This window comes from Variovorax sp. H27-G14 (assembly GCF_046156345.1).
Lineage (GTDB): Bacteria > Pseudomonadota > Gammaproteobacteria > Burkholderiales > Burkholderiaceae_C > Variovorax.
In genome coordinates, this window is the sequence record NZ_JAYLVN010000027.1 from 1 (window position 1) to 56,494 (window position 56,494).

Sequence of the window (56,494 nt, forward strand, 5' to 3'; positions counted from 1 at the left end):
GTGTCTTCTTTCTCTTGCCTGCATGCTCGGCATCCGAAAAACTGATCTGGCTCATCGTTGGCTCTCCTTCAGCTGGGTGATCAACGTTCAGGTCGGCAATCGGTGGACTTGATCAGACGTTCCCTAGAGACCGGCGCAGCATTTGTCGGACAATCCGTGCGCGCATGTCGCGCCGGATTCACAACACGCAGATCGATGGGCAGCTACGACAAGTCTTCCGCACGCACCACCACGGCCGAGCCACGGCCGCAGCAACGCCGCAGCGTGCACGGTGGATCGCATGTGCCTTCGGCGTCGCGTCAGCCGATGGCGTTCGACGTCGGCCCCTCCGCCCGGCCCGTCACAGCCTCGACCCCCATCGCCAGCGTGCGGACCTGGCGCTCGACGGTGGTCGGTGTGTCGCTCGGTCTGGGGCTCGTGCTGGCGCTGTCCATGAAGTGGCTCATGGGCTACCAGATCGACAGCGCGCAAGAGCGCCGCGTGCAGCAGAAGGCGGTGAGCGCAGCGACCGCGCGCTGCCACGAGCAGGCGTCGCGTGCGGCGGTCAATGCGTGCCTGAAGGGCGTGGAGGCAGGCAGCCTGTCGTCGCCCTGACGGCGGCGAAAAGCCGCTTCAATTTCCATTCATGCCCGGCTTGCCCGGGCATTTCTTTTTCAGGCGCGCGTGCGGATGGCCGACTTCGGCCTGAATGCTTTGCAGACCGTGTCGTCCGTCTCAAGGTACGGCCCGCCGATCAGGTCGATGCAGTAAGGCACGGCCGCGAAGATGCCGGGCACCACTTGCGCGCCGTCGGCGTCTTTCAGGCCTTCGAGCGTTTCCGCGATCGACTTGGGTTGGCCGGGCAGGTTGATGATCAGGCTCTGGCCGCGGATCACCGCCACCTGGCGCGACAGGATCGCGGTGGGCACGAAGCGCAGGCTGATCTGGCGCATCTGCTCGCCGAAGCCGGGCATTTCCTTGTGGGCCACGGCCAGCGTGGCCTCGGGCGTGACGTCGCGTAGCGCGGGGCCGGTGCCGCCGGTGGTCAGCACCAGCGCGCAGCCGGCATCGACCAGCTCGATCAGCGTGGCGCTGATGCGCTCGGCCTCGTCGGGGATGAGGCGGGGTTCGAATTCGAGCGGGTTCTTCAGCGCCCGGGCGAGCCATTCCTTCAGCGCGGGCAGGCCCTTGTCTTCGTAGGTGCCGCTGGAGGCGCGGTCGCTGACGGAGACGATGCCGATGCGAACGGTGTCAAGGGTGTTCATGGTTTGGCTCCTTCCCCTTCCGGGGGAAGGTTGGGATGGGGGCAGGCCTTCGAACAGGCGCCATGCGGGCGATGAAGCCGCCGTGCCCCCACCCCGGCCCTCCCCCGGGAGGGGAGGGAGGAAGGCGGCAGCGTCATGCGTCCTCTTCGCGGTCTTGCGCCGCGGCGGCGGCCGCATGGTCGTCGCCGCCGTGCACCGCCAGTTGCTCGCGCACCAGCTGGAAGATCTCGCGGTAGGCCTTGCCCTGGCGCGGCGCCTCGCCGGCCGGGCCGGTCTTCAGGTCTTTGCGGGCCTGGCGCACCAGGGCGCGCAGCTGTTGCGAGTCGGTGGCGGGGTGGGTTTCGATCCAGCCGCCCAGGGCGTCGTCGTCGGCAACCAGGCGGTCGCGCCAGCGCTCGGCCTCGTGCAGGGCGGCGGCTTCGGCGGCGGGCACGGTGTTCTGTTCGGTCAGGGCCTGTTTCACGGCCTCCAGCGTGGGTTCGTCGAGCTTGCGCATCAGCTTGCCGATGAATTGCATCTGGCGGCGCTTGCCCTCGAAATTGGTGATGCGCTTGGCCTCCGCGACCGCATCGACGAGTTTTTCGCTGAGCGGCAGCGCGTTGAACAGCGCCGCGCGCAGGCCGAGCAGTTCCTCGCCGAGCTTTTGCAGTTCGTCGCTTTCGCGCTTGAGGTCGGTGCGGCTGGATTCGTCGGTGCCCTTGAGCTCACGCTTGAGCTCCAGGTCGAGTTCGCTGCCTTCGGCGACGAACTGGCCACGGACGAAATAGCCTTTTTTGGGTTTGCGGGACATGAGGTGGATTCTGGGCCGCACCGCGCGGTGTTGCAACGCACGGTGGGAAGCTGAGGGGAAAACGTGAAACAGGGGGCGCAAGTATCATAGCCACCACATGACGACATCCTCCTCGCGCGCCGATTCCGGCTTCGCCTACAGCCGCTCCTTCTTCGAAAACCTGGTCGACTCGGCCTTGGCGCATGCCAAGAAGCTCGGCGCCACCGACGCGGGGGCCGAGGCCTCCGAGGGCTGCGGCCTGAGCGTGTCGGTGCGCAAGGGCGAGCTGGAGAACGTCGAACGCAACCGCGACAAGTCGCTGGGCATCACGGTCTACGTGGGCCACCGCCGCGGCAACGCCAGCACCTCCGACTTCTCCGAGGCCGCCATCCAGCAGACCGTGCAGGCGGCCTACGACATCGCCCGCTTCACCGCCGAAGACCCGGTGAGCGGCCTGCCCGACGAGGCGGACATCGCCAAGGACCACCCCGAGCTCGACCTGTTCCACCCCTGGGACGTGACGAGCGAGCAGGCCGCCAAGCTGGCGCTGGAGTGCGAAGCGGCCGCCCTGTCGACCGACAAGCGCATCACCAACAGCGAAGGCGCAGGCGTCTCGGCCCAGCAGAGCCACTTCTTCAGCGCCCACACGCATGGGTTTCGCGGCGGCTATGCCAGCTCGCGGCATTCGATTTCGGTGGCGCCCATTGCCGGCAAGGGCAACGGCATGCAGCGCGACGCCTGGTACAGCTCCATGCGCGCGGCCGACGAATTGGCCAGCCCGCAGGCCGTGGGCCGCTACGCCGCAGAGCGCGCGCTCAGCCGCCTGAAGTCGCGCAAGATCAAGACCACCGAATGCCCGGTGCTCTTCGAGTCGCCGCTGGCCGTGGGCCTGCTGGGCGGGCTGGTGCAGGCCGTGAGCGGCGGCGCGCTGTACCGCAAGAGCACCTTCCTGCTCGACTCGCTGGGCAAGCCGGTGCTGCCCAAGCACATGGACCTGGCAGAAGACCCGCACGTGATGCGCGGCAAGGGCAGCTCGCCCTTCGACGACGAAGGCGTGGTCACCCGGGCGCGCAAGGTGGTCGATGCCGGCCGCCTCGAAGGCTATTTTCTGTCGACCTATTCGGCCCGCAAGCTGGGCATGAAGACCACCGGCAACGCCGGCGGGTCGCACAACCTGACGCTGAGCTCGCGCCTCACCAAACACACCGACGATCTGGACGCCATGCTCGCCAAGTTGGGCACGGGCCTGTTCGTCATCGAGCTGATGGGCCAGGGCGTGAACTACGTCACCGGCGACTACTCGCGCGGCGCCAGCGGCTTCTGGGTGGAGAAGGGCCAGATCGCGTTTCCGGTGGAAGAAATCACCATCGCCGGCAACCTGAAGGACATGCTCATGGGCATTCAGGCCGTCGGGGCCGACGCCTACACCTTCGGTGCCAAGACCACGGGCTCGATCCTGGTCAACCGGATGAAGATCGCGGGCAGCTGAGGGCGCTTGCCGCTTCACGCCGCCGGGGTCACGGCACGGCGGCGTGAATTCTCAGGCTGCGGTCACTGCACCGCCACCGCACTCCACGCACGCCCCACCGCCGCCACCTCTGGCGAATTGGCCCCATACAGATCGGTGGCCGCCCGAATCGATGCCACGCGGGCGTTCGGGTAGGTCGAGCCGTTGTTCAGGTACAGCGTGAGCGTGCGATACCAGATGCGCCCAGCCTTCTCGCGCCCGATGCCGACAATGCCCGTGTCTTTGTTGCACACCAGGGCGCTCTGCGCCAGCCCGATATCGGTCGTGGGCACCGTCGCGCCCTCGGCCAGCAGGTAGAAGAAGCGGTTGCCCACGCCCGACGTGAGGTGCGGGTCGTGCGCGGGGTTCGTCAGCGTGCTCTTGAAGCCGCCCCGCGGATAGCAGACGAACGAGCGCCCGTCGAGGTCCTGCTTGTACATCTTGCGCAGGCCGCCCTTCAGAATTCTTGCGCCAATGACGTAGTTGCCCGGGTCGCTCGCGTTTTGCGCGGAGAACTTGACGAGGATGCCGAAGATGTCGGAGTTCGCCTCGTTCAGGCCGCCGGCGTCGCGCGTGTACGCCAAGTTCGCGGTCGCCTGGTTCACGCCGTGACTCATCTCGTGGCCGGCCACGTCGATGGACACCACCGGGCTCGGCAGCGAGGTGCCCGGCTGCCCGTCGCCATAGGCCATGATGCGGCTCTCGCCCAGCCAGGCGGCATTTGCGCCGGTGAGGCTGCCGTCCTGGTTGGTGAACTGCACGTGCGCGTAGCTCTGCACCCCCTTGCCGTCGTCGAAGATGCCGTTGCGCCCATGGGTGTTGCGGTAGTAGTCCCAGGTCTTGGCGAGCCCGTAGTTGATGTCGACCGCAACGGTCTTGCGGTCCGTGGCCGCACCGGTGCCCCACTTGTTGTCGGTGCTGGTGAACGGCTCCAGGTCGGGCGAGTCCGCCAGGTCGGTGAACACCGAGTCGCGCCCGTCGATCACCTCGCCGCCACCGCGCGTCGGGTCGACCATGCGGTAGCTGTTGTTGCCGGTCTTGTCGGTGGTGATCTGGAGCTCGCCGTAGTACAGCGACTTGCCCGTGCCCGCGGCGGCCACGGTGTGCACGAGGTCTTCGGCGTCCAGCAGCTTGCCGTTGTGCGCATCGACGTAGTAGGCCACGGCGCTTGCGTGCGCCGCGGTTGGCTGTCCGTACACGCGCACTTCGTAGGCGAGCACCGGCTTTTCATCGCGGGCGAACACCACCAGTTCGGGCGTGCTGAACCGCGTCACCGCGCTGGCAAAGCTCTCTGCCGCGATGCGCTTTGCGCGCTCTGCGCCAATGTCGGGCGCGTTGCGGATCACGGTGCGTCCGTCCGCCTTGCCGAGGGTATCGGTCAGCTGGATGGCGCCTTGCAGCGTCTGGTTGGGCTGCATCAGCTTGCCGCGGTTCGAATGCACGACCACGTCGCCGCCAATCACGCGCAGGCCGTCGTGCAGGCGGTCGAAGCGCACGTGCTCGGTGCCGTCCTTGTCCACGATCACGTCGCGCGCCTTGAACTGGTCGCCTTGCGCGCCCTCCGCGGGCAGCGCCGACGCGCTGCTTGCCAGGCTGGGGTCCACCGACCGGCGCGTGCGCGCGCCGGCGGCCGCGGCCGCCGGTGCCACGCTGAAGCTCGAAAGGTTGTTCTGGATCAGTTGAAGCGCGCGATCGATGACCGCCTGCTTGTCGGGCGGCGCGGCAAAGGCGCCATGCCCCGCCACGATAGACACCGCGACCACGATGACTCTGAGTCTGTTTTTCATTGGTTTTCCACAATGGTTATGCAAGGGATAAAACACATACCGGCCTGCCGTTGCTTGTGGCTTCGGTTGACGGCCGCGTGCATTAAAGCTGCGATTGCGGATGGCGTCGATACAAAGGAAGTAGTGCTTCCAGAGCCATTATTCGGGTTATGAATTGGCGACTGAACACCTTCGCATTGCTAACGAAACGAATGGCTTAAGTAGGCGCGTTTGCATGGAGATCGGGACAAACCCCGAGTGAAATTTCCATGAAATGACGGTGCGTTAATTGGCTTGTGCGCAAATGCCCCGGCTGCCGCACCGCCGCCGTCGGTCACTTTTTTGCGGCTTCTTCCGGTGGCGCAATGAGGTGCTCGAGCATTCGTCGCGCGTTCAGCGGCAGGTCTTGCGACGAGCGCACGCAGGCCATCAGCGTGCGTTCCGCCCAGGGGTCGGCGAGCGAGGCACGCGCGATCTTCATCGAGCGGGCACACCGTTCGGCCGCGGCCTGCGGCACGATGGCCACGCCGATGCCGTACGCGACCATGCGGCACACCGCCTCGAAATTGCGCACCCGCACCCGGTAAGCCAGGTGCTTGCCGAGCGCGCGCACCTGCAGGGTGATGAGCTGCTGCAGCGCGCTGTCCGCAGGCAGGCCGACGAATTCGTTGTCGACCACGTCGGCCAGCCGCACGCGCCGGCGACCGGCCAGCGCGTGGCCACGCGGCATCACCAGCACCAGGTCGTCACGGCGGAAGGGGTGGCATTCGAGGCCTTCGCTGTCGATGGCGTCCGAGACGATGCCGATGTCGCACAGGCCGGCGCGCAAAGCCTCCACCGTATCGGGGCTGGCGCGTTCCTCCAGGTCGACCGAGATGCGCGGGTGCTCGGCCAGGAAGCGGCTGAGCACCTCGGGCAGGTGCTCGGTCAGCGCGGAGGTGCCGCACATCAATCGCACATGGCCCTTCAGGCCCTGGCCGTATTCGCCGAGCTCGCCGCGCAGCCGCTCCATCTGCTGCAGCACGACGCGCGCATGGTGCAGCAGCGTGCGGCCGGCCTCGGTGGGGCGCACACCCTGCGCATGGCGCGTGAGCAGCGGTGTGCCCAGCGCGTCTTCCATGCCGCGCACACGCTGGCTGGCGGAGGCCAGCGTCATGTGCGAGCGCGCCGCTCCGCCGGTGAGGCTGCCGGCCTCGACCACGTTCAAAAAGAGCCGCAGGTCGGTGAGGTCGAATCGCATGGTGCGCCGAAGTGTGCACCACAGCCCTCAGCCTGCGCCTGAGGGTCGCTCTGCGAATGCCGCATTTGCAGGCGCGCCCGCGCCCGGCAGACTTGGCCGCGATGACGAACTTCAACAACGACATGGCCAGTTTCTGGGCCGCCGCCACGGCGGTGTTCCTGCTGGCGGGGGTGATCAAGGGCGTGGTCGGCCTCGGGCTGCCGACGGTGTCTATGGCGCTGCTCGCGTTGTGGATGTCGCCGGTGCAGGCTGCCGCGATGCTGATCGTGCCGTCGCTCGTCACCAACCTGTGGCAGACCGGGCCGCGCGCCACCTTCATGCCGGTGCTGCGGCGCATCGGCGGCATGCAGGTGGGGGTGGTGATCGGCACGCTGGGCGGGGCGCTGTGGCTGGGCGTGCCGGCGGGGGCCTGGGCTTCGGTGGCGCTGGGCGTGGCGCTGATGCTTTATGCGGGCTGGGGGCTGACGGGGCGACAACTGCATGTGAGCGACGCGCAGGCGCGCTGGCTGGGGCCGCTGGTGGGCATGGTCACGGGGCTGGTGACGGCGGTGACGGGTGTGTTCGCGGTGCCGGCGGTGCCGTACCTGCAGGCGCTGGGCTTCCAGCGCGATTCGCTGATCCAGGCGATGGGCATTTCGTTCACCACCTCGACGGTGGCGCTGGCCATCGGGCTGGCGGGGAACGGGGGCTATTCGATGTTGACCCTGGGCGCGTCGCTGGTGATGCTGGCACCGGCCCTCGGCGGCATGGTGCTGGGCACGTGGCTGCGCAAGCGGCTGTCGGTGGCGGTGTTCAGGTGCTGCTTTCTGATCGGCCTGGCGCTGCTGGGCCTGTACATGGTCGCTCGCGCCCTGGCGTGACAGCGATGAAGCCGAAGCCTCAGGCTGTAAGCAGCAAGGCCGCGCGCACGCGCTCGATGGTCTGGCGGTAGGGCAGGGCGAAGTCGTTGATGGCTTCACCGGCGTCGAGCCAGCGGAACAGGAAGACCAGGCCTTCTTCTTCGGGGCTGCCGGTGGCGGTGTGCGCGAAGGTCTCGGGCAGTTCGCCTTCAGCGCGCATCAGGAACAGGTGCCACAGCTGCGGGTGGCGGTGGGTGTTGCCTTCCACGCCGGCTTCGCATTCGCGCTGCAGCGTGCCCAGCGATTGCAGCGCGCCCGTGTGGTCGATGCCCGATTCCTCGAGCAGCTCGCGCCGCACGGCTGCTTCGGGCGATTCCCCGGGCTCGATGGTGCCCTTGGGGAGCTGCATGTTGCCATCCTCTGGATGGCGGAACACCAGCAGCCGGCCTCGCGCATCGACCAGGCAGGCGCAGGCCTTGAGGATCGGCTCGGAGGGGCTGCCGGCGGTCATCAGGCGCCCGTGAGAGCGGCCTTGACCGCTGCGCTGACCTGGCCCATGTCGGCCTTGCCGGCCAGGCGGGTCTTCACCGCGCCCATCACCTTGCCCATGTCGCCGGGGCCGCTGGCGCCCAGCTCGGCCACGATGGCCTTCACGGCGGTGGCGACTTCGTCGGCGCTCATGCGCTGGGGTTGGTAGACCTCCAGCACCTTGATCTCGGCGGCTTCCTTGTCGGCCAGGTCGATGCGCCCGCCGGTGGTGAACGCGGCAATCGAGTCCTTGCGCTGCTTGACCATCTTGTCGACGATGGCGATGACCATGGCGTCGTCCAGCTCCACGCGCTCGTCGACTTCTTTCTGCTTCAGCGCAGCGAGCAGCAGGCGGATGGTGCCCAGGCGCTCGGAGTCCTTGGCGCGCATCGCCGTCTTCATGTCTTCTGTGATCTGTTCTTTGAGTGTCATTCGCAACCTTTCGGAAAAAACAAAAGCCGCGGCAGGTTTCCCTGGCGCGGCTTGCTTGTGCAACGAGGCGCTGGCGGTGACTTTCGTCGAAGGCCAGCTGCCCTGGGCGTTGCTTAGAACAGCTTCTTGGGGAGCTGCATGCTGCGCACGCGCTTGTAGTGGCGCTTGACGGCGGCTGCCTTCTTGCGCTTGCGCTCGGCGGTCGGCTTTTCGTAGAACTCGCGGGCACGCAGGTCGGTCAGCAGGCCGAGCTTTTCGATGGTGCGCTTGAAACGGCGAAGTGCGACGTCGAAGGGCTCGTTTTCTTTAACGCGGATGGTGGTCATTGATGAATCGTTGAACTGAAGTTGGCTCGGGGAGATCGAGGCCCAAAGCCGGGGTTCCTCAACTGAAAACTTTTTGCGGCCGTTGAGGGAAGGCCAGAGTTAGCCCGCGACTATAGCACGCCCCCAGGCTTCGCGCACTTCGTGTCGCTTCTCCTTCCCCCTCGCCGGGGGCGACACCAGCGGCCCGGCAAAGCCGGTTCCGCGGTTGTCCCTGGCGAAGAGGGTCAGAGGGCCGTTGCGCACGCATGCGCACTTGCCCAGGCCCATTGAAAGTTGTATCCGCCCAGCCAGCCGGTCACATCGACCACTTCGCCGATGAAATACAGCCCCGGTTGCTTCGATTCCATCGTCTGGGACGACAGGTCGCGCGTGTCGACGCCGCCGGCCGTGACCTCGGCTTTCTTGTAGCCCTCGGTGCCGCTGGGGGTGATCTGCCAGCGCGCAATGCGCTCCGACAGCGTGGCCAGCGCTTTGTCGGGCGCCTCGTTGACGGGGCGCTGCAGGGCCGGGTCCTGCCCGACCCAGGCGTCGGCCAGCCGGGAGGGCACCAGCGCGGCCAGTTCGTTGGCCACGCGCTTTTTCGACCGCAGCTTGGCGTCGCCCAGTGATTCGGCCACGTCCACGCCGGGCGCAAAGTCCAGCGTGAGCGGGGTGCCGGGCTTCCAGTAGCTCGAAATCTGCAGCACCGCCGGGCCCGACAGGCCCCGGTGGGTGAACAGCAGGTCTTCGAGGAAGGCCATCTTGTCTTTCTTGGCCCCCGTCTCGATGCGCACCGGCAGCGCCAGCCCGGCCAGTTCGGCGTAGGGCGCCCAGGCGTCGCCGCCGAAGGTGAGCGGCACCAGCGCCGGGCGCGGCGTGACCAGGCGCAGGCCGAACTGCTCGGCGATGCGGTAGCCGAAGTCGCTGGCGCCGATCTGCGGAATCGACAGCCCGCCGGTCGCCACCACGATCTTCGCGGTCTCGATGGCGCCGTGGTCGCTCTCGATGCGGTAGCTGCCCGGGCCCGTGTCATCCGCTTGGTTGGCGGAAAACGTGATCTTCCCGACCTTGCACGGCTGCCAGCGCGCGACCCCGCCCGCGGTGCATTCCGCCAGCAGCATGTCGACGATCTGCTGCGAGGAGCCGTCGCAGAACAGCTGCCCCTTGTGCTTCTCGTGGAAGGCGATGCCGTGCTTTTGCACCAGCTCGACGAACTGCTGCGGCGCATAGCGCGACAGCGCAGAGCGGCAGAAATTCGGGTTGTCGCCGATGAAGTGGCGCTGCGGCGCGCGCACGTCCAGGTCGCGGTTGGTGAAGTTGGCCCGCCCGCCGCCGGAAATACGGATCTTCTCGCCCACCTTCTCGCTGTGGTCCACCAGCAGCACCTTCAGGCCGCGCTGGCCGGCCACGCCGGCGCAGAACAGCCCGGCGGCGCCGGCACCGATCACGACCACGTCGAAGCGGTGTACCTGGGAGTGGGCGCCCTCCGAGAGGGGCGCGTCGGCCGCGCTCAAGGCCCGTCGGCCGCCAGCAAGGGCGGCGGGTTGTACTTGAGGTGGCCTACGTAGCGCAGCGGCTGCGTGGCGGCAATCGAAGGCACGTCGCCCTCGCGCATGTGCAGCAGGTCGGCTGGGCTCACCCAGCGCGGGTCGGCGCTGGTGATGGGCAGGCCGGCCTGCTTGTAGGCCTCCAGCACGAACTGCGAGCAGAAGAACTGGTCGTTGCGGCTCGCGCCCAGCTGCACCATGGCCATGCCGCTCATGCAGTAGCTGCTGACCGCGCTGGGCATCAGCGGCAGTTCGCACAGGCGCCGGTTGAGCACGAAGGGCGCGTTCAGCAGCACGCCCACGGTGTTGTAGCGCGTGCCCACCTTCGACAGGGCCCATTCGCGCAGACGGTCGGCACCGGCCGCGTCGACGCCCGGCACGCGAAACGCCACCACCATCTGTTCTTCATCGACCACCTCGGCCAGCGGCCGCGCGCGCACGCCGGTGCCCACGGCTTCGGCGATCTGGCCGTCGCCCAGGTACAGCACCGCGTGGCTCACCGGCGAGAAGGTGCCCAGGCGGATGCCGAAGGAGTTCACCGTGGCGATCGAGGTCAGCAAAATGTCGCCCGGCGCCAGCGCGTCGGCTGCGATGAGCTCACCGCCGTTGCCCGGCGCAATGACCGAGCTCTGCACCCGCAGGCGCAGGCCGTTGTCCTTGGTGGGCAGGTCCAGGCGGGTGGCGCAGGCCGAGAGCAGCAGGGCGGCGCCCGCGGCAGCCAGCACCGCGGCGGTCTTGAAAGCGGCGCGCATCAGCCCTTCCAGACGAACGGAAACTTCAACTGCTTGAAGAAGCCGTTGGGCACGTAGTCGCCCAGCACGCCGTACTTCTCGGGCCACAGCTTGGTGGTTTTCACCGCGGTGCCGAAGATGTAGTCGAGAAACGCGTAGTGCGCCGCGTAGTTCTTGTCGAGCGCCTCGATGTCCTGGCTGTGGTGCCAGTGGTGGAAGTTGGGCGTCACGATGAGGTAGCGCAGCGGGCCCAGCCGCACGCTCACGTTGCAATGGTTGAACACCGCCTGGAAGCCGACCACCACGATGTACGCGTCGATCACTTCCTTGCTGAAACCCAGCACGTAGATGGGCGCCAGCACCAGCGTGCGCGTGATCAGCAGCTCCAGGATGTGCTGGCGCGAGCCGGCCATCCAGTCCATGCTTTTCACGCTGTGGTGCACCGCGTGCAGACGCCACAGCACCGGCACCTCGTGGTAGGCGCGGTGCGTCCAGTACTGCACCAGGTCGGCCACCAGAACGATCAGCAGAATGCCGGCCCAGAAGGGCAGGTTGCCCACCCAGCCGCGAATGCCGTCGTTGGCGGCCCAGCCGAACAGCTTGTGCACCATCAGGTTGGTGGCCAGCAGCACGAAGCCCACGATCATGTGGTTCACCACGAAGTGGTGGAAGTCGGTTTGCCACTCTTCGCGAAACACGGGCTGGTCTTTGCGCAGCGCAAAGAGCTTCTCGATGAAGATGAAGATCAGCGAGGAACCCAGCAGGTCGAGAATGAACCAGTCCAGCCCGATGTAAGGCGTGTTGTCGGCAAAGTCATGCACCGGCACCTTGTGCCCGCCCAGCAGCGCCGAGGCCACCACCAGCAGGAACGCCGCCGACGAGAGCCAGCGCGAGCGGTTGAAGATGATGTTCACCAGCGACATGCCGCCGGAGATGACCAGCGCCGCCAGCATGATGAAGCGGATCACGTCGACGTTGTAGCTCTTGCGCAGCTCCGGCGTGGTGAGGTACTGCGGAAAGTGGAAGGCCAGCACGCCCAGGAAGCACAGGATGGCCAGGCTCAGTGCGATGGTGCCTGTCACCAGGCCCCGGCCACGGCGCAGTTCGCCGTGGTTCTGGGTGAATTCGTTGAGTTTGTCGATGTCGAGCATGCCCACCTCTTCTTTTGCTTGCGCTTTTGTTGGAGCGCGATTTTAGAGGGGCTGTAGGAAAACGCTCACGCCTTGCGCACGGAGCGCCGGCGCAGCAGCGCCGCCGCGCCCAGCGCCACGCCCATGACCAGCAGCGACACCACGGTAGTCACCGTGCCCAGCGCATAGATCGACGGCGTGGTGACTGTCGAGGTCAGGCCCTGCAGCTCCAGCGGCAGGGTGTTGACGTCGCCGATGGCCTGCGAGGTGCGGGCAATTTCGTCCCATGACAGCGTGAATCCGAACATGCCGATGCCCACGATCGACGGCCCGATCAGCGGCAGCACCACGAAGCGAAAGGCCTGCCACGGCGTGGCGCCCAGGTCGCGTGCGGCTTCTTCGTAGGCCGGGTTGAAGCGGTTGAACACGGCGAACATGATGAGCAGCCCGAAGGGCAGTGTCCATGTGAGGTGCGCGCCCAGTGCCGAGCTGAACAGGCCCAGTGCGGTGCCGTAGCCTTCGAGCAGCGTGGTCGCGTCCATGGCCGTGAGCAGGCCCTTGATGCCGGTGTCGAGCAGCCGAAACTGCAGGCCGATGCCCAGCGAAATGATGATGGACGGCATGATCAAGCTGGCCACTGTGACGAAGAACAGCGCGTTGCTGCCCGCGAGTTTCTTGCGAAACGCCAGGCCGGCCAGCACGGACAGCACCACGGTGAAGGCCATCACCACCGCGCCCAGCGCCAGCGAGCGACGGAAGGCTGCGCCGATGTCGACGGTGCCCAGGCCCTCGGCCAGTTTGTAGAACCAGTGCAGTGACACGCCACGCAGCGGAAAGGTCAGGCCGCCTTCGGGGCCCTGGAAGCTCAGCACGAAGATGGTGATCATCGGGCCGTAGAGAAACACCACGAAGAGTGCGAAGACTGCTGCGAGGGGCCAGAAGCCGGGGCTGCGTTGTTCTCCGATGCGTTGGCTCATGTGCATTGCTCTCGGTTTGTGCTCGGAATGTTTTGGGGCGCGCCAGTGCTCGTGGCGTGCGCAGAGGACGCCGGGTGTCCCCCTCCGCGAATGTCCCCCGCCTTCGGCTCCTCCTTTATTTCGCTGCGGGGGACACCCGGCATCCTCTGCGCGTGGGCGCTGCGGTGGTGCCGGTGGTTCGACCGCTGCGTCCAGCGCTCACGTCGATGGGGTGCCTCTTTTCGCGAAATAAAGGAGGAGGCCGCAGGCCGGGGGACATTCGAGAAAAGAGGCACGCCGTCGGCGGGAGTGCGGGTCAAGAAGCGCTCTTCATGCAAAAGGCAAAACATACAGGAGCCCACGTTCAAAGCTCCTTGCGAATATCGACCAGCCGGGTCAACCCCCAGATGATCATCAGCACCACGGCCAGAAGAATCATCGCGTTGGCGGCGGCCAGCGGAAACTGCAGATAAGAGGTCTGCACCTGAATGATCTTGCCGATGGAGGCGATCTGCTGACCACCCATCACGCCAATGGTCACGAAGTCGCCCATGACGATGGTGATCACGAAGATCGAGCCGATCAAAATGCCCGTGCGCGACAACGGAACCACCACGTTCCACAGCGTCTGCCAGCCCGATGCACCCGCGTCGCTCGCCGCCTCCAGCAGCGAACGGTCGATGCGCATCATGCTGTTGAAGATCGGCACGATCATGAACATCGTGTACAGGTGCACAAAGGCCAGCACCACCGAAAAATCGGAGAACAGCAACCACTCGACCGGCTGGTTGACAAGCCCGATGCCCATCAGCGCCTGGTTGACCAGCCCGTTGCGCCCCAGCAGCGGCACCCACGAGATAATGCGGATCACGTTCGACGTCCAGAACGGCACCGTGCACAGCACGAACAGCACCGTCTGCATCGTGGAAGACCGCACATGGAACGCCAGAAAGTACGCGACCGAAAACCCGATCAGCAGCGTGATGCCCCACACGAGCAAGCAGAACTTGAAGGTGCTCAGGTAGGTGTTGAGCGTGACGCACAGATCGCCGTTGTCGGTGAGGTGCGAGCAGCCCTCGAACAGGCTGAAGTAGTTGCGCAGCGTGACGGCCGGAATCAGCTCGTACTCGTTGAAATTCCACAGGCTGACCATCGCGACCAGCGCCAGCGGAATCAGAAAGAACAGCAGGAACACCAGCGCGAACGGCGCCGCCTGCCACCACGCCTTCACGGCGTGGACGGGGGCAGTGGCGACGGACGCGCGGGTGGCAGGAGCGCTCACGGATGGACGTTGGGGTTCAGGCCGCCACGAACTCGTTCCACTTGCGCACCATGTACTCGTTCTCGTCCATCACCGCGTTCCAGCAGGCGATGCCGCCCATGCGCTGCTCGTAGCTGCCGCCATCGCGCACCGAGCCGGCCTTGGCGATCACGTCGCCCTGCGGGCTCTTGATGTCCTGCGCGGCGGGCTTGCCCTCCATCCAGTAGGCCCACTCGTAGGCTTCCATCTTGGTCTTGGCGGTGTCGAGCACGGCGCTGTAGTAGCCCTGGCGGTTGAGGTACGCGCCGGCCCAGCCGTCCAGGAACCAGTTGATGAACTCATAGGCGCCGTCCAGCTTCTTGCCCGAGAGCGTGGCAGGCAGGCCGAAGCCCGATGCCCAGGCGCGGTAGCCTTCCTTCAGCGGCTGAAAGGTGCAGTCGATGCCCTTGCTGCGCACGGCCGTCACGGCGGGCGACCACATCGACTGGATCACCACCTCGCCCGAGGCCATGAGGTTCACCGACTCGTTGAAGTCCTTCCACAGCGCGCGGAACTGGCCGGCCTTCTTGGCCTCGATCAGGGTCTTGATCGTCAGGTCGATCTCGGCCTTGGTCATGTTGCCCTTGTCGGCGTACTTGTGGATGCCCTTGGCCTCCACCACCATCGCCGCGTCCATGATGCCGATGGACGGAATGTTCAGAATGGCGGTCTTGCCCTTGAACTCGGGGTTCAGCAGCTCGGCCCACGAGCTGATGGGGCGCTTGATGAGGTCGGGGCGAATGCCCAGCGTGTCGGCGTTGTAGGTGGTCGGAATGAGCGACATGTACTGCGTGGCCGACTTGGCGAAGGCCTTGCTCTTTTCGCTCTCCAGGTAGATCACCTTCACCGGCGCCGTGCCCTGGCTGCCGACCTTCTTGCCCGCCACTTCGCCCTTGGTGAACAGCGAGGTGATCTTGTCGGCGTTCTTCACGCGCTTGGTGTCGATGCCCTTCAGGTTGCCGGTGGGCACGATTTTCTTGAGCGAGAAGAACTCGGTGTCGATCAGGTCGAAGCTGTTGGGCGCGGTCACGGCGCGCTTGGTCACCTCGTCGGTGGTGATGGCCACGTACTGGATCTCGATGCCGGTGTCGGCCTTGAACTTCTCGGCAATGGCCTTGTCCTGGTTCACCGCGGTGCCAAGGTAGCGCAGCACGATCTTTTCCTGTGCATGCACGAAGGGCGCGATGCCCGTGGCCAGAATGCCGGCGGTGCCTTGCAGCAGGGTGCGACGCTTGACGCCGGAGGACGAATCGATGGGGTCGGTCATTGCTGGGTCTCCTTGAATGAAAAAGTCTCGGGTGAGGGAACGGGGAACAAGGCGCAGGCCGTTTCAGGCCCTGTCAGTCCATGTCAGCGGGCGCGGTCACAGCGCCAAGGCAATTGCGGCGGTGTCGTCGCGCGCGGCACCGGCGGGCGATGCAGCCGCTCGCTCGCCCGGCGGCTTGACGCCCGGGCCGAGCACGCGGGCGTCGGCCTCGGCCCATGACAGGCGCACGGCCTCGCCCTGGGCAAAGGGGCGCGCCAGAAAGGCCGCCTCGCCCAGCAGCACCGAGACGTTCTGGCGCCCCGGCGCTGCGGCTTCGAGCGCCAGGCCCAGCAGCACGTAGGTGCCCTGGTATTCGACGTCGGTGACGGTGGCGGCCAGCCCGGCAGTGGCGTCGGACGCCGCGGCCATGCGCATGTGGTCGTTGCGCACCGCAATCGGGCCGCCGGGCGTGTCGAACACGTTGTGCCCGCCCATGAAGCGGGCCACGAACTCGCTGGCCGGGTGGTTGTAGATGGCGTGCGGCGCGCCGACCTGCTCGATCACCCCGTGGTTCATCACCACCATGGTGTCGGCCAGCGCCATGGCTTCTTCCTGCGAATGGGTGACGTGCACGAAGGTCAGGCCCAGCTCCTTCTGCCAGCGCCGCAGCTCGGCGCGCATCTGGATGCGCAGGAACGGGTCGAGCGCGGAGAGCGGCTCGTCGAGCAGCAGCACGCGCGGCTCGGTGATTAGGGCGCGCGCCAGCGCCACGCGCTGCTGCTGGCCACCGGAGAGTTCGCCGGGCTTGCGTTCGGCCAGGTGGCCCATGGCCACGCGCGCCAGCAGGTCGTTGGCGCGCTGGTGGCGCTCGGCCTTGCCGACGCCTTTCATCTTCAGGCTGAAGGCCACGTTGTCGGTGGCCGACAGGTGCGGGAACAGCGCGAAGCTCTGAAACATCATGGCCGTGCCGCGCGCGGCGGCCGGCAGATCGGTGATGTTGCGGTTGTCCAGCAGGATGTCGCCGCTGGTGACCGACTCGTGGCCGGCAATCATGCGCAGCGTGGTGCTCTTGCCGCAGCCCGAAGGCCCCAGCAGACAGCAGTAACTGCCGCTGGCGATGCGCAGGTCGATCTGGTCGACAGCGGCCGGCGTACCGGGCGCGTAGCGCTTGGTGAGGGCGACGATTTCGACCGCGGCGGGTTCAGGCGTGACGACGGCATTCATTGCCGAAGGCACAGCAGGATCCATGCCACCTGACGGTGCGCGGTGCCGGGCCGCGCTGCTCCGCTCTAGTGCGTTCCGGTGCGCTCCGGTGCGTGGCGGCTGCGCTGCCCGTGCCCGCTCAGGTGCCGAACTTGCCTGTGTCGGTCTCGGTGTCCACCGGCAGGGCCGCCACCGCCATCCCGCGCAGCACGTCGCCCACCACGATCACCGCGGGGCTCGCCAGCCCGGCTTCGGCGATGCCGTTCTTCAGGTTGCCCAGCGTGGTCGAAATGTGGCGCTGCTGCGGCAGGCTCGCATGCTGGATGACGGCCACCGGCGTGTCGCCCGGCAGGCCCTGCAGCAGTTCGCGCTCGATGTGGCCCGCGCCCGCCACGCCCATGTAGATCACCAGCGTGAGCCGCGCGTTGTACGCCGTGGCGGCCAGCGCGCGCCAGTCGGTCGGGTCTTCGGCCGCGCCCGCGCCGGTCTTGGCGTGGCCGGTGACGAACACCACGCCTTGTGCATGGTCGCGGTGCGTGAGCGGCACGCCCAGCGAGGTCACCGCGGCCAGGCCGGCGGTGATGCCGTTGACCACCGTGCACTGGATGCCCGCTTCGCGCAGGTGCTCCACCTCTTCGCCGCCGCGCCCGAAGATGAACGGGTCGCCGCCCTTCAACCGGACCACGGTTTCGCCTTCGCGCACCGCGGTGATCATCAGCCGCTCGATGAAGGCCTGCGGCGTGCTCTTGCAGCCGCCGCGCTTGCCCACGTGCACGATGCGCGCGTCGGGGCGGGCGTACGCCAGGATCTCGTCGTTCACCAGGTCGTCGACCAGCAGCACGGTGGCCGCCTGGATCGCCTTCACGGCCTTGACCGTCAGCAGCTCCGGGTCGCCGGGGCCGGCGCCCACCAGGGTGCAGCGTCCGGTGATGAGTGCGATGGAGGGGTGGGCGTTGTCGTTATTCATGCGTGGGATGCCAGTTGCGTGATGTGCCTGACTTGCGTGGCGATGGCCTCGGGCACCGGAAGCTCCCCGGCCAGCACACGGCGCGTGTAGTCGGCGGTGGTGGCCACGTCGATTTCCTTGGGCAGGCCGGGCACCTCGGCGGTGGTGCCGGGTTGCTGGGCCTGCAGCTCGGTGCGCACGCCGCCCACAAAGCCGTCGATCTGCGCGGTGCGGCGCGGGTCGGACACCACTTCGCCTTCGAGGCCGCGCGAGAGCAGGGCGGTCATGCCCGTGAGCTCGAAGGTCTCGCCCATGGTGCGGGCGTATTCGGGGTGCGTGTAGCTGGCCACCACCACACAGGCGCCGGCACCGGGCTGCATGAGCTTGACCACGCTGTGGCCCGGGTTGCGCAGACCGACCACGCGGCGCACGTCGAGCAGGCGCTTCAGGGCGGGGTTCAGCAGCTCGGTGGGCGCAAAGGCCGCCTGGCCGTTGGCGATGGGGCCAATGGCGGTCATGGGCGCCACGCCCAGCTCCGCCAGCACGTTGGACGCCAGCACGCGCGAGGTTTCGCTGGCGCTGCCGTGCACCAGCACCGGCAGGCCTTCGCGTGTCAGCAGCAGCGCCAGCAACGGGGTGAGCACGGGCAGCTTGCGCGCGCCGTTGTAGCTGGGCAGCACCACCAGCGCACGGCTGCCGGGCGGAATGCGGTTCAGCCGCGCGTGGGTGGCGTCCAGAAAGCCGGCCATCTCCTCGGGCGTTTCGCCCTTGATGCGCATGGCCAGGCAGAAGGCGCCCAGCTCCAGGTCGGTGACGGTGCCGTCCAGCACCTGGCCGAACAGGTCGAGGGCCTGTTCGCGCGCGAGCGGCTTGGCGCCTCGCGCGCCGCGGCCGATTTCCTTGATGTATTGGCTGATTCCCATGGGTGGGGGGATTGTCCTGCAAGGCTTATGCCGGAATGTCATTCGGCTTATGCATTGCTCCCTCTCCCCTTGGGGAGAGGGCTGGGGTGAGGGTGAGCGACATCAAAGGCCGCGCGATGTTGTGCGGTAGCTGCCCTCACCCTGACCCTCTCCCAGAGGGAGAGGGGACAAGGCAAGCGAAGCCGGCGGGTCATCACAGGGTTGCCAGCGACTCAGCCACTGTCGCCCGCACCATCCGCTTGAGCTCCGGAATGCACGACCCGCAGTTCGTGCCGCACTTCAGCGCCCCTTGCAGCTTCGCCAGCCGCTCTTGCGGCGTGCCGCTGCAGCGCCCCAGTTCGGCCTGTATCGCCACGTCCGCCACGTTGAAGCAGGTGCACACCGTCTTGCCACGCGACTGCACAGCCACCGGCGCGCGGGCGCCCGGCGACAGCAGCAGCCGGCCGTAGCCCTGCGCCGGAAGCTCTTCGCGCAGCAGCGTGGCGATCCAGGCCTCGGCGCTGGTGTCGCCGCCCAGCAGAAAGGCCTCGAGCCCGGCGCTGCCGTCGGCGCGGCGCACCAGCCGGGCGGAGCGGCGCTGGCCCCGGCGACGGTCGGCGTAGCGCAGGGTGTCGGCGGCCTGCAGGCCGAGCAGGCTTTCGATTCGCTCGACCACCGCGACCAGCGCATCGTCGGGCGCTTCGTATGCAGCGGCGCGAAACAGAATGCCGCTGCGCTCTTCACCCTGCGTGTTGCCCGCGAAGGGCACGCAGGTTGCGAACGGGAACATCGCCATCAGCGGCTGCAGCGCGCGGTGCGCGGTCAGCGCCGTGTCGGGCGGCAGCCAGGCCATGGCCAGCAGCGACCACGGCAGCTCGGCCTTCAGTATCTGCACCGGCGTGTGCTTCAGCTCGGGCTGCCTGGAGGTGGGGCAATACGCCGGCGTCGTCAGCGCGTTGATGCCCGCCAGGCGCGCGCCGGTCGACGCGCAGCCGCTCAGGTATTCCTCGCCCCAGTGCATCGCGACGAAGGCTTGGTTCAGGCCCACCTCGGCGCTGGCGCGTGCCGGCAGCAGGATCGAGCCGCGCCTGGAGCTCAGGTGCACCAGGTCGCCTTCCAGGATCTGGCGGCGCGCCATGTCCTGCGCATGCATCTGCACCATGGGTTCGGACACATGCCCGAACAGCCGCCCGGCCGTGCCGGTGCGGCTCATGCCGTGCCACTGGTCGCGCAGGCGGCCGGTGTTCAGCGCGAAGGGGTAGCGTGCCTCGCGGGGCTCGGCCACCGGCGTGTAGACGGTGTCGACGAAGCGGGCGCGCCCGTCCGGCGTGGGGAACACGCCGTCTTCGTAAAGCCGCACGCGGCCGGTGCGCTCGCCTTGCTTCAGCGGCCATTGCTGCGGGCCGTCGGTTTCCAGCATCGCGTAGCTCAGGCCGGTGATGTCCAGGTCGCGCCCGCGGGTCGATTCGCGGTGCTCGTTCCACACCTGCTCGGGCGTTTCGTAGGGAAACAGCGTGCACGCGCGGCCCAGTTGAAGTTCGAGCCGCTGCGCGAAGGCCACCGCAATCGACCAGTCGTTGCGCGCCTCGCCCGGCGCCGGCACGGCCGCTCGCACGCGCGAGATGCGGCGCTCGCTGTTGGTGACGGTGCCTTCTTTTTCGCCCCAGGTGGTGGCGGGCAGCAGCAGGTCGGCAAAGGCGCAGGTGGCGGTGGTGGCAAAGGCCTCCTGCACCACCACGAACTCGGCGCGCTCCAGCGCGCGGCGCACCGTGGCCTGGTCGGGCATCGACTGCGCCGGGTTGGTGCACGCGATCCACAGCGCGCGAATTTCGCCATCGGCCGCGGCCTGGAACATCTCGATGGCCGTCTTGCCCGGCTTCTCGGGCACCGACGGCACGCCCCACAGCGCGGCCACTTCGGCGCGGTGCGCGGGGTTGGCCAGGTCGCGGTGCGCGCTCAGCAGATTGGCCAGGCCGCCCACTTCGCGCCCGCCCATCGCGTTGGGCTGCCCGGTGAGCGAGAAGGGCCCGGCGCCGGGCCGGCCGATCTGCGCGGTTGCCAGGTGCAGGTTGATGAGCGCCGCGTTCTTCGCGGTGCCGCTCGACGACTGGTTCAGCCCCTGGCAGTACAGGCTCAGCGTGGCGGCCGATGTGGCAAAGAGCCGCGCCGCCGCAAACAGATCTTTCTTCGCGATGCCGCACACCTGCGCCACCTTGTCGGGCGTGCAGTCGCGCACCGTGGCCTTCAGCGCGTCGAAGCCGTTGGTGTGAGCCGCGATGTAGGCCGCGTCGGTCCAGCCCTCACTCAGCATCAGGTGCAGCATGCCGTTGAACAGCATCACGTCGGTGCCGGGCTGTATGGGCAGGAACAGGTCGGCAATTTCGACCGTGTCGGTGCGGCGCGGGTCGGCCACGATGATCTTCAGCGCCGGGTTCGCGGCCTTCGCGTCCTCGATGCGGCGAAACAGAATGGGGTGCGCCCACGCCGTGTTGCTGCCCACGATGAACAGGCACTGGGCATGCTTCAGGTCGTCGTAGCAGGCCGGCGGCGCGTCGGCGCCCAGCGTCTGCTTGTAGCCGGCCACCGCGCTGCTCATGCACAGGCGCGAGTTGGTGTCGATGTTGTTGGTGCCCAGCAGGCCCTTGGCGAGCTTGTTGAAGACGTAGTAGTCCTCGGTGAGCAACTGGCCCGACACGTAGAAGCCGACCGCGTCCGGCCCGTGGTCGCGCACCACCTGCGCGAACTTGCCGGCGGCGTTGTCCAGCGCGGTGTTCCAGGTCACGGGCGTGGGCGCCTCGCCGCGTGCCAGGCGTTGCAGGGGCTGCAGCAGCCGCGTTTGCCGCGTGACGGTGGCGCTGGCCGTGAGGTGCAGTGTCGAGCCCTTGGTGCACAGGCGGCCGAAGTTGGCCGGGTGGTCGGGGTCGCCGCGCACGCCGGTGATCTCAGCGCCCGGCGATTCGATGATGACGCCGCAGCCGACGCCGCAATACGGGCAGGTGGATTTCGTTTCGCGCAATGCGCCGGCTCCCTCCAAAGGAATAGCGGCGCTGGCGGCGGTGGTGATGTGCACGCTGCTGGCCCTCACCCTAAGCCTTGTCTGCAGCAAGGTAGCGCTCGGCCGGCACCGCCCGATGCTTCACCTCGTCGTGCGTGAGCAGGCCCTTGTCCTTGTTCCCGACCGAAAAGTGCTGGCCGAACATCAGCGTGTCGCGAATGTCGTGCACGCTGCGCCCGTCGCGCAGCAGCTCGAAGTACCAGCTGCCGTCCACCGTGTCGCCGTACAGGCAGGCGCCCACCAGCTTGTCGTCCTTGATCACCAGCTTCTTGTAGACGCCGCCGAAGGGGTCGCTCATGACGATTTCTTCCGTGCCTTCGCCGCCCTTGAAGTCGCCCGCGCTGAACAGGTCGATGCCCGTCACCTTGAGCTTGGTGGAGGTGAGAGATCCCAGGTAGCGGCCGATGCCCGACTGCGCCAGGTGGTTGGCCGCCACCTTGGCCTGCTCGAACAGCGGCGCCACCAGGCCATAGGCAATGCCGCGGTGGGCCGCGCATTCGCCGACCGCGTAGATGCGCGCGTCGGTCACGGTCTGCAGGGTGTCGCTCACCACGATGCCGCGCTCGCAGTGCAGGCGCATCGTCTCGGCCAGTGCCACGTTGGGGCGAATGCCCACGGCCATTACCACCAGGTCGGCCGGCAGCGCCGTGCCGTCCTTGAACTGCACCGCCTTCACGCGGCCTTCATCGTTGCCCAGGAAGGCCTGCGTGTTCGCTCCCATCAGAAAGTGCAGTCCGCGCGCCTCCAGTGACGTGCGCAGCAGGCCGCCGGCCACCCTGTCGAGCTGGCGCTCCATGAGCCAGTGCGACGCGTGCACCACGGTCACATGCATGCCGCGGCGCATCAGGCCGTTGGCCGCTTCCAGGCCCAGCAGCCCGCCGCCGATGACCACCGCGTGCCGATGCGTCTTCGCGGTTTCGATCATCTGCTCGGTGTCGGCAATGTCGCGGTAGGCGATCACGCCCTCCAGCTCCTTGCCGGGCAGCGGCAGCAGGAACGGGTTGGAGCCGGTGCACATCAGCAGGCGGTCGTAGGCGGCCTCCGTTCCATCGTCGGCACGCACGATGCGTTTGACGCGGTCGACCTCGACCACCTTCTTGCCCGCGTGCAGCGTGATGTGGTTGTCGGTGTACCAGGCCCAGCTGTTGAGCACGATCTCGTCGATCGTCTGCTCGCCGGCCAGCACCGGCGACAGCAGGATGCGGTTGTAGTTGGGGTGCGGCTCCGCGCCGAAGACGGTGATGTCGTACAGCTCGGGCGCGATCTTCAGCAGCTCTTCGAGCGTGCGCACGCCGGCCATGCCGTTGCCGACCATCACCAGTTTCATTTTCTTCATGGCGGACCTTTGCTGGATTCGAGCGAACGAGAGTCCGCGGCGCACCGCAGGCACCGCGCCGTCGTCTGGGGAAGCGCTGCGACGCCGGCCGGCCGACCGGCTGTCGCCGCATCAGGCGGCGGTTTTCTCCACATGCGCCTGGCGTGTGTAGAGAAAGTCGATCACCGCCTTGCGCGCATGCACATAGGCCGGGTCTTCGGCCAGCGCCACGCGGTTGCGCGGGCGCGGAATGTTCACCGACAGCACGTCGCCGATGGTGGCGGCGGGGCCGTTGGTGAGCATCACGATGCGGTCGCTCAGCAGCACCGCCTCGTCGACGTCGTGCGTGACCATGACCACCGTGCTGTGCGTCTTCTGCACGATGGCGAGCAGCTCGTCCTGCAGCTTGGCGCGGGTGAGGGCGTCGAGCGCGCCGAAGGGCTCGTCCATCAGCAGCACCTTGGGCTCCATCGACAGCGCGCGCGCAATGCCTACACGTTGCTTCATGCCGCCGGAGATTTCGCCAGGGCGCTTTTGGGCCGCGGGCGTAAGGCCGACCAGCGCCAGTGCGGCGTCGGTGCGTGCGCGCAACTGCGCCTTGCTTTCGGTTGCAGCGAACACGCGTTCCACTGCGAGGTACACGTTTTCGAAGCAGGTGAGCCAGGGCAGCAGCGAGTGGTTCTGGAACACCACCGCGCGCTCCGGGCCGGGGCCCTTGATTTCCTTGTTGGCGCACAGCAGCACGCCCTGGGTGGGCGTGGTGAGTCCGGCAATCAGGTTCAGCAGCGTCGACTTGCCGCAACCCGAATGCCCGATGAGCGTGACGAACTCGCCCTTGGCCACGTTCAGGTTCACGTCGCGCAGCGCGACGAAGCGGCCCTTTGGCGTCTTGAACGCCTGCTCGATGCCATGAATCTCGATGTACTTGCTGTCGTCATTCATGACTTCACCTCTTCGAACGTGAATGCGGTGGCGAGCTTGATGAGCGCGAACTCCAGCACCAGGCCCACGATGCCGATCACGAAGATCGCAATGATGATGTTGGCCACGTTGAGGTTGTTCCACTCGTCCCACACCCAGAAGCCGATGCCCACGCCGCCCGTGAGCATCTCGGCCGCCACGATCACCAGCCACGCGGTGCCCACGGCCAGCCGCACGCCGGTGAGCATGTAGGGCAGCACGGCGGGAAACAGGATCTTGGTGAGGATCTTCCATTCGCTCAGGTTCAGCACCTTGGCCACGTTCATGTAGTCGGTGGGCACGCGCTGCACGCCCACGGCGGTGTTGATGACCATCGGCCAGATCGAGCAGATGAAGATGGTCCAGATGGCCGCCGGGTTGGCACCCTTGAACACCAGCAGGCCGATGGGCAGCCACGCGAGCGGCGACACCGGGCGCAACAGGCTGATCAGCGGGTTGAACATGCGCGAGAGAAACTCGAAGCGCCCAATGGCAAAGCCCGCCGGAATGCCCACCAGCGCCGCCAGCCCGAAGCCCAGCGCCACGCGCTGCAGCGACGACAGCACATTCCAGCCCACGCCCTGGTCGTTCGGGCCCTTGCTGTAGAACGGGTCGCTGAACACCGTCACGGCCTGGTGCCAGACGGTCAGCGGCGTGGGAAAGCCGTTGGTGCTGCTCATGGCCACCAGTTCCCACACCAGCAGCAGCAGGCCGAAGCCCGCCAGCGGCGGCAGCACGCGCATCCAGAAGGCGCGAAGGTCGAGCGGCGTGCGCTGTGTTGGTTGCTTCCCCGCCTTGGCGAGCGGGGCAGGGTGCGGGGTTGCTTCGGCGCGGGGCACGCCGTCAGCCCGGCCTTCTGCTGCACGGGTGGCAGGGACAGGGAGCGATGCGTCGACGGGGGAGTGAAAGACTGCGCTGACCATGGTGTGCTCCTCAGGCGTGGACCTTGAACGAATCGGCGTACTTCTTCGGGTCCTTGCCGTCCCACACGGTCCCGTCCATCAGCTTGCTGGTGCGCATGAGGTCCTTGGGCACGCTGACCTTCATGGCGCCGGCCACGTCCTTGTACAGGTCGATCTGGTTGATCTGCTTTGCCACGGCCAGGTAGTCGGGGTGCTCCTTCAGGATGCCCCAGCGCTTGTGCTGCGTGAGGAACCACATGCCGTCGGACAGGTACGGGAAGTTGACCGCGCCGTCGTCGAAGAACTTCATGTGGTTGGGGTCGTCCCAGGTCTTGCCCATGCCGTTGTCGTAGCGGCCCAGGATGCGCTGGTTGATGGCGTCGGCGCTGGTGTTGATGTAGCTCTTCTCGGCCACCGTGTCGGCCATCCTGGCCTTGTTCTGCAGGTTGGCGTCGATCCACTTGCTGGCCTCCATCACGGCCATCATCACGGCACGGCAGGTGTTGGGGTTCTGCTTGACGAACTCGGCGCGCGTGCCCAGCACCTTCTCGGGGTGGTCCTTCCAGATGTCCTGGGTGGTGATGGCGGTGACGCCGATCTTGTCGATGATGGCGCGCTGGCCCCAGGGCTCGCCCACGCAGAAGCCGTCCATGTTGCCCACGCGCATGTTGGCCACCATCTGCGGCGGCGGCACCACGATGACCTTGGCATCGGCCACCGGGCTGATGCCGGCCGAGGCCAGCCAGTAGTTGAGCCACATGGTGTGGGTGCTGGTGGGAAAGGTGCCGGCAAAGGTGTATTCGCGCTTCTCCTTGGCCATCAGCTTGGCCAGCGACGGCGCATCCACCGCGCCCTTGTCGGCCAGCGTCTTCGACAGCGTGATGGCCTGGCCGTTGCGGTTCAGGCCCATCAGCACCGCCATGTCTTTCTTGGGGCCGCCAGCGCCGACGTGCACGCCGTAGACCAGGCCGTACAGCACGTGGGACATGTCCAGTTCGCCGTTGACCAGTTTGTCGCGCACGCCGGCCCAGCTGGCCTCTTTGCTGGGGACGATCTTCACGCCGTATTTCTTGTCGAAGCCCAGCACCGAGGCCATCACCACGCTGGCGCAGTCGGTCAGCGGAATGAAGCCGATCTTCACTTCCTGCTTCTCGGGCTTGTCGGAGCCTTGGGCCCAGACGGCCGCGCGCAGGGCGGGGTCGATGCCCACGGCGCCGATGGCGGCGGCTTGCAATACGCGGCGTCGGCTGAGGCGGGCTGTGAGCGGATCGGTCATGGGGCGGGGCTCCGGTTGAAGGCGAACAAACAAGAAGGCAGAAACAAAAAGACAAAAACGAAAAGGCGTCCGCACCGCGCAGGAGCTGCTCGAAAACGAGCCCTTGCGGGATGGGGACGCCTTTGTCCGGTAGGTGGAAAGCACCCGCCATTGGGTGCCGCCTGCCTGAAGACCCATTGGGGGGTCTATGGGCTGATCGCTTGCAAACGGTGTGCCAGCTTTGTCGGGTGCTTGAGTGCTACCAAAAACGGAGCGTGGTGCGACCCGGCGATGCGGGCAAGCGGCCCGAATGGCATGCCAACCGCCGCGGGCACGCTTGTTGTGCACCGCACCAAGTCGAGCCGCCCGGCGCCTCGGCGTGCGGCATCAACGCGTTGGGGTGCGCTCCGGCATGGGCAGGTAGTCGGCCATGGCAAGCATCGACTCGGCCACGTCGACCAGTCGCCGGTTCTGGTTCATGGCGGTCTGGCGCAGCATCTTGTGCGCCTCTTCCTCGCTGAGGCGGCGGTGCGCCATCAACAGGCCCTTGGCGCGCTCGACGATCTTGCGTTCGTTGAGCGAAGCGCGCACGGTCTCCAGCTCGTCGCTCATGGCCTGCAGCCGGTGTGACTGCTCGTGAACCATGTCGAGCACCGAGCGCTCCAGGTGCCGCCCGAACTGCGCGGGCGCGGCGGCCTGGGCGTCGGCGTCGTCGAAGAACAGTGCGCCGACCTGCGGCACCAGTGTGTCGAGCAGCCGCTGGTAGTCCTGCAGTTCGCTGCGCGCCTGCGCGGTCTTGCGTTCGCACAGCGCGCGCAGGTCGGCGGCCAGGCGGTCCTCCACTGTTTTCATGGCGTCGATGCGCCGGGTGCAGCAGTCGAACCAGGCCTGGCTCAGCGCGGCATCGGTCGGGCCGGAGGTGGCGCCGCGCCGGCGCATGCGCTCGAGCTCGGCCAGCAAGGCGTCGGGCTGGCTGTCGCGCCAGAGGGCGAGCACGGCGTCGCCCGAGAACTCGGTGAAGACCTGGAAGCAGCGCTCCTGCGATTCGATGAGGTGCAGCCAGTGCAGGCGCTGCGCGTCATCGCTGCTGCCCAGCGCCAGCGCCGCGGCGCCAAAGGCACGTTCCTGGCCGGCGAATTCCTTGCCCTGCATGAAGTTGAACATGGCCACCAGCAGGCGCGAAATTTCAGGGTCGTTGGCGCCGTCGGCCGCCTCGAACACCACCGACAGCAGCCCCGAAACCAGCTTGGCGAAGGCGGCCACGGCTTGGGCGGGCTTCAGCGCGAGCGCGTCGACCCGCTTGCGCAGGGCGGGGAGGGCGTCCAGCCCCGGCAGCACGAACGCGATGCGGCTGAACAGGCGCGCGCCGTTGCCCGCGCCCGCGCCGCCGTGGCTGTCGGTTTCGAGCTGGTCGAACCCCGCGCGCACCGCCTGCTCGAGCGCCAGGCACTCGGCGATCTGCGGGCCGCGTTGCTCGGCGAAGCGGCTGCCGCGCGTGGCAAGAAAGATGTTCGACATGCCGCGCTCTCGCTGCAGCGCGTGCACCAGGCGGCCGATCACGCCCACCAGTTCGCTGGTGCGCGCAAGCTGGTCGAGCTCGTCGATTTCGCAGCGGCGGGCGGCAATGAGGAAGTTCAGTCCGGATGTCATGGTGGGGCGCAAGGGTGTGCCCCAGTGTGCCTGCAACATCCGTGCCCCACCGCGGTGCCGGGCCAGGCCAGGTCACGCTGCTTGCCCCTTGGCGGGCGGGTGCGGCGGGCGCCACCTACACTCGGCGGCATGCTCTTGTTGGGAATCGAATCATCCTGCGATGAAACCGGCGTGGCGCTGGTCGAGTCGTTCGGCGACGCGCTGCCGCTGCTGCGTTCGCACGCGCTGCACAGCCAGATCGCCATGCACCAGGCCTACGGCGGCGTGGTGCCCGAACTGGCCAGCCGCGACCACATCCGCCGCGTGCTGCCGCTCACCGAGGCCGTCATGGCCGAGGCCGGCCGCTCGCTGGCCGAGATCGACGTGGTGGCCTACACGCGCGGCCCCGGCCTGGCCGGTGCGCTGCTGGTGGGGGCCGGCGTGGCCTGCGCTCTGGGCGTGGCACTGGGCAAGCCGGTGCTGGGCGTGCATCACCTCGAAGGGCACCTGCTGTCGCCGTTCCTGAGTGCCGACCCGCCGGAGTTTCCGTTCGTGGCGCTGCTGGTGTCGGGCGGCCATACGCAGCTGATGCGTGTCGACGGCGTGGGGCGCTACGCGCTGCTCGGCGAAACCATCGACGACGCGGCCGGCGAGGCCTTCGACAAGAGCGCCAAGCTCATGGGCCTGCCGTACCCCGGCGGCCCGTGGCTTGCCAAGCTGGCCGAAGAGGGCAATGCCACCGCCTTCAAGCTGCCGCGCCCATTGCTGCACAGCGGCGACCTCGACTTTTCCTTTGCCGGCCTGAAGACGGCCGTGCTCACGCAGGCCAAGAAGCTCGGCGACCAGCTCGAAGCGAACAAGGCCGACCTGGCCGCGTCCACGCAGGCGGCCATCGTCGAGGTGCTGCTGAAGAAGTCGCTTGCCGCGCTCTCGCAGACCGGGCTGCAGCGCCTGGTGGTGGCGGGCGGGGTGGGGGCCAACAAGAACCTGCGCGAGCAGCTGAATGCCGCCTGCGCCAAGCGCAATGTGCGGGTGCACTACCCCGAGCTGCACCTGTGCACCGACAACGGCGCCATGATTGCCATGGCCGCGGCCATGCGACTGCAGTCGGGTCTGTCGCAGGCCAGCGAGCGCTATGCCTTCGACGTCAAGCCGCGATGGCCCATGGCGTCGCTGTCGGCCGAAGGGGCACTACCAGAGACTGCGTGACCGGTTGGGGTTGGGGTTGCGGCTGGGGTTGACGCGCGCGGCCGAGCGACGGCAGCGGCAGCACGTCGAGCATGTTGCGCCACAGCTGGCGCCATTGCGGCCAGTCGTGGCCGCCTTCGGTGGTGAACACCTGGCCCGAGGGCAGGGCGTCGGCCAGCAGCTTGTGGTTGTTGACGAAGCGGTCTTCCAGGCCAAAACCCAGGTACAGCGGCGGCAGGTTCTTCACGGGCTGGTCCTTCAGGTACTGCTGGAAGAAGGGCCATAGCTTGCGGTCGGGTTCTTCGTCGGGCTGCGGGCCGGTAGGTGCCTGCCACGTGCGAAGGCCGCCGGCTTTCTTGATCTCCGCGCCGAGCACGCGGCGCCCCAGATAGGGCGCCAGCGCCACGATGCCGTCCACCGAACCGGGCCTGGCCAGTTCATGAATCAGCGCGCCGAAGCCGCCAATCGAAATACCCACGAGCCAGATCGACTTGTAGCCCTTGGCGCGTTGGGGCTCGATGACGTCGGTGTGCAGGCGGTCGCTCAGTGTCTGCTCGTAGTAGTACGACACGTCGGCGTCGACCAGCAGCGAATCGGCCGCCAGGTGACGCTCCCGCACCGCGCTGATGAATCCCTCTCGCTCGAACTCGTCGGGCTTGAGGTACGCGCCTGGCAGAAAGATCAGGAGCGTGTCGGACTGTTCGTTGGGGTTCGCGGGTTGCAGGTGTGTGTTCATGGTGCCGTGAGAGGGCACCCGACACGCACCGTCATGGACTCGATGCGTTCACGAGACGCCCACGAAGAAGAAAGTACTAAGAAAACGTCACATGATGTGACGTTATGCGGCCCTATTGTGAATAGGGAGCATGTTCAAAGTCAAAAAGTACCTTTACTGACACTTTCTTCTTGTGGGCTTAAGCCGAACTAGTTGATTTGCAACGGTGCGGCCTGGCTCACCGGAACGCGCTTGGCGAGCTTGAGCGTGAGCACGCCGTTCTCGAGCTTGGCATCGCTCGCGGTCACGTCGATGTCGAGCGGCAGCTCGTACGCGGCCTTGAACTGGCGCTTGGCTTCGGCCTTGCTGTCGATGCGCACCACTGCGCCTTCGATGCTGATGGCGAGGTCTTCACGCGCGAAGCCCGGCACGTCGAGCGACAGGGTCCAGCTGGTGTCGTCCTGCTCCACGAGTGGCGAACGGCGGGTGCCGGCGAAGGCTTCGCTGGCGAAGCGTTCGAAGGCCTGGTCATAGGCGCGGGGAGCGAAGCGGGCGGTGCGAACGTTGGGGGCGAAAAACATGATGAAGAACTCCTGAATCAACACAATGGGGACAAGGAATGTGTGTCCCTTACACTGCGCGGCCGTTCAATCGTGAGTGCCGCTTGACACCTCATCTAGGCGCTCAGGCAACCGTTTCAAGACAATGAGTTCTTCCTTTATTTGGCGCCGCGAGGCCTTGAAATTCGTGGCGCTGGCGCTATGCGCGAAGCCCTTCTCCGCGCTCGCGCAGGCTACCCCTTCGGTCCCGCCCGCCCCCATTCGTCTGGCCCTCATCGAGAGCATGAGCGGGCCGTTCGCCAACACCGGAGAGGCGGTGTTTCGCAACCTGCTGTGGGCGGTGGAGCGCGTGAACGCGCGCGGCGGCGTGAAGCTGCCGGGTGTTGCCGGTGGCGCCAGAGCGCTGCAGCTCGACCGCTACGACAGCAAGGGGCAGAACGAAGAGGCGCTCTCCGCGTTGCGCGCCGCCATGGACGACGGCGCGCGCATCGTGCTGCAGGGCAACTCGTCTGCCACCGCTTCAGCGCTGGTCGATGCGATCGACAAGAACAACGAGCGCGATCCGTCGCGCCGCGTGATCTTTCTGAACTACGCCGCGGTCGATCCGGCGCTCACCAACGAGCGCTGCAGCTTCTGGCACTTTCGCTTCGACGCGCATGCCGACATGCGCGTGGCCGCGCTCATGGCCGCGGTGAAGGACGACGCCGCGCTCAAGCGCGTGTACCTCATCGGGCAGAACTACAGCTTTGGCCAGGCCGTGCTGCGCGAGTCGCGCCGCCAGCTTGGCGTGCAGCGGCCCGACGTGGAGATCGTGGGCGACGAACTGCACCCGATGGGCAAGGTGAAGGACTTCGCGCCTTACGCCACCAAGATCATTGCGAGCGGCGCGCAGGCCGTGGTCACGGGCAACTGGGGCAACGACCTCACGCTGCTGGTAAAGGCAGCGCGCGAGGCCGGTTTCAACGGCACCTTCTATACCTTCTACGGCAATGCACTGGGCGCGCCGGCGGCCATCGGCAACGCGGGCATCGGCCGCGTGATTGCGGTGGCCGACTGGCTGCCGAACGTGCAGACGGCGCAGTCGGAGGCGTTCTACCGCGCCTTTCGCACGCGCTTTCCCAAGCCGGCCGACGACTATGTGCACATGCGGCTGCAGCTGATGATCGAGTCGCTGGTGCAGGCCGCTGAGCGGGCAGGCAGCGTCGATGCGGTGCCGCTGGCTCGTGCACTGGAGCAGGCCGACGTGAGCCTGTACGGCCAGCGCGGCCGCATGCGCGCCGCCGACCACCAGTTCCAGCAGCAGCTGGTGGTGGGCGTCATGGACCGGCAGGGCAGGCCGGGCGTGCAGTTCGACGTCGAAGGCTCAGGCTACGGATTTCGCGTGGTGAAGACCATTGCCGCCGAGCGCGCCGAGCTGCCGACCTCGTGCAAGATGAAGAGATATTGAAGACCCCCAACAGGACCCACAGACATGCGTGAAGCCATCCACAACCTCGAAGCCTCCAAGATCCGCGAAGTCGCCAATGCCGGCATGGGCCGTGACGACGTGCTGGCCTTCTGGTTCGGCGAAAGCGACGAAGTGACGCCCGAGGTGATCCGCCAGTCGGCCATCGAATCGCTGCAGCGCGGCGAGACCTTCTACGCGCACAACCTCGGCCTGCCCGAGCTGCGCGAAGCCATTGCGCGCTACACCAGCGCGCTGCATCCGGCGGTGGAGGCCTCGCGCATTGCCGTCACGTCGGGCGGTGTGAGCGCGCTGATGCTGGCCATTCAGGCGCTGGTCGACGCGGGCGACGAGGTGGTCGCGGTGACGCCGGTGTGGCCCAACCTCACGGCGCAGCCCGCGATCATGGGCGCGCAGGTGCGCACGCTGTCGCTGGTGCCGGTGAACGGGCAGTGGACGCTCGACCTGGGCGCGCTGCGCGCGGCGGTCACGTCGAAGACGAAGCTGCTGATCGTCAACGCGCCCAACAACCCCACGGGCTGGACCATGACGCGCGACGAGCAGCAGGCCGTGCTCGAGCACTGCCGCCAGACCGGCACCTGGATCCTGGCCGACGAGGTGTACGAGCGCCTCTACTTCGAGCCGACACCCAACGCCTGCGCGCCGAGCTTCCTGGACATTGCCAACCCCGACGACCGCCTGGTGGTGACGCACAGCTTTTCGAAGAGTTTTCTCATGACCGGCTGGCGCCTGGGCTGGCTGGTGCTGCCGCCGTCGATGGTGGAGGGCATCGGCAAGCTGATCGAGTTCAACACCTCGTGCGCCAGCGTGTTCACGCAGCGCGCGGCCATTACCGCCATTGCGCACACGAGCGACATCACGCCGCGCGTGGTGGCGCACCTGAAGCTGTGCCGCGACACGCTGGTGCCGCTGCTGGCCGCGCTGCCTGGTGTGCAGGTGGCGCCGGCCAAGGGCGGCATGTACGCCTTCTTCCGGCTCGAGGGCTTCGACGATTCCTTCGAGGTGGCCAAGCGACTGGTGGTAGAGGCCGGCCTGGGCCTGGCGCCAGGCAATGCCTTCGCGCCCGAGGCGCAAGGCTGGCTGCGTTGGTGCTTCGCCTCGAAGGATCCGCAGCGGCTGGTGAAGGGCGTGGAGCGCCTGCGAAACTGGCTGGCGGAACAGCCGCAGCGCAAAGCCTGAACACAGCCGCGCATGCGAGGCCCGACGAAGTCGCGGCCCCTTCGTGAAACACCGAGGAACCGGCTTTGCCGGGCCTCAGGTGTTGCCCCCGGTAGGGGGTAGGAGGAGCGACACGAAGTGCGCGAAGCCTGGGGGCGAGCCTTGTCCAGGCTATAATCCCGAGGCTTTGCATGCCGCAAGGCGCACGGTGAGGGCAGTTCCAGCGCTCATCGCAAGTCAAACATCCCGGAACAAGGAAATTTCAAATGATCGCAGCCTCCATCAAGGCCGAAGTCGTCAAGGACAACGCCCGCGCCGCCAACGACACCGGTAGCCCGGAAGTGCAAGTTGCACTGCTGACCGCTCGTATCAACGAGCTCACCCCCCACTTCAAGACCCACGCCAAGGACCACCACGGTCGTCGCGGTCTGCTGCGCATGGTGAGCCGCCGCCGCAAGCTGCTGGACTACCTCAAGTCCAAGAACGCTGAACGTTACACCGCGCTGATTGCCAAGCTGGGTCTGCGCAAGTAATTCGAATCGCATGAAAAAACGCCTGGGTTAGTCCGCTAGCTCAGGCGTTTTTTACTTCGCGATCCACTTTTCGGAGTGCCCAAACAGAGCGAAGCTGTGTCATTCCAATGAAGTTCGGTCGAACTTCGCTGGAATGGCATCGTGTTCTGAGAAGCCTCCGGCCCCTGCAGATCCTGTGTGGTCTGCTATCAAAACAGGAGCTAACATGAGCCTCTTCAACAAAGTCACCAAGTCGTTCCAATGGGGCGACAAGACCGTCGTCATGGAAACGGGCGAAGTCGCCCGCCAAGCCAATGGCGCTGTGCTGGTCGACATCGACGGCACCGTGATCCTGGCGACCGTGGTCGCCTCCAAGTCGGCCAAGCCCGGGCAAGATTTCTTCCCGCTGACCGTCGACTACATCGAGAAGACGTACGCCGCCGGCAAGATCCCCGGCAGCTTCTTCAAGCGCGAAGCCAAGCCCAGCGAACACGAAACGCTGACCAGCCGCCTGATCGACCGCCCGATCCGCCCGCTGTTCCCCGAAGGCTTCCTGAACGAAGTGCACGTGGTCATTCACACCGTGTCGCTCAACCCTGAAGTCGACGCCGACATCGCCGCCATGATCGGCGTGAGCGCCGCTCTGTCGATCTCCGGCATTCCGTTCAGCGGCCCGATCGGTGCTGCCCGCGTGGGCTACATCAATGGCCAGTACGTGCTGAATCCGGGTCAGACGGCCCGCAAGGATTCGCAGATGGACCTCGTCGTGGCCGGCACGCAAGCCGCCGTGCTGATGGTCGAGTCCGAAGCCAAGCAACTGAGCGAAGAAATCATGCTCGGCGGCGTGGTGTTCGGCCACGAACAAGCTGCCATCGCCATCAACGCGATCCATGAACTGGTGCGCGACGCCGGCAAGCCGGTGTGGGACTGGAAGGCTCCTGCCGAAGACGAGGCCTTCGTTGCCAAGGTCAAGGGCCTGGCCGAAGAAAAGCTGCGCGCTGTCTACCAAATTCGCAGCAAGCAAGCCCGCACGCAAGCCCTGCGCGAAGCCAATGCCAGCGTGATGGCCTCGCTGAAGGAAAGCGGCGAGCCTTTCGATTCGGGCAAGGTCAACGACCTGCTGTTCTCGATCGAATCGAAGATCGTGCGCAGCCAGATCCTGTCGGGCGAGCCGCGCATCGACGGTCGCGACACGCGCACCGTGCGCCCCATCGAAATCCGCAACTCGGTGCTGCCCCGCACCCACGGTTCGGCCCTGTTCACCCGCGGTGAAACGCAGGCGCTGGTCATCACCACGCTGGGCACCGAACGCGACGCACAGCGCATCGACGCGCTGGCCGGCGAGTACGAAGACCGCTTCCTGTTCCACTACAACATGCCTCCCTTTGCCACCGGCGAAGTGGGCCGCATGGGCTCGACCAAGCGCCGCGAAATCGGCCACGGCCGTCTGGCCAAGCGCGCGCTCGTCGCCGTGCTGCCGACCAAGGAAGAGTTCCCGTACACCGTGCGCGTGGTGTCGGAAATCACCGAGTCCAACGGCTCCTCGTCGATGGCTTCGGTCTGCGGCGGCTGCCTGTCGATGATGGACGCCGGCGTGCCCATGAAGGCGCACGTGGCCGGCATCGCCATGGGCCTGATCAAGGAAGACAACCGCTTCGCGGTGCTGACCGACATCCTGGGCGATGAAGATCATCTGGGCGACATGGACTTCAAGGTTGCCGGTACCACCAACGGCATCACCGCGCTGCAGATGGACATCAAGATCCAGGGCATCACCAAGGAAATCATGCAGGTCGCACTGGCGCAAGCCAAGGAAGCGCGCATGCACATCCTGGGCAAGATGCAGGAAGCCATGGGCGAGGCCAAGGCCGAAGTGTCGACCTTCGCTCCGCGCCTGACCACGCTGAAGATCAACCCCGAGAAGATCCGCGACGTGATCGGCAAGGGCGGCTCGGTCATTCGTGGCCTGCAGGAAGAAACCGGCACGACGATCAACATCGACGAAGACGGCACCATCACCATTGCCTCGACCGATCCGGAAAAGGCGGAGCTGGCCAAGCGCCGCATTGAGCAGATCACGGCGGAAGTCGAAATTGGCAAGGTCTACGAAGGCCCGGTCACCAAGATCCTGGACTTCGGCGCGCTCATCAACCTGCTGCCCGGCAAGGACGGCCTGTTGCACATCAGCCAGATCGCGCACGAACGCGTCGAGAAGGTGACCGACTATCTGAGCGAAGGCCAGATCGTGAAGGTCAAGGTTCTGGAAACCGACGAAAAGGGCCGCGTCAAGCTGTCCATGAAGGCCCTGACCGAACGTCCGGCCGGCATGGAATACAGCGAGCGTCCGCAGCGTGAAGACCGTGGCAACGACCGCGGCGACCGTGGCCGTGAGCGTTCGGACCGTGGCGACCGCGGCGGCGATCGTGGTGGTGACCGTGGCGAGCGCGCACCGCGCTTCAACGACCAGCAGCAACAGCCGCGCAACGAGCAGCCGCAGGCCCCGGCCGGCGAGCAGCAACAGGCCCCGCGCGAGCCTCAGGAGTAAGAAGGGCGCAACGGCGGCCATGCGCCGCTGTTGCTATCTTTTGAACAGCAAGCTTCGCCCCATCTGCGGGCGTTGGAGGCCGAAAGACCATGAAAGCCATTGAAATCACTTCGTACGGCGCCCCCGAGGTGCTGCGCGTCGCGCAGCGTCCCGATCCGGTGGCCGGCACGGGCGAGCTGCTGATCCGCGTTGCGGCCAGTGGCGTCAACCGTCCGGACGTGCTGCAGCGCATGGGCCACTACCCGGTGCCGCCGGGTGCGTCCGACCTGCCGGGCCTCGAGGTGGCCGGCCAGATCGTGTCGGGCGATGCCGCGGCCTTGGCCGAAGCGGGCTTCAAGATCGGCGATCGCGTCTGCGCGCTGGTGGCGGGTGGCGGCTATGCCGAGCTGTGCGTGGCGCCCGTGGCGCAATGCCTGCCGGTGCCCAAGGGTTGGAGCGATGTCGACGCGGCGTCGCTGCCCGAGACCTTCTTCACCGTCTGGAGCAACGTGTTCGAGCGCGGCCGCCTGCAAAAGGGCGAGACGCTGCTCATTCAGGGCGGCTCCAGCGGCATTGGCGTCACGGCGATCCAGATCGCCAAGGCGCTCGGTGCCACCGTGATCGTCACGGCCGGCAGCGACGACAAGTGCGAAGCCTGCAAGAAGCTCGGCGCCGACCATGCCATCAACTACCGCACCAGCGATTTCGTCGAACAGGCGAAGGCGCTGACGGGCGGCAAGGGCGTGGACGTGGTGCTCGACATGGTGGCCGGCGACTACGTGGCGCGCGAGATCGAATGCCTGGCCGAAGACGGCCGGTTGGTGATCATTGCGGTGCAGGGCGGCGTGAAGAGCGAGATCAATGCAGGCCTCGTGCTGCGCAAGCGTCTCACTGTCACCGGCTCGACGCTGCGTCCCAGGCCGGTGGCGTTCAAGGGCGCCATTGCCAAGGCGCTGCGCGAGAAGGTGTGGCCGCTGCTCGAGAGCGGCGCCATCAAGCCCGTGGTTCACAGCACCTTTGCGGCGGCAGGTGAGCCCAGCGGCGCGGCCCAGGCCCACACGCTCATGGAATCGAACCAGCACATCGGCAAGATCGTGCTGACATGGTGACGACAACGCGATGACAACGAACAAGAAACTGATCGCCGGCAACTGGAAGATGAATGGCGGCCTGGCTGCCAACGAGGCGCTGGTGAAGGCCTTGCAGCAAGGCCTGGCCGACAGTCCGGCGGCGTGCGATGTGGCGCTGTGCGCGCCAGCACCGTACTTCGCGCAACTGCAGTCGCTGCTGGCGGGTTCGCCTGCACTGGCGTTGGGTGCGCAAGATATTTCGGCGCATCCGCAGGGTGCGTTCACGGGCGAGCAGTCGGCTGCGATGCTGAAGGAGTTTGGCGTTCGCTATGCGATCGTCGGCCACTCCGAGCGTCGCCAGTACCACGGCGAAACCGATGAATCGGTGGCGGCCAAGACGGCGGCCGCGCTGGCCAACGGCATCACGCCGATCGTCTGCGTGGGTGAAACGTTGGCGCAGCGCGAAGCAGGGCAGACCGAAGAGGTCGTCAAGCGTCAACTGGCTGCGGTCATTCATGTGAACGGTCATTGCATCAGCGAGATTGTGGTGGCGTACGAACCCGTCTGGGCCATCGGCACGGGCAAGACCGCCACGCCGGCGCAGGCGCAGGCGGTGCATGCCGTGCTGCGTGCGCAACTGCACCATGCGGCGAGCGAGCATGCCGCGGGCATCAAGCTGCTTTATGGCGGCAGCATGAACGCGGCAAATGCCGCGGAGTTGCTGTCGCAGGCCGACATCGACGGCGGCCTCATCGGTGGCGCGTCCCTCAAGGCCGCCGACTTTCTGCAGATCATTTCCGCCGCTGCGCGCTGAGCGCGCAACGGCTGTATCACTTAGGAGTAAGAACGAATGAACGTGGTCCTCAACCTTCTCGTCGGCGTGCAGATGCTGTCCGCCCTCGTGATGATCGGCCTGATCCTGATCCAGCACGGCAAGGGTGCCGACATGGGCGCGGCCTTTGGCAGCGGCAGTGCCGGCAGCCTGTTCGGTGCGAGCGGAAGTGCAAACTTTCTCTCACGCACCACGGCAGTGCTGGCCGCCGTCTTCTTCGTGTGCACGTTGATGCTGGCTTACTTCAGCCATGCACGGCCCACGGGCGGCGGCAGCCTGCTCGAGCGCGCGGCCATTGGCGCGCCTGCGGCACCGGCCACGCCGGCCTCTGGCGCAGCGAACGAAATCCCTGGTGCAGGCGCTCCCAGTGCACCTGCGTCGGCGCCTGCAGCCCCCGTTTCGGGTGCTGGTCAGATTCCGGCGAAGTAATCATCTCGTTTTCATGAGTGCCCTGTGAAAAATAGCTTCATTTCAGGGTAAACTCGTAATCTGTTCGGAAAGCCAAATGCCTGTTCTCAGGTACCTCATGCCATCTGAACAGTAAAAACCGCGGTCGTGGTGAAATTGGTAGACACGCTATCTTGAGGGGGTAGTGGCGAAAGCTGTGCGAGTTCGAGTCTCGCCGACCGCACCAAATCTCATCGGCAGAAAACCCCATCCAGGGGTTCTTCTTGCCGGTGGCAAGCGGTGAAACACTCTCGATGAATCTCGACTCCTACCTCCCGGTCCTTTTGTTCATTTTGGTCGGAGTCGGCGTAGGCGTCGCACCTCAGGTCATCGGATACATTCTCGGCCCCAACAAGCCCGACGCCGCAAAGAACGCTCCCTACGAGTGTGGCTTTGAAGCCTTCGAGGACGCGCGCATGAAGTTCGACGTGCGCTACTACCTCGTCGCAATTCTCTTCATCCTGTTCGATCTGGAAATTGCCTTTCTCTTTCCGTGGGCCATTGCGCTCAAGGAGATCGGCATTGTCGGCTTCTGGGCCATGATGATCTTTCTCGCCATCCTCGTCGTGGGCTTTGCCTACGAGTGGAAAAAAGGCGCGCTCGACTGGGAATGACAAAGAAAGCACACGATGGCTATTGAAGGCGTTCTCAAAGAAGGTTTCGTCACCACCACTTACGACTCGATCGTGAACTGGGCGAAGACCGGATCCCTCTGGCCGATGACATTCGGCCTCGCATGCTGTGCGGTGGAAATGATGCACGCGGGCGCTGCCCGCTACGACATCGACCGTTTCGGCATGTTGTTCCGTCCCAGCCCGCGCCAGTCCGATCTGATGATCGTGGCCGGCACGCTGTGCAACAAGATGGCGCCGGCGCTGCGCAAGGTCTATGACCAGATGCCGGAGCCGCGCTGGGTGCTCTCGATGGGCTCGTGCGCGAACGGCGGTGGCTACTACCACTACAGCTATTCGGTCGTGCGCGGTTGTGACCGCATCGTGCCCGTCGACGTCTATGTGCCGGGTTGCCCGCCCACCGCCGAAGCGCTGCTTTACGGCGTGATCCAGCTGCAGCAGAAGATTCGCCGCACCAACACCATTGCCCGCGCCTGAGAGATTGCCGACGATGACTGACTTTGCAATTTCGCCGGAGGTGCTGCGCGCCACCATCACCGAGACGCTGGGGGCCAAGGCCAAGAGCGTGACGCTCGCATTGGGCGAGGTGACTGTCGTGGTGGGTGCGGCCGACTACCTCGAAGTCGCCACGCTGCTGCGCGACGCGCCCGGCTGCCGCTTCGAGCAGCTGGTCGACCTGTGCGGCATGGACTACTCCGACTACCGTGAAGGCGAGTGGCAGGGTGAGCGCTTCTGCGTGGTCTCGCACCTTCTTTCCGTGACCCTCAACCAGCGCGTGCGCCTGAAGGTGTTCGCGCCCAGCGAAGATCTGCCCGTGGTCGACTCGCTGCAGCCGGTGTGGAGTGCGTGCACCTGGTTCGAGCGCGAAGCCTTCGACCTGTACGGCATCGTGTTCGACGGTCATGACGACCTGCGCCGCATCCTGACCGACTACGGCTTCATCGGCCATCCGTTTCGCAAGGACTTCCCGGTGTCGGGACACGTCGAGATGCGTTACGACGAAGAACAAAAGCGCGTGGTCTACCAGCCGGTATCGATCGAGCCGCGCGAAATCACCCCGCGCGTGATCCGCGAAGACAACTACGGCGGCGGTTTGCACTGATATGGCCGAAATCAAGAACTACACCCTCAACTTCGGTCCTCAGCATCCTGCGGCACACGGCGTGCTGCGCCTGGTGCTCGAGCTGGACGGCGAAGTGATCCAGCGCGCCGACCCCCACATCGGCCTGTTGCACCGCGCCACCGAGAAGCTCGCGGAATCGCGCACCTTCATTCAATCGCTTCCGTACATGGACCGCCTCGACTACGTGTCGATGATGTCCAACGAGCACGCCTACTGCCTGGCCATCGAACGAATGATGGGCCTGGACGTGCCCATTCGTGCCCAGTACATCCGCGTGATGTTCGCCGAGATCACCCGCCTGCTGAACCACCTGCTGTGGCTTGGTGCGCACGGGCTCGACTGCGGTGCGATGAACATGCTCATCTACTGCTTCCGCGAGCGTGAAGACCTGTTCGACATGTACGAGGCCGTGTCCGGCGCGCGCATGCATGCGGCGTACTTCCGTCCGGGCGGCGTGTACCGCGACCTGCCTGACGCAATGCCGCAGTACAAGGTCAGCAAGATCAAGAATGCCAAGGCCATCGAGCGCCTGAACGAAGATCGCCAGGGTTCGCTGCTCGACTTCATCGACGCTTTCTGCAAGCGCTTTCCGAAGATGGTCGACGAGTACGAAGTTTTGCTCACCGACAACCGCATCTGGAAGCAGCGCACCGTGGGCATCGGCGTGGTCACGCCGGAGCGCGCGCTGAACCTCGGTTTCAGCGGCCCCATGCTGCGTGGCTCGGGCATCGAATGGGACCTGCGCAAGAAGCAGCCCTACGACGTCTACGACCAGATGCAGTTCGACGTGCCTGTCGGCAAGACCGGCGACTGCTACGACCGTTACCTGGTTCGCGTGGAAGAAATGCGCCAGGCCAACAAGATCATCCAGCAGTGCTCGGCCTGGCTGCGTGTGAACCCCGGCCCGGTGATCACCAGCAACCACAAGGTCGCTGCACCTGCGCGCGAATCGATGAAGGCGAACATGGAGGAGCTGATCCACCATTTCAAGCTCTTCACCGAAGGCTTCCATGTGCCCGAAGGCGAGGCTTACGCAGCCGTCGAGCACCCGAAGGGCGAGTTCGGCATCTATCTGGTGAGCGATGGCGCCAACAAGCCGTACCGCCTGAAGATCCGTGCCCCTGGTTTCCCGCACCTTGCCGCCCTCGACGAAATGTCGCGCGGACACATGATCGCCGACGCTGTCGCGGTGATCGGCACGATGGACATCGTGTTCGGCGAAATCGACAGGTGAGAAAGAGCGAATGACTTCCTCAACCCACCACCATGACGCGGCGCCTTCGGCCCCGCTGAAGGCAGAAACCCTCGAGCGCTTTGCGCGCGAGGTTGCCAAGTACCCCGAAGCCGGCAAGGCATCCGCCGTGATGGCTTGCCTGGCCATCGTCCAGCAAGGCGAGGGCTACATCAGCCTTCAGCGCGAACGCGAGATTGCCGACTACCTCGGCATGGCGCCCATCGCCGTGCATGAAGTGACGACCTTCTACAACATGTACAACCAGCACCCGGTGGGCAAGTTCAAGCTCAACGTGTGCACCAACCTGCCTTGCCAGCTTCGCGACGGCGTCACCGCCCTCGTGCACCTCGAGAAGAAGCTCGGCATCAAGATGGGCGAGACCACGGCCGACGGCCTGTTCACGCTGCAGCAAAGCGAGTGCCTGGGCGCCTGCGCCGACTCGCCCGTGATGCTGGTCAACGACCGCACCATGTGCAGCTTCATGAGCAACGAAAAGCTCGACCAGCTCATCGAAGGCCTGCGTGCCTCGACCAAAGGGGAGGCTGCCTGATGTCACCCGAACAAGTACTCCAGCAGTTCCAGGCAACGGGCGTCCAGACCTGTTTCCATGACCGCCACATCGAGCCGCAAATTTATGCGGGCCTCGACGGCACCAACTGGCGCCTGGCCGACTACGAATCGCGCGGCGGCTACCAGGCACTGCGCAAGATCCTGACCGAGGGCCTCACGTCCGAGCAGGTCATTGCCGAAGTGAAGGCCTCCGGCCTGCGCGGGCGTGGCGGCGCGGGTTTCCCGACCGGCCTGAAGTGGAGCTTCATGCCCCGCCAGTTCCCGGGCCAGAAGTACCTGGTCTGCAACTCGGACGAAGGCGAACCGGGCACGTGCAAGGACCGCGACATCCTGCAGTTCAACCCGCACATCGTGATCGAAGGCATGGCCATCGCTGCTTTTGCCATGGGCATCAGCGTGGGCTACAACTACATCCACGGCGAGATCTTCCAGAGCTACGACCGTTTCGAAGAGGCGCTTGAAGAAGCGCGCGCCGCCGGCTACCTTGGCGACAAGATCATGGGCAGCACGTACAACTTCCAGTTGCACGCGGCCCACGGCTTCGGCGCCTACATCTGCGGTGAAGAAACCGCGTTGCTCGAGTCGCTCGAAGGCAAGAAGGGCCAGCCGCGCTTCAAGCCGCCGTTCCCGGCCAGCTTTGGCCTGTACGGCAAGCCGACCACCATCAACAACACCGAGACCTTCGCGGCAGTGCCCTGGATCATCCGCAACGGCGGTCCGGCCTACCTCGAGTGCGGCAAGCCGAACAACGGCGGCACCAAGATCTACTCGGTGAGCGGCGACGTCGAGTTGCCCGGCAACTACGAAGTGCCCATGGGCACGCCGTTCTCCAAGCTGCTGGAGCTGTGTGGCGGTGTTCGCAAGGGCCGCACGCTGAAGGCGGTGATTCCCGGTGGATCGTCGTCGCCCGTGCTGCCGGCCGACCTGATGATGGCCTGCACCATGGACTACGACTCCATCGCCAAGGCCGGCTCCATGCTGGGCTCGGGCGCGGTGATCGTCATGGACGACAGTCGCTCGATGGTCGAGTCGCTCAAGCGCCTGTCGTACTTCTACATGCACGAGTCCTGCGGCCAGTGCACGCCGTGCCGCGAAGGCACGGGCTGGCTCTACCGCGTGGTGGACCGCATCCACAACGGGCAGGGCAGGGCGAACGACATGGACCTGCTGAACTCCGTGGCAGACAACATTCAGGGCCGCACGATCTGTGCCCTGGGCGATGCAGCGGCCATGCCGGTGCGCGCCATGATCAAGCACTTCCGTCATGAGTTCGAAGCCCTGATTCCGGGCTACGTTCCCAAAGCGCCGGTCCAGGCCTGAGCGCGAGAAACACACATATGGTTGAAATCGAACTCGACGGCAAGAAGGTCGACGTGACCGAAGGCAGCATGATCATGCATGCAGCCGACAAGGCGGGCACGTACATCCCGCACTTCTGCTATCACAAGAAGCTCAGCATTGCGGCCAACTGCCGCATGTGCCTGGTCGACGTGGAAAAAGCGCCCAAGCCAATGCCGGCCTGCGCCACGCCCGTCACGCAGGGCATGATTGTTCGCACCAAGAGCGAAAAGGCCATCAAGGCGCAGCAGTCGGTCATGGAGTTCCTCCTGATCAACCACCCGCTCGACTGCCCCATTTGCGACCAGGGCGGCGAGTGCCAGCTGCAAGACCTGGCCGTGGGCTACGGCGGTTCTTCTTCGCGTTACGAGGAAGAAAAGCGCGTCGTGTTCCACAAGGACGTGGGCCCGCTGATCAGCATGGAAGAAATGAGCCGCTGCATTCATTGCACGCGCTGCGTCCGCTTTGGCCAGGAAGTGGCCGGCGTGATGGAGCTCGGCATGACCCAGCGCGGCGAGCACTCCGAAATCGAAACCTTCGTGGGCGACTCGGTCGACTCCGAACTCTCGGGCAACATGATCGACATCTGCCCGGTCGGCGCGCTCACGAGCAAGCCGTTCCGCTACAGCGCCCGCACCTGGGAACTGTCGCGCCGCAAGTCGGTGAGCCCGCACGACTCCACCGGTGCCAACCTGATCGTCCAGGTCAAGAACAACCGCGTGATGCGCGTGGTGCCGCTCGAGAACGAAGACGTCAACGAATGCTGGATTGCCGACCGCGACCGCTTCTCGTACGAAGCGCTTAACGGCACGGAACGCCTGACGCAGCCCATGCTGAAGCAGGGCGGCCAATGGCAACAGGTCGACTGGCAGACCGCGCTGGAATACGTGGCCAACGGCCTGCGCCAGATCAAGGCCGACCACGGTGCCCAAAGCATCGGCACGCTGGTCAGCCCGCACAGCACGCTCGAAGAACTGCAGCTCGCCGCCATGCTCACGCGTGAACTCGGCAGCGACAACATCGACTATCGCCTGCGCAATGCCGAATTCACGGCGTTCGAAGGCGTGCGCTGGCTCGGCACCTCGATCGCTTCGCTCACGCAAGTGCAGCGCGCGCTGGTCGTGGGCTCGAACCTGCGCAAGGACCATCCGCTGTTTGCACAGCGCATCCGCCAGGCCGTGCGCAAGGGCGCCGCGCTGTCGGTGATCACTTCGGCCGGTCTTATGGCCGACCGCGACGCCTGGGCCATCAACGTGGCGCAGTCGACCATCGTCGAAGCCGACCAATGGGTCGAAGCGCTGGCCGCCGTGGCCGCCGCCATCGGCGAAACCAATGGCGCCCCCGCGCCGCTGGCGCCGAAGAACGCACCCGACGATGCCGCCAAGGCCATCGCCGCCTCGCTGCTGAGCGGCGAACGCAAGGCCGTGCTGCTCGGCAATGCCGCCGCCCATCACGCCCATGCCAGCAGCCTGCTGGCACTGGCAAGCTGGATCGGCGCGCAAACCGGCGCCACCGTCGGCTACCTGACCGAAGCCGCCAACACCGTGGGCGCGCAACTGGTCGGTGCATTCCCGAAGAACGGCGGTCTCGATGCCGGCCGCATGCTCGCCGCAGGCTCCGGCCTGAAGGCCGTGATGCTGCTGAACACCGAACCGGTGTTCGACTCGGCCGCCGGTGCTGCCGCGGCCGATGTCATCGGCAATGCGCAAATGGTCGTCACGCTCAGCCCCTTCAAGGCCAACCTGGCGTTCAGCGACGTGCTGCTCCCTATTGCTCCGTTCACCGAAACGCCGGGCACCTTCGTCAATGCCGAAGGCCGCCTGCAAGGTTTCCATGCCGTCGTGAAGCCGCAAGGCGAAACGCGTCCGGCGTGGAAGGTGTTGCGCGTGCTCGCCAACCTGCTGGGCCTGCCGGGCTTCGCGTTCGAGTCGACCTCCGACGTACTGGCCACCATTGGTGAGCAGGGCGCGGTGCCGGCGAACGCGTTGAGCAACGCCACGTCCGCCCATGCCGTGGCCGCCAGCGGTGCTGTTGCAGCGCCCGTGGCCGCCAGCATCTACCAGCTGGATTCGATCGTGCGTCGCGCACCGTCGCTGCAGCTGACAGCCGATGCACGCCATGCATCGGTCGCAGCGGCTCGTGCCGAGGAGGCACTGGCATGATCGACGCAATTCATGGCTTCGGCCAGGGGCTGGTCGCCGCAGGCTGGTGGACCGCCGTGGTGTGGCCCGTGGTCTGGACGCTGATCAAGATCATCGTGGTTGTCATCCCACTGATGGGGGCCGTGGCCTACCTCACGCTGTGGGAACGCAAGGCCATTGGCTTCACGCAGATCCGCATCGGCCCCAACCGCACCGGCCCGCTGGGCCTGCTGCAGCCAATTGCCGACGCTCTCAAGCTGATGACCAAGGAAATCATCATTCCGACGGTTGCCAACAAGGGCCTTTTCCTGCTGGGCCCGATCATGACCATCATGCCGGCGCTGGCCGCATGGGCCGTGATTCCGTTCGGCCCCGATGTGGCGCTGGCCAACATCAATGCCGGCCTGCTGTTCGTGATGGCCATCACCTCGCTCGAGGTGTACGGCGTGATCATCGCGGGCTGGGCTTCTAATTCGAAGTACGCCTTCCTGGGCGCGCTGCGCGCCTCGGCACAGATGGTGAGCTACGAAATTGCGATGGGCTTCTGCTTCGTCGTAGTGCTGATGGTCACCGGCAGCCTGAACATGAGCGAGATCGTCAACGTTCAGGGCAAGGGCATGTTCGCCAACCTGGGTGTCGGCTTCCTGTCGTGGAACTGGCTGCCGCTGCTGCCGATCTTCGTCGTGTACTTCATCTCCGGCCTGGCCGAGACCAACCGCCACCCGTTCGACGTGGTGGAAGGCGAATCTGAAATCGTGGCCGGTCACATGATCGAGTACTCGGGCATGAGCTTCGCGATGTTCTTCCTGGCCGAGTACGCCAACATGTGGCTTGTCTCGATCCTCACCGTGGTGCTGTTCCTGGGTGGATGGCTGCCGCCGTTCGACTTCCTGAGCTTCATTCCGGGCTGGATCTGGCTCGGTGCCAAGACCTTCTGCGTGGTCACCATGTTCCTGTGGGTCCGCTCGACGTTCCCGCGCTTCCGCTATGACCAGATCATGCGGTTGGGCTGGAAGATCTTCATTCCCGTCACCCTTGTGTGGCTGGTCGTGGTCGGTGGCTGGATGCAGACGCCGTTCAACATCTGGAAATAACAGGAAGCGCCCAAAAAATGACTGCTGCGCACACCGCCGGCGCGCCCACGCGCCCTTCCAAGCTTGCTTCCGCACCTTTCTCGCTCAAGGACTTCCTGAGCAGCTTCATGCTGTTCGAGTTGTTCAAGGGCCTGGCCGTCACCGGCAAGTACGCCTTCGCCCGCAAGATCACGGTGCAATTCCCCGAAGAAAAGACGCCGCTGTCGCCGCGTTTTCGGGGCCTGCACGCCTTGCGCCGCTATGAGAACGGCGAAGAGCGCTGCATTGCCTGCAAGCTCTGCGAGGCCGTTTGCCCGGCACTGGCCATCACCATCGAATCGGAAGTGCGTGACGACGGCTCGCGCCGCACGTCGCGCTACGACATCGACCTGACCAAGTGCATCTTCTGCGGTTTCTGCGAAGAGAGCTGCCCGGTCGATTCGATCGTGGAAACGCACATCTTCGAATACCACGGCGAGAAGCGCGGCGACCTGTACTTCACCAAGGACATGCTCCTGGCCGTGGGCGATCGCTACGAAAACGAAATTGCAGCGAACAAGGCGGCTGACGCCAAGTACCGCTGAATCCGACCAGCCCGAACCCATTCGAATTCCATGGACGTCAAGACCGGTCTGTTCTATCTGTTTGCCGCGGTGCTGCTGTTTGCAGCGTTCCGCGTCATCACCGCCCGCAACCCCGTGTACGCCGCGCTGTACCTTGTGCTGGCCTTCTTCCAGGCCTCGGCCATCTGGTTGCTGCTGCGCGCCGAGTTCCTCGCGATTGCGCTGGTGCTGGTGTATGTCGGTGCCGTGATGGTGCTGTTCCTGTTCGTCGTGATGATGCTGGACATCAACGTCGACGGCTTGCGAGAGGGCTTCTGGAAGCACTTTCCGCTGGCCGCTGGCGTGGGCGCGCTCATTGCGCTCGAAATGGCGGCCGTGCTCATGGGCGGCTTCCGCCTGGGCGAGGCACCGCGCGCGACCTCCGGGCCCATGGCGGCCAACGCCTCCAACACGCTCGAGCTGGGCAAGCTGCTCTACACCGAATACCTCTACCCGCTTGAGATTGCCGCGGTCATCCTGCTCGTGGCCATCGTGGCTGCCATCGCGTTGACGCTGCGCACCCGCAAGGACAGCAAGTACGTCGACCCGGCCGACCAGGTGCGCGTGAAGGCCCGCGACCGCGTGCGCATCGTGCAGATGCCGGTGACGCGTGCGGCCGAACCCGTGGCTGCGGCTGCGGACGCTGCAAAGGAAACCAAGGCATGACGCTCACGCTCGGACACTTTCTATCGCTCGGCGCGATGCTCTTCGCGCTGTCGGTGATCGGCATTTTCCTGAACCGCAAGAACCTGATCGTTCTGCTGATGGCCATCGAGCTGATGCTGTTGGCGGTCAACATGAACTTCGTGGCGTTCTCCCACTTCCTGGGCGACATGCACGGACAGATCTTCGTGTTCTTCATCCTGACGGTGGCTGCGGCCGAGTCGGCCATCGGTCTCGCGTTGCTGGTCCTGTTGTTCCGCAACAAGTCCAACATCAACGTCGACGAACTCAACTCGCTCAAGGGTTGAAATCAGCATGAGCGCAACCCTTTCCGCATCCACACTGCTGGCCGTGCCGCTGGCACCCCTGGTCGGCGCTGCCGTCGCAGGCCTGTTCGGCACCCAGTTCGGTGGCAATCACATCGGCCGCAAGGTCACGCATTCGCTGACCATCCTGGGCGTGCTGGTCGCCTTCATCATCTCGGTCATGACGCTGAAGAGCGTGGTGTCCGACGGTGCCCGCTTCAACGCCACCCTTTACGAATGGATGGTGGTCGGCGGCCTGAAGATGGAAGTCGGCTTCATGGTCGACGGCCTCACCGCCATGATGATGTGCGTGGTGACCTTCGTGTCGCTGATGGTGCACATCTACACCATCGGCTACATGGAAGAAGACGACGGCTACAACCGTTTCTTTGCATACATCTCGCTGTTCACCTTCTCGATGCTGATGCTCGTCATGAGCAACAACATGCTCCAGCTGTTCTTCGGCTGGGAGGCGGTGGGCCTGGTGTCGTACCTGCTGATCGGTTTCTGGTTCAACAAGCCGACCGCCATCTTCGCGAACATGAAGGCCTTTCTCGTCAACCGCGTGGGCGACTTCGGCTTCATCCTGGGCATTGGCCTGATCGCGGCCTACGCAGGCACGCTGAACTACACCGAAGCCTTCGCCAAGGCGAACATGCTGGCCGGCATCACCTTCCCGGGCACCGAATGGATGCTCATCACGGTGATCTGCATCTGCCTGTTCATTGGCGCGATGGGCAAGAGCGCGCAGTTTCCGCTGCACGTGTGGCTGCCCGATTCGATGGAAGGCCCGACCCCCATCTCCGCGCTGATTCACGCGGCAACGATGGTGACCGCCGGCATCTTCATGGTGGCGCGCATGTCGCCGCTGTTCGAGCTGAGCGATACGGCCCTGAGCTTCATCCTGGTGATCGGCGCCATCACTGCGTTGTTCATGGGCTTCCTTGGCATCATCCAGAACGACATCAAGCGCGTGGTTGCGTACTCGACGCTCTCGCAGCTCGGCTACATGACGGTGGCGCTGGGTGCCTCGGCCTACTCGGTCGCGGTGTTCCACCTGATGACTCACGCGTTCTTCAAGGCGCTGCTGTTCTTGGGTGCCGGCTCGGTGATCATCGGCATGCACCACAACCAGGACATCCGCTGGATGGGCGGCGTGCGCAAGTACATGCCCATCACCTGGATCACGTCGCTGCTGGGCTCGCTTGCACTGATCGGCACGCCGTTCTTCGCCGGCTTCTATTCGAAGGACAGCATCATCGAAGCGGTGCACGAGAGCCACCTGTGGGGCGCAAACTTTGCGTACTACTCGGTGCTGGCCGGCGTGTTCATCACGGCGTTCTATTCGTTCCGCATGTACTTCCTGGTCTTCCATGGCAAGGAACGCTACGACCAGAACCCCGACGCGCACCATGACGACCATGCGCACGACGCCCACGGCCATGACGATCACGGCCACGGTCACAACGACCACAAGCCGCACGAGTCGCCGCTGGTGGTGTGGCTGCCGCTGGTGCTGCTGGCCATTCCGTCGGTGGTGATCGGCTTCCTGACGATCGAGCCGATGCTGTTCGGCGAGTTCTTCAAGAACGCGATCTTCGTGGACGGTGTCAAGCACCACGCCATGAAGGAACTGGAAGAAGGCTTCCACGGTCCGGTGGCCATGGCCCTTCACGGCCTGACGACGGCGCCGTTCTGGCTGGCACTGGCTGGCGTGGTCCTGTCCTGGTACATGTACATGATCAACCCGGCGCTGCCGGCCGCGATCAAGCGTGCCTGCGGCCCGATCTATCGCCTGCTGGAAAACAAGTACTACCTCGACTGGATCAACGAGAACATCATCGCCCGCGGTACGCGTGCGCTGGGTACCGGTCTGTGGAAGGGTGGCGACCAGGCCGTGATCGACGGTGCCGTCGTGAACGGTTCCTGGAAACTGATCGGCCGTATTTCGGGTGTGGTGCGCTGGATGCAGTCTGGCTACATCTACCACTACGCCTTCGCGATGCTGCTCGGCATCTTCGTTCTGATGACGTATTTCGTCTGGTTCAAACGCTGAGCCTAGCGCTGGAGAAAAAGAAAAATGGGTTTGTTGAGCCTTGCCATCTGGGTGCCGATCGCATTCGGCGTCGCGCTGCTGGCGTTCGGGCGTGACGAGCACGCCAAGGGCGTTCGCTGGGTTGCCCTTGTCGGCGCCATCGTGAGCTTCCTGGTCACCGTGCCCTTGTTCACGGGTTTCAAGAACGGAACCGCCGCCATGCAGTTCGTCGAAAAGACGAGCTGGATCGCGCGTTTCAACGTCAACTACCACCTCGGGATCGACGGCATGTCGCTCTGGCTGGTGCTGCTGACGTCGTTCATCACGGTCATCGTGGTGATCTCCGCCTGGGAAGTGATCACCGAACGCGTGAACCAGTACATGGGTGCGTTCCTGATCCTGTCGGGTTTCATGATCGGCGTGTTTTCCGCGCTGGACGGCATCCTGTTCTACGTGTTCTTCGAGGCCACGCTGATCCCGATGTACCTGATCATCGGTATCTGGGGCGGACCGAACAAGATCTACGCGGCGTTCAAGTTCTTCCTGTACACCTTGCTCGGCTCGCTGCTGATGCTGGTGGCGCTGATCTTCCTGTACAACAAGTCGGGCGGCAGCTTCGACATCCTGGCCTGGCACAAGCTGCCGCTGGGGTCGACTGCGCAGACCTTCCTGTTCTTCGCCTTCTTCGCGGCCTTCGCGGTGAAGGTGCCGATGTGGCCGGTGCACACCTGGCTGCCCGACGTGCACGTGGAGGCGCCCACCGGCGGCTCCGCCGTGCTGGCGGCCATCATGCTGAAGCTGGGTGCCTACGGCTTCCTGCGCTTCTCGATGCCGATCGCTCCCGACGCATCGCACGAATGGGCCTGGCTCATGATTGCGCTGTCGCTCATCGCAGTGATCTACGTGGGCCTGGTGGCGCTGGTGCAGCAGGACATGAAGAAGCTGGTGGCCTATTCGTCGGTCGCGCACATGGGCTTCGTGACGCTGGGCTTCTTCATCTTCAACGAGCTCGGCGTATCCGGCGGCATCGTGCAGATGATTGCGCACGGCTTCGTGTCGGGCGCCATGTTCCTGGGCATCGGCGTGCTGTACGACCGCGTGCACTCGCGCCAGATTGCCGACTACGGCGGCGTGGTCAACACCATGCCCAAGTTCGCCGCGTTCGCGCTGCTGTTCGCCATGGCCAATTGCGGCCTGCCGGGCACCGCCGGTTTCGTGGGCGAGTGGATGGTGATTCTGGGCGCCGTCAAGGCCAACTTCTGGGTCGGCCTGGGTGCCGCCACGGCACTGATCTTTGGCGCGGCCTACACCCTGTGGATGTACAAGCGCGTGTACCTGGGCCCGGTCGGCAACGACCATGTCAAGGAGCTCAAGGACATCAATGCCCGCGAGTTCGTGATGCTCTCGCTGCTGGCCATCGCCGTGCTGTGGATGGGCCTGTATCCGAAGCCTTTCACCGACGCCATGGACGCCTCGGTGGTCGAGCTGCTGCGCCATGTGGCAGTTTCGAAGTTGCCTTCCTGATTCCACGCTGAACAAGAGAACGAGATGATTGACAAAATCAGCTGGGTCACGATCTACCCGGAAATCGTGTTGCTGGTCATGACCTGCATCATTGCGCTGGTCGACCTGTCCACCACGGACCACCGCCGCACGCGCACCTATGTGCTCACGCTGCTCACGCTGGCCGTCGTCGGCGTGCTGTCGGGCCTTGCGGCCCTCAACGGCAAGACCGCGTACGGTTTTGGCGGCATGGTCGTCAGTGACCCGATGGGCAACTGGCTCAAGTGCTTCGCCACCATCGCGCTGATGGTCACGCTGGTCTATGGGCGTCCCTACGCGGCCGACCGCGACATGCTGCGCGGCGGCGAAATGTTCACCATGAGCATGTTCGCGCTGCTGGGCATGTTCGTGATGATCTCGGGCAGCAACTTTCTGCTGATCTACCTGGGCCTGGAACTGCTCACGCTCTCGAGCTATGCGCTGGTGGCGCTGCGCCGCGACAACGCGGTGGCCAGCGAAGCCGCCATGAAGTACTTCGTGCTTGGCGCAATGGCCAGCGGCTTCCTGCTGTACGGCCTGTCGATGATGTACGGCGCCACCGGGTCGCTGGACGTGAACGAAGTGTTCAAGGCCATTGCCAGCGGCAAGGTGAACCACCAGGTGCTGGTGTTCGGCCTGGTGTTCATCGTGGCCGGCCTGGCATTCAAGGTGGGCGCAGCGCCGTTCCACATGTGGGTCCCCGACGTGTACCAGGGCGCGCCGACTGCCATCACGCTGCTGATTGGCGCCGCGCCTGAGCTGGCCGCCTTCGCGATCATCATTCGCCTGCTGGTCGACGCTCTGCAGCCGCTGGCCATCGACTGGCAACAGATGCTGGCCGTGCTGGCCATCGCCTCGCTGCTGGTCGGCAACCTGGCCGCCATTGCGCAGAGCAACCTGAAGCGGATGCTGGCGTACTCGACCATCTCGCAGATGGGCTTCATGCTGCTCGGCCTGGTGGCGGGTTCGGACCAGCAAGGCACCTACAACGCACAGTTCGCCTACAGCGCCTCGATGTTCTACATCGTGACCTACGTGCTGACCACGCTGGCGAGCTTCGGCATCATCCTGCTGCTGGCGCGTGAAGGCTTCGAAAGCGAAGAGATCACCGACCTGGCCGGCCTGAACCAGCGCAGCCCGCTGTACGCCGGCGTGATGGCCATCGCGATGTTCTCGCTGGCCGGCCTGCCGCCGCTGGTGGGCTTCTACGCCAAGCTGGCCGTGCTGCAGGCGCTGATTGCGTCGGGCCAGGCCATCTACATCGGCCTGGCGGTGTTCGCGGTGATGATGTCGCTGATTGGCGCCTTCTACTATCTGCGCGTGGTCAAGGTGATGTACTTCGACGCACCCGTCACGGCCACCACCGTGTCGGCCCCGCGCGACGTGCGCGTGGTGCTTGCCATCAATGGCGCACTGATCCTGATCCTGGGCATCGTGCCCGGCGGCCTGATGACCCTTTGCTACGACGCGATCGTGGCAACCCTGGCGCACTGACGCGGCCCCGGCCCGTCATTCACGGTGTCGCAAACCGCGTCGGTCTGGGTGGTTCTGCTGGTGGCCCTGATGGCTGCCAACCTGCCTTTCTTCAACGACCGCCTGTTCGGCGTCGTGCCGCTGCCGACGAAGCCCAAGTCGCTCGCGGTGCGCCTTGCCGAACTGGTGGTCTTGTACTTTGTGGCCGGCGCTGTCGGGCTGCTGTTCGAGCGCAGGGCAGGGCAGATTTCGCCGCAGGGCTGGGAGTTCTACGCGGTGACCGGTGCGCTGTTCATCGTGCTGGCCTTTCCCGGGTTCACCTGGCGCTACCTGATGAAACACAGGCACTGACGACATGACTTCAGCCACCACCCCGACCGCGACCCTGCCCGCCACCGACCTGCACCTGCGCGAAGAGCTCATCAGCAGCGAGGAGCTCGTCAAGGGCAACTTCCTGAAGGCCAAGCGCGACACCATTCGCCTGCCCGATGGCCACACGGCCACGCGCGAGTACGTGGTGCATCCGGGTGCGGTGGTCGTCATTCCGTTGCTCGACGACGGTCGTGTGGTGCTGGAGCGCCAGTTTCGCTATCCCATCGGTCACGTGATGATCGAGTTTCCAGCCGGCAAGATCGACGCGGGTGAAGACCCCTTCGTGTGCGGGCGGCGCGAGCTGCTCGAGGAAACGGGCTACACCGCGCGCGAATGGGCACATGCGGGTGCGATGCATCTGGCCGTGGCCTATTCGACCGAGATCATTCACATCTACTTTGCACGCGGCCTCTCGCTGGGCGAGCGCAAGCTCGACCACGGCGAGTTTCTGGACGTGTTCACGGCTTCGCCCGAGGAGCTCGCGGGCTGGTGCCGCGACGGCACGGTGACCGACGCCAAGACGCTCACCTGCACGCTCTGGCTGCAAAACGTCCTTTCCGGCGCATGGGCACTGGACTGGCAGCCCGTGCCGGCAGAAGGCCGCGCGGGATAATCCGCGCATGAAGGTTCTCGATCTCCGCTGCGCGCATGGCCATGGCTTCGAGGGCTGGTTCGCGTCCAGCGAGGCCTTCGAGACGCAGTTGGCAGGCGGGCTGGTCGAATGCCCGGTCTGTGGCGACACGGCCATCGTCAAGCTGCTGAGCGCGCCGCGCCTCAATCTGGGCAATGCCAAGGCACCGCGGGAAGCTGTAGCGCCCGTAACGGGTTCCGCGTCGAACCTTCCCGCCGCGCCGTCGCCCGAAGCCCGCTGGATGCGCGCTGTGCGCGAGGTGCTGGCAAAGACCGAAGACGTCGGCGATCGCTTTGCCGACGAAGCCCGCAAGATGCACTACGGCGAAGTGCAGGAGCGCGGCATTCGCGGCCAGGCCACGCCCGAGCAGACCGAGGCGCTGCTCGACGAAGGCATTCCGGTGATGGCGCTGCCGATTCCGGCGGCGCTCAAGGAAACCCTGCAGTAGCCTAGGCCCCGCCGGACACAGCCTTGCTCAGGCTGTGAACTGCAGAGCGGCCAGCCGTGCGTACACGCCACCTTGCGCGACCAGCGTCGCGTGCGTTCCCTGTTCGACGATGCCGCCGTGGTCCAGCACCACGATGCGGTCGGCTTTCTGCACCGTGGCCAGGCGGTGGGCAATCACCACCGTCGTGCGGTTGGCCATGGCCGACTCCAGCGCCGCCTGCACCATGCGTTCGCTTTCCGCGTCCAGCGCGCTGGTGGCTTCGTCGAGCAACAGCAGCGGCGGGTTCTTGAGGATGGCGCGCGCAATCGCGATGCGCTGGCGCTGTCCGCCCGACAGGCGCACGCCGCGCTCGCCCAGAAAGGTGTCGTAGCCCTCGGGCAGCGCTTGCAGAAAGTCGTGCGCGAAGGCGGCGCGCGCCGCGGCATGCACTTCGTCTGCAGTTGCTTCGGGGCGTCCGTAGCGGATGTTCTCCAGCGCGCTGGTCGAGAAGATCACCGCGTCTTGCGGCACCAGGCCGATGCGGGTGCGCAGGTCCGACAGGGCGAGCGACGCGAGCGGGGTGCCGTCGAGCAGCAGGCTGCCCGACTGCGGGTCGTAATAGCGCAGCAGCAGCTGGAACACCGTACTCTTGCCCGCACCGCTGGAGCCCACCAGCGCCACGGTTTCACCGGGCGCGACGTCCAGGCTGAAATCGCGCAGCGCGGGGGTGCCGGGTCGGGAAGGGTAGTGGAAGGTCACGGCATCGAATCGAATGGCGCTGCCTGCAACAGGCACGGGCGCCACCGCCGGATTCGCGGGCGACACGATGGCCGCGGGCGCGTGCAGCAGCTCCATCAGCCGCTCGGTAGCGCCGGCTGCGCGCAGCAAGTCGCCATACACCTCGCCCAGCACCGCGGTCGCGCTGGCCAGGATGGCCACGTACACCACGGTCTGGCCGAGGTGGCCCGCAGTGATGTCGCCGCGCAGCACCGCCTGCGTGCCCTGGTACAGGCCCCAGAGCAGCGCGGCCGAGGTCGCGATGATGATGAATGCCACCAACACCGAACGCGCCCGGGTGCGGCGCACGGCGGTGCGAAAGGCGTTTTCGGTCGAGCCGTTGAAGCGCGTGGCCTCGCGGCCTTCGGCGGTGTAGCTCTGCACCACGGGAATGGCGTTCAGCACCTCGGCGGCGATGGCGCTGGAGTCGGCCACGCGGTCCTGGCTGGCACGCGAGAGCTTGCGCACGCGTCGGCCGAACCACATGCTCGGCAGCACCACCAGCACCAGAATGCCCAGCACCTGCACCATCACATAGGGGTTGGTCCACACCAGCACGGCCAGCGCGCCCACGCCCATCACCGCGTTGCGCAGGCCCATGCTCAATGAGGAGCCGACGACAGTCTGTACCAGCGTGGTGTCGGCCGTGAGGCGCGAGAGCACTTCGCCGGTCTGCGTGGTTTCGAAGAACGCGGGGCTCTGCTTGAGCACGCGGCCGTAGACCGCATTGCGGATGTCCGCCGTGACCCGCTCGCCCAGCCAGCTCACCGTATAGAAGCGCGCCGCCGAGAAAAGACCCAGCGCCACGGCCACCGCGAAGAGGGCGCCGAAGTGCTCGCGCAGAGCCATCGTTTGGGCGCCCTTGTCGGGGTTGATCAAGCCTCCGTCAATCAGGCTCCGCAAGGCGATAGGAAAAGCCAGCGTCGTGACCGCTGCCATCACCAGAAAGATGGCCGCCAGGCCTATCTGCAAGCGGTAGGGGCGAAGAAAAGGGCTCAGGCCCGACAGCGACCGGGGCGAGCCCTTGGCCTGGGAAGACGGTGGGGTAGAAGCCATGCGGCGATTCTAACGAACCCTTGCCGCCACAAAGGCAGCCTTGACAATAACTGCCGCGGCAACTAATATTTCGGCCATGAGCGATGCCAATTCCACCCAAGCCACGTCGGCGCAATCCGACGCCGAGCGTCGCGCGCCTGCCGCCTTCTACCGGCCCGAGACCTACCAGGCCGAGGAGAGCATTGGCTACCTGATGCGCCGCATCGTGACGGCCGTGGGCCAGTCGATCGAGAGCCGCATCTGCGAGCCCGGCAGCCCGACCTATCCGCAATGGGTGCCTCTCTACAAGTTGCACACGGGCGCCGCCACCACGGTGGCCGAA

The 56,494-nt window shown here is 65.7% G+C and carries 53 protein-coding genes, 1 tRNA gene and 1 pseudogene (1 of these 55 cut by a window edge); 30 read left to right on the plus strand and 25 right to left on the minus strand.

Going from position 1 to position 56,494, the window contains the following annotated elements; all coding sequences use genetic code 11:
- Positions 1-195 precede the first annotated feature (195 nt).
- Positions 196-594 (plus strand): hypothetical protein, encoded by a 399-nt coding sequence (locus VLK31_RS33120; RefSeq protein ID WP_409172735.1) that lies wholly within the window; start codon positions 196-198, stop codon positions 592-594.
- Positions 595-653: 59 nt separating this feature from the next.
- Here the strand turns inward: VLK31_RS33120 and mog are convergent, their stop codons facing one another.
- Positions 654-1,244, minus strand: coding sequence for a molybdopterin adenylyltransferase (gene mog / locus VLK31_RS33125; protein WP_409172736.1), 591 nt, complete (start codon positions 1,242-1,244; stop codon positions 654-656).
- Positions 1,245-1,377: 133 nt separating this feature from the next.
- The gene (yjgA, locus tag VLK31_RS33130; RefSeq protein ID WP_409172737.1) at positions 1,378-2,034 is read right to left on the minus strand and encodes a ribosome biogenesis factor YjgA; all 657 of its coding nucleotides are present in this window, start codon (positions 2,032-2,034) and stop codon (positions 1,378-1,380) included.
- A gap of 97 nt (positions 2,035-2,131) precedes the next feature.
- Between yjgA and pmbA the strand changes: the two genes are divergently transcribed.
- Positions 2,132-3,502 (plus strand): metalloprotease PmbA, encoded by a 1,371-nt coding sequence (gene pmbA / locus VLK31_RS33135; RefSeq protein ID WP_409172738.1) that lies wholly within the window; start codon positions 2,132-2,134, stop codon positions 3,500-3,502.
- Between the two features lie 62 nt (positions 3,503-3,564).
- Here pmbA and VLK31_RS33140 read toward each other — a convergent pair whose 3' ends face one another.
- Complete coding sequence (locus tag VLK31_RS33140; RefSeq protein ID WP_409172739.1) at positions 3,565-5,307, minus strand: M4 family metallopeptidase; 1,743 nt, start codon at positions 5,305-5,307, stop codon at positions 3,565-3,567.
- Between the two features lie 313 nt (positions 5,308-5,620).
- Positions 5,621-6,526, minus strand: a complete 906-nt coding sequence (locus tag VLK31_RS33145; RefSeq protein ID WP_409172740.1) for a LysR family transcriptional regulator — start codon at positions 6,524-6,526, stop codon at positions 5,621-5,623.
- Between the two features lie 101 nt (positions 6,527-6,627).
- Here VLK31_RS33145 and VLK31_RS33150 point away from each other — a divergent pair, with 101 nt between their 5' ends.
- A complete protein-coding gene (locus VLK31_RS33150; RefSeq protein ID WP_409172741.1) occupies positions 6,628-7,386 on the plus strand; it encodes a sulfite exporter TauE/SafE family protein in 759 nt (252 codons plus the stop codon).
- Between the two features lie 19 nt (positions 7,387-7,405).
- Here VLK31_RS33150 and VLK31_RS33155 read toward each other — a convergent pair whose 3' ends face one another.
- From VLK31_RS33155 to VLK31_RS33240, 18 genes and pseudogenes are all read right to left on the minus strand, one after another.
- Positions 7,406-7,876 (minus strand): NUDIX domain-containing protein, encoded by a 471-nt coding sequence (locus VLK31_RS33155; protein ID WP_409172742.1) that lies wholly within the window; start codon positions 7,874-7,876, stop codon positions 7,406-7,408.
- Positions 7,876-8,325, minus strand: a complete 450-nt coding sequence (locus VLK31_RS33160; protein ID WP_409172743.1) for a GatB/YqeY domain-containing protein — start codon at positions 8,323-8,325, stop codon at positions 7,876-7,878. Before VLK31_RS33160 ends, VLK31_RS33155 begins: the two co-directional genes overlap by 1 nt.
- Before the next feature lie 113 nt (positions 8,326-8,438).
- A complete protein-coding gene (gene rpsU, locus VLK31_RS33165; protein WP_068628364.1) occupies positions 8,439-8,651 on the minus strand; it encodes a 30S ribosomal protein S21 in 213 nt (70 codons plus the stop codon).
- A gap of 224 nt (positions 8,652-8,875) precedes the next feature.
- Positions 8,876-10,084: an NAD(P)/FAD-dependent oxidoreductase gene (locus VLK31_RS33170; protein WP_409172793.1), complete on the minus strand. Its 1,209-nt coding sequence runs from the start codon at positions 10,082-10,084 to the stop codon at positions 8,876-8,878.
- 56 nt (positions 10,085-10,140) lie between these two features.
- Positions 10,141-10,929, minus strand: a complete 789-nt coding sequence (locus VLK31_RS33175; RefSeq protein WP_409172744.1) for a YaeF family permuted papain-like enzyme — start codon at positions 10,927-10,929, stop codon at positions 10,141-10,143.
- Positions 10,929-12,059 (minus strand): sterol desaturase family protein, encoded by a 1,131-nt coding sequence (locus VLK31_RS33180; RefSeq protein WP_409172745.1) that lies wholly within the window; start codon positions 12,057-12,059, stop codon positions 10,929-10,931. The genes VLK31_RS33175 and VLK31_RS33180 overlap by 1 nt, the downstream gene beginning before the upstream one ends.
- 65 nt (positions 12,060-12,124) lie before the next feature.
- Positions 12,125-13,015: an ABC transporter permease gene (locus tag VLK31_RS33185; RefSeq protein ID WP_409172746.1), complete on the minus strand. Its 891-nt coding sequence runs from the start codon at positions 13,013-13,015 to the stop codon at positions 12,125-12,127.
- Between the two features lie 343 nt (positions 13,016-13,358).
- Entirely contained in the window at positions 13,359-14,276 is a 918-nt protein-coding gene (locus VLK31_RS33190; protein WP_409172747.1) for an ABC transporter permease, read from the minus strand.
- A gap of 16 nt (positions 14,277-14,292) precedes the next feature.
- The gene (locus VLK31_RS33195; RefSeq protein WP_409172748.1) at positions 14,293-15,561 is read right to left on the minus strand and encodes a PotD/PotF family extracellular solute-binding protein; all 1,269 of its coding nucleotides are present in this window, start codon (positions 15,559-15,561) and stop codon (positions 14,293-14,295) included.
- Between the two features lie 96 nt (positions 15,562-15,657).
- A complete protein-coding gene (locus VLK31_RS33200; protein WP_409172749.1) occupies positions 15,658-16,764 on the minus strand; it encodes an ABC transporter ATP-binding protein in 1,107 nt (368 codons plus the stop codon).
- 118 nt (positions 16,765-16,882) lie between these two features.
- Positions 16,883-17,710: a uroporphyrinogen-III C-methyltransferase gene (cobA, locus tag VLK31_RS33205; RefSeq protein WP_409172750.1), complete on the minus strand. Its 828-nt coding sequence runs from the start codon at positions 17,708-17,710 to the stop codon at positions 16,883-16,885.
- On the minus strand, positions 17,707-18,612 hold the full coding sequence (ybiB, locus tag VLK31_RS33210; RefSeq protein WP_409172751.1) for a DNA-binding protein YbiB: 906 nt from the start codon (positions 18,610-18,612) through the stop codon (positions 17,707-17,709). The genes cobA and ybiB overlap by 4 nt, the downstream gene beginning before the upstream one ends.
- A 193-nt stretch (positions 18,613-18,805) precedes the next feature.
- Positions 18,806-21,607, minus strand: a complete 2,802-nt coding sequence (locus VLK31_RS33215) for a molybdopterin-dependent oxidoreductase (RefSeq protein WP_409172752.1) — start codon at positions 21,605-21,607, stop codon at positions 18,806-18,808.
- Between the two features lie 172 nt (positions 21,608-21,779).
- A pseudogene (locus VLK31_RS33220) lies at positions 21,780-22,982 on the minus strand (NAD(P)/FAD-dependent oxidoreductase); the annotation flags it as partial.
- Between the two features lie 111 nt (positions 22,983-23,093).
- Positions 23,094-23,903 (minus strand): ABC transporter ATP-binding protein, encoded by an 810-nt coding sequence (locus VLK31_RS33225; protein ID WP_409172753.1) that lies wholly within the window; start codon positions 23,901-23,903, stop codon positions 23,094-23,096.
- A complete protein-coding gene (ntrB, locus tag VLK31_RS33230) occupies positions 23,900-24,844 on the minus strand; it encodes a nitrate ABC transporter permease (RefSeq protein WP_409172754.1) in 945 nt (314 codons plus the stop codon). Before ntrB ends, VLK31_RS33225 begins: the two co-directional genes overlap by 4 nt.
- Positions 24,845-24,854: 10 nt before the next feature.
- Positions 24,855-26,099 carry a CmpA/NrtA family ABC transporter substrate-binding protein gene (locus tag VLK31_RS33235; RefSeq protein ID WP_409172755.1) on the minus strand — a complete coding sequence of 415 codons (1,245 nt, stop codon included), beginning with the start codon at positions 26,097-26,099 and terminating at the stop codon, positions 24,855-24,857.
- 366 nt (positions 26,100-26,465) lie between these two features.
- Positions 26,466-27,728: a nitrate- and nitrite sensing domain-containing protein gene (locus tag VLK31_RS33240; protein ID WP_409172756.1), complete on the minus strand. Its 1,263-nt coding sequence runs from the start codon at positions 27,726-27,728 to the stop codon at positions 26,466-26,468.
- Between the two features lie 129 nt (positions 27,729-27,857).
- Here VLK31_RS33240 and tsaD point away from each other — a divergent pair, with 129 nt between their 5' ends.
- A complete protein-coding gene (gene tsaD, locus VLK31_RS33245; RefSeq protein WP_409172757.1) occupies positions 27,858-28,916 on the plus strand; it encodes a tRNA (adenosine(37)-N6)-threonylcarbamoyltransferase complex transferase subunit TsaD in 1,059 nt (352 codons plus the stop codon).
- Here the strand turns inward: tsaD and VLK31_RS33250 are convergent.
- Positions 28,855-29,631: an alpha/beta hydrolase-fold protein gene (locus VLK31_RS33250; protein ID WP_409172758.1), complete on the minus strand. Its 777-nt coding sequence runs from the start codon at positions 29,629-29,631 to the stop codon at positions 28,855-28,857. The genes tsaD and VLK31_RS33250 overlap by 62 nt on opposite strands.
- Before the next feature lie 188 nt (positions 29,632-29,819).
- Positions 29,820-30,191, minus strand: coding sequence for an Hsp20/alpha crystallin family protein (locus VLK31_RS33255; protein ID WP_409172759.1), 372 nt, complete (start codon positions 30,189-30,191; stop codon positions 29,820-29,822).
- A gap of 124 nt (positions 30,192-30,315) precedes the next feature.
- Between VLK31_RS33255 and VLK31_RS33260 the strand changes: the two genes are divergently transcribed.
- The 25 genes from VLK31_RS33260 to VLK31_RS33380 all read left to right on the plus strand — a co-directional run bounded on the left by VLK31_RS33260 (position 30,316) and on the right by VLK31_RS33380 (position 54,360).
- On the plus strand, positions 30,316-31,617 hold the full coding sequence (locus VLK31_RS33260) for a branched-chain amino acid ABC transporter substrate-binding protein (RefSeq protein ID WP_409172760.1): 1,302 nt from the start codon (positions 30,316-30,318) through the stop codon (positions 31,615-31,617).
- A gap of 24 nt (positions 31,618-31,641) precedes the next feature.
- Entirely contained in the window at positions 31,642-32,814 is a 1,173-nt protein-coding gene (locus VLK31_RS33265; RefSeq protein ID WP_409172761.1) for a pyridoxal phosphate-dependent aminotransferase, read from the plus strand.
- 245 nt (positions 32,815-33,059) lie between these two features.
- Positions 33,060-33,326 carry a 30S ribosomal protein S15 gene (rpsO, locus tag VLK31_RS33270; RefSeq protein WP_093128570.1) on the plus strand — a complete coding sequence of 89 codons (267 nt, stop codon included), beginning with the start codon at positions 33,060-33,062 and terminating at the stop codon, positions 33,324-33,326.
- Positions 33,327-33,531: 205 nt separating this feature from the next.
- On the plus strand, positions 33,532-35,850 hold the full coding sequence (gene pnp / locus VLK31_RS33275) for a polyribonucleotide nucleotidyltransferase (RefSeq protein WP_409172762.1): 2,319 nt from the start codon (positions 33,532-33,534) through the stop codon (positions 35,848-35,850).
- 89 nt (positions 35,851-35,939) lie between these two features.
- A complete protein-coding gene (locus VLK31_RS33280; RefSeq protein ID WP_409172763.1) occupies positions 35,940-36,938 on the plus strand; it encodes an NAD(P)H-quinone oxidoreductase in 999 nt (332 codons plus the stop codon).
- A gap of 10 nt (positions 36,939-36,948) precedes the next feature.
- Complete coding sequence (gene tpiA, locus VLK31_RS33285) at positions 36,949-37,713, plus strand: triose-phosphate isomerase (RefSeq protein ID WP_409172764.1); 765 nt, start codon at positions 36,949-36,951, stop codon at positions 37,711-37,713.
- A gap of 36 nt (positions 37,714-37,749) precedes the next feature.
- Complete coding sequence (gene secG / locus VLK31_RS33290; RefSeq protein WP_409172765.1) at positions 37,750-38,160, plus strand: preprotein translocase subunit SecG; 411 nt, start codon at positions 37,750-37,752, stop codon at positions 38,158-38,160.
- Between the two features lie 120 nt (positions 38,161-38,280).
- A tRNA-Leu gene (locus tag VLK31_RS33295) sits at positions 38,281-38,365 on the plus strand.
- 67 nt (positions 38,366-38,432) lie between these two features.
- On the plus strand, positions 38,433-38,792 hold the full coding sequence (locus tag VLK31_RS33300; protein ID WP_409172766.1) for an NADH-quinone oxidoreductase subunit A: 360 nt from the start codon (positions 38,433-38,435) through the stop codon (positions 38,790-38,792).
- A gap of 15 nt (positions 38,793-38,807) precedes the next feature.
- Entirely contained in the window at positions 38,808-39,287 is a 480-nt protein-coding gene (locus VLK31_RS33305) for a NuoB/complex I 20 kDa subunit family protein (RefSeq protein WP_409172767.1), read from the plus strand.
- 13 nt (positions 39,288-39,300) lie between these two features.
- Positions 39,301-39,912 carry an NADH-quinone oxidoreductase subunit C gene (locus VLK31_RS33310; protein WP_409172768.1) on the plus strand — a complete coding sequence of 204 codons (612 nt, stop codon included), beginning with the start codon at positions 39,301-39,303 and terminating at the stop codon, positions 39,910-39,912.
- A 1-nt stretch (position 39,913) separates the two neighbouring features.
- Positions 39,914-41,167 (plus strand): NADH-quinone oxidoreductase subunit D, encoded by a 1,254-nt coding sequence (locus VLK31_RS33315; RefSeq protein ID WP_409172769.1) that lies wholly within the window; start codon positions 39,914-39,916, stop codon positions 41,165-41,167.
- A 10-nt stretch (positions 41,168-41,177) separates the two neighbouring features.
- Positions 41,178-41,717: an NADH-quinone oxidoreductase subunit NuoE gene (nuoE, locus tag VLK31_RS33320; RefSeq protein ID WP_409172770.1), complete on the plus strand. Its 540-nt coding sequence runs from the start codon at positions 41,178-41,180 to the stop codon at positions 41,715-41,717.
- Positions 41,717-43,057 (plus strand): NADH-quinone oxidoreductase subunit NuoF, encoded by a 1,341-nt coding sequence (gene nuoF / locus VLK31_RS33325; protein WP_409172771.1) that lies wholly within the window; start codon positions 41,717-41,719, stop codon positions 43,055-43,057. Before nuoE ends, nuoF begins: the two co-directional genes overlap by 1 nt.
- A gap of 17 nt (positions 43,058-43,074) precedes the next feature.
- A complete protein-coding gene (gene nuoG, locus VLK31_RS33330; protein ID WP_409172772.1) occupies positions 43,075-45,237 on the plus strand; it encodes an NADH-quinone oxidoreductase subunit NuoG in 2,163 nt (720 codons plus the stop codon).
- Positions 45,234-46,310 (plus strand): NADH-quinone oxidoreductase subunit NuoH, encoded by a 1,077-nt coding sequence (gene nuoH, locus VLK31_RS33335; RefSeq protein WP_409172773.1) that lies wholly within the window; start codon positions 45,234-45,236, stop codon positions 46,308-46,310. Before nuoG ends, nuoH begins: the two co-directional genes overlap by 4 nt.
- 17 nt (positions 46,311-46,327) lie before the next feature.
- Positions 46,328-46,873: an NADH-quinone oxidoreductase subunit NuoI gene (gene nuoI, locus VLK31_RS33340; RefSeq protein ID WP_409172774.1), complete on the plus strand. Its 546-nt coding sequence runs from the start codon at positions 46,328-46,330 to the stop codon at positions 46,871-46,873.
- Between the two features lie 30 nt (positions 46,874-46,903).
- Complete coding sequence (locus VLK31_RS33345) at positions 46,904-47,557, plus strand: NADH-quinone oxidoreductase subunit J (RefSeq protein WP_409172775.1); 654 nt, start codon at positions 46,904-46,906, stop codon at positions 47,555-47,557.
- Positions 47,554-47,862, plus strand: coding sequence for an NADH-quinone oxidoreductase subunit NuoK (gene nuoK / locus VLK31_RS33350; protein WP_019653383.1), 309 nt, complete (start codon positions 47,554-47,556; stop codon positions 47,860-47,862). The genes VLK31_RS33345 and nuoK overlap by 4 nt, the downstream gene beginning before the upstream one ends.
- Before the next feature lie 7 nt (positions 47,863-47,869).
- Positions 47,870-49,915: an NADH-quinone oxidoreductase subunit L gene (nuoL, locus tag VLK31_RS33355; protein WP_409172776.1), complete on the plus strand. Its 2,046-nt coding sequence runs from the start codon at positions 47,870-47,872 to the stop codon at positions 49,913-49,915.
- A 24-nt stretch (positions 49,916-49,939) separates the two neighbouring features.
- Positions 49,940-51,418, plus strand: coding sequence for an NADH-quinone oxidoreductase subunit M (locus VLK31_RS33360; RefSeq protein WP_409172777.1), 1,479 nt, complete (start codon positions 49,940-49,942; stop codon positions 51,416-51,418).
- A 24-nt stretch (positions 51,419-51,442) separates the two neighbouring features.
- Entirely contained in the window at positions 51,443-52,930 is a 1,488-nt protein-coding gene (gene nuoN / locus VLK31_RS33365) for an NADH-quinone oxidoreductase subunit NuoN (protein ID WP_409172778.1), read from the plus strand.
- A gap of 24 nt (positions 52,931-52,954) precedes the next feature.
- The gene (locus tag VLK31_RS33370; RefSeq protein WP_409172779.1) at positions 52,955-53,260 is read left to right on the plus strand and encodes a DUF2818 family protein; all 306 of its coding nucleotides are present in this window, start codon (positions 52,955-52,957) and stop codon (positions 53,258-53,260) included.
- 4 nt (positions 53,261-53,264) lie between these two features.
- Positions 53,265-53,894 carry an NUDIX domain-containing protein gene (locus VLK31_RS33375; protein WP_409172780.1) on the plus strand — a complete coding sequence of 210 codons (630 nt, stop codon included), beginning with the start codon at positions 53,265-53,267 and terminating at the stop codon, positions 53,892-53,894.
- A gap of 7 nt (positions 53,895-53,901) precedes the next feature.
- Entirely contained in the window at positions 53,902-54,360 is a 459-nt protein-coding gene (locus VLK31_RS33380; RefSeq protein WP_409172781.1) for a DUF1178 family protein, read from the plus strand.
- A gap of 27 nt (positions 54,361-54,387) precedes the next feature.
- Here VLK31_RS33380 and VLK31_RS33385 read toward each other — a convergent pair whose 3' ends face one another.
- The gene (locus tag VLK31_RS33385) at positions 54,388-56,172 is read right to left on the minus strand and encodes an ABC transporter transmembrane domain-containing protein (protein WP_409172782.1); all 1,785 of its coding nucleotides are present in this window, start codon (positions 56,170-56,172) and stop codon (positions 54,388-54,390) included.
- A gap of 76 nt (positions 56,173-56,248) precedes the next feature.
- On the opposite strand from VLK31_RS33385, the gene VLK31_RS33390 reads away from it, so the two are divergent.
- Positions 56,249-56,494, plus strand: the 5' end (the start) of a protein-coding gene (locus VLK31_RS33390) for a MarR family winged helix-turn-helix transcriptional regulator (RefSeq protein WP_409172783.1). Its footprint extends 294 nt past the window's final position; only the first 246 of its 540 coding nucleotides appear in the window; its start codon is at positions 56,249-56,251; its stop codon lies beyond the right edge, outside the window.

Coding starts and splice junctions, on each gene's coding strand:
- VLK31_RS33380 (WP_409172781.1), top strand. CDS start 53,902: ATGAAGGTTCTCGATCTCCGCTGCGCGCATGGCCATGGCTTCGAGGGC.
- VLK31_RS33345 (WP_409172775.1), top strand. CDS start 46,904: ATGGACGTCAAGACCGGTCTGTTCTATCTGTTTGCCGCGGTGCTGCTG.
- pmbA (WP_409172738.1), top strand. CDS start 2,132: ATGACGACATCCTCCTCGCGCGCCGATTCCGGCTTCGCCTACAGCCGC.
- VLK31_RS33225 (WP_409172753.1), bottom strand. CDS start 23,903: ATGAATGACGACAGCAAGTACATCGAGATTCATGGCATCGAGCAGGCG.
- VLK31_RS33385 (WP_409172782.1), bottom strand. CDS start 56,172: ATGGCTTCTACCCCACCGTCTTCCCAGGCCAAGGGCTCGCCCCGGTCG.
- VLK31_RS33265 (WP_409172761.1), top strand. CDS start 31,642: ATGCGTGAAGCCATCCACAACCTCGAAGCCTCCAAGATCCGCGAAGTC.
- VLK31_RS33280 (WP_409172763.1), top strand. CDS start 35,940: ATGAAAGCCATTGAAATCACTTCGTACGGCGCCCCCGAGGTGCTGCGC.
- rpsO (WP_093128570.1), top strand. CDS start 33,060: ATGATCGCAGCCTCCATCAAGGCCGAAGTCGTCAAGGACAACGCCCGC.
- VLK31_RS33175 (WP_409172744.1), bottom strand. CDS start 10,929: ATGCGCGCCGCTTTCAAGACCGCCGCGGTGCTGGCTGCCGCGGGCGCC.
- VLK31_RS33305 (WP_409172767.1), top strand. CDS start 38,808: ATGGCTATTGAAGGCGTTCTCAAAGAAGGTTTCGTCACCACCACTTAC.
- VLK31_RS33155 (WP_409172742.1), bottom strand. CDS start 7,876: ATGACCGCCGGCAGCCCCTCCGAGCCGATCCTCAAGGCCTGCGCCTGC.
- VLK31_RS33140 (WP_409172739.1), bottom strand. CDS start 5,307: ATGAAAAACAGACTCAGAGTCATCGTGGTCGCGGTGTCTATCGTGGCG.
- VLK31_RS33310 (WP_409172768.1), top strand. CDS start 39,301: ATGACTGACTTTGCAATTTCGCCGGAGGTGCTGCGCGCCACCATCACC.
- nuoI (WP_409172774.1), top strand. CDS start 46,328: ATGACTGCTGCGCACACCGCCGGCGCGCCCACGCGCCCTTCCAAGCTT.
- VLK31_RS33360 (WP_409172777.1), top strand. CDS start 49,940: ATGGGTTTGTTGAGCCTTGCCATCTGGGTGCCGATCGCATTCGGCGTC.
- mog (WP_409172736.1), bottom strand. CDS start 1,244: ATGAACACCCTTGACACCGTTCGCATCGGCATCGTCTCCGTCAGCGAC.
- nuoE (WP_409172770.1), top strand. CDS start 41,178: ATGACTTCCTCAACCCACCACCATGACGCGGCGCCTTCGGCCCCGCTG.
- ntrB (WP_409172754.1), bottom strand. CDS start 24,844: ATGGTCAGCGCAGTCTTTCACTCCCCCGTCGACGCATCGCTCCCTGTC.
- nuoH (WP_409172773.1), top strand. CDS start 45,234: ATGATCGACGCAATTCATGGCTTCGGCCAGGGGCTGGTCGCCGCAGGC.
- VLK31_RS33250 (WP_409172758.1), bottom strand. CDS start 29,631: ATGAACACACACCTGCAACCCGCGAACCCCAACGAACAGTCCGACACG.
- pnp (WP_409172762.1), top strand. CDS start 33,532: ATGAGCCTCTTCAACAAAGTCACCAAGTCGTTCCAATGGGGCGACAAG.
- VLK31_RS33315 (WP_409172769.1), top strand. CDS start 39,914: ATGGCCGAAATCAAGAACTACACCCTCAACTTCGGTCCTCAGCATCCT.
- ybiB (WP_409172751.1), bottom strand. CDS start 18,612: ATGGGAATCAGCCAATACATCAAGGAAATCGGCCGCGGCGCGCGAGGC.
- nuoN (WP_409172778.1), top strand. CDS start 51,443: ATGATTGACAAAATCAGCTGGGTCACGATCTACCCGGAAATCGTGTTG.
- VLK31_RS33185 (WP_409172746.1), bottom strand. CDS start 13,015: ATGAGCCAACGCATCGGAGAACAACGCAGCCCCGGCTTCTGGCCCCTC.
- VLK31_RS33145 (WP_409172740.1), bottom strand. CDS start 6,526: ATGCGATTCGACCTCACCGACCTGCGGCTCTTTTTGAACGTGGTCGAG.
- rpsU (WP_068628364.1), bottom strand. CDS start 8,651: ATGACCACCATCCGCGTTAAAGAAAACGAGCCCTTCGACGTCGCACTT.
- VLK31_RS33255 (WP_409172759.1), bottom strand. CDS start 30,191: ATGTTTTTCGCCCCCAACGTTCGCACCGCCCGCTTCGCTCCCCGCGCC.
- VLK31_RS33180 (WP_409172745.1), bottom strand. CDS start 12,059: ATGCTCGACATCGACAAACTCAACGAATTCACCCAGAACCACGGCGAA.
- VLK31_RS33235 (WP_409172755.1), bottom strand. CDS start 26,099: ATGACCGATCCGCTCACAGCCCGCCTCAGCCGACGCCGCGTATTGCAA.
- cobA (WP_409172750.1), bottom strand. CDS start 17,710: ATGAATAACGACAACGCCCACCCCTCCATCGCACTCATCACCGGACGC.
- VLK31_RS33195 (WP_409172748.1), bottom strand. CDS start 15,561: ATGACCGACCCCATCGATTCGTCCTCCGGCGTCAAGCGTCGCACCCTG.
- tpiA (WP_409172764.1), top strand. CDS start 36,949: ATGACAACGAACAAGAAACTGATCGCCGGCAACTGGAAGATGAATGGC.
- VLK31_RS33375 (WP_409172780.1), top strand. CDS start 53,265: ATGACTTCAGCCACCACCCCGACCGCGACCCTGCCCGCCACCGACCTG.
- secG (WP_409172765.1), top strand. CDS start 37,750: ATGAACGTGGTCCTCAACCTTCTCGTCGGCGTGCAGATGCTGTCCGCC.
- tsaD (WP_409172757.1), top strand. CDS start 27,858: ATGCTCTTGTTGGGAATCGAATCATCCTGCGATGAAACCGGCGTGGCG.
- VLK31_RS33240 (WP_409172756.1), bottom strand. CDS start 27,728: ATGACATCCGGACTGAACTTCCTCATTGCCGCCCGCCGCTGCGAAATC.
- VLK31_RS33300 (WP_409172766.1), top strand. CDS start 38,433: ATGAATCTCGACTCCTACCTCCCGGTCCTTTTGTTCATTTTGGTCGGA.
- VLK31_RS33260 (WP_409172760.1), top strand. CDS start 30,316: ATGAGTTCTTCCTTTATTTGGCGCCGCGAGGCCTTGAAATTCGTGGCG.
- VLK31_RS33200 (WP_409172749.1), bottom strand. CDS start 16,764: ATGAATGCCGTCGTCACGCCTGAACCCGCCGCGGTCGAAATCGTCGCC.
- nuoG (WP_409172772.1), top strand. CDS start 43,075: ATGGTTGAAATCGAACTCGACGGCAAGAAGGTCGACGTGACCGAAGGC.
- nuoL (WP_409172776.1), top strand. CDS start 47,870: ATGAGCGCAACCCTTTCCGCATCCACACTGCTGGCCGTGCCGCTGGCA.
- yjgA (WP_409172737.1), bottom strand. CDS start 2,034: ATGTCCCGCAAACCCAAAAAAGGCTATTTCGTCCGTGGCCAGTTCGTC.
- VLK31_RS33160 (WP_409172743.1), bottom strand. CDS start 8,325: ATGACACTCAAAGAACAGATCACAGAAGACATGAAGACGGCGATGCGC.
- VLK31_RS33120 (WP_409172735.1), top strand. CDS start 196: ATGGGCAGCTACGACAAGTCTTCCGCACGCACCACCACGGCCGAGCCA.
- nuoK (WP_019653383.1), top strand. CDS start 47,554: ATGACGCTCACGCTCGGACACTTTCTATCGCTCGGCGCGATGCTCTTC.
- VLK31_RS33150 (WP_409172741.1), top strand. CDS start 6,628: ATGACGAACTTCAACAACGACATGGCCAGTTTCTGGGCCGCCGCCACG.
- nuoF (WP_409172771.1), top strand. CDS start 41,717: ATGTCACCCGAACAAGTACTCCAGCAGTTCCAGGCAACGGGCGTCCAG.